The sequence below is a fragment of the Bacteroidota bacterium genome (assembly GCA_026391695.1).
Taxonomy (GTDB): Bacteria; Bacteroidota; Bacteroidia; order Bacteroidales; family JAGONC01; genus JAPLDP01.
Window position 1 is genome coordinate 1 of sequence record JAPLDP010000029.1, and the last position, 42,038, is coordinate 42,038.

Annotated in this window: 32 protein-coding genes; 9 read left to right on the forward strand and 23 right to left on the reverse strand. The window is 43.1% G+C overall.

The genetic code is table 11. The annotated features are described in order from the left end of the window. Positions 1-446, forward strand: a 446-nt coding sequence (locus tag NT175_02920; GenBank protein ID MCX6233663.1) for a hypothetical protein, incomplete at its 5' end; no start/stop codon positions are given. Between the two features lie 359 nt (positions 447-805). Here the strand turns inward: NT175_02920 and NT175_02925 are convergent. Continuing rightward, complete coding sequence (locus tag NT175_02925) at positions 806-1,036, reverse strand: hypothetical protein (protein ID MCX6233664.1); 231 nt, start codon at positions 1,034-1,036, stop codon at positions 806-808. Positions 1,037-1,327: 291 nt separating this feature from the next. Between NT175_02925 and NT175_02930 the strand changes: the two genes are divergently transcribed. The 6 genes from NT175_02930 to NT175_02955 all read left to right on the forward strand — a co-directional run bounded on the left by NT175_02930 (position 1,328) and on the right by NT175_02955 (position 13,729). Further along, positions 1,328-4,447 carry a laminin G gene (locus NT175_02930; protein ID MCX6233665.1) on the forward strand — a complete coding sequence of 1,040 codons (3,120 nt, stop codon included), beginning with the start codon at positions 1,328-1,330 and terminating at the stop codon, positions 4,445-4,447. 320 nt (positions 4,448-4,767) lie between these two features. Beyond that, the gene (locus NT175_02935) at positions 4,768-7,878 is read left to right on the forward strand and encodes a TonB-dependent receptor (GenBank protein MCX6233666.1); all 3,111 of its coding nucleotides are present in this window, start codon (positions 4,768-4,770) and stop codon (positions 7,876-7,878) included. Between the two features lie 17 nt (positions 7,879-7,895). After that, the gene (locus NT175_02940) at positions 7,896-9,398 is read left to right on the forward strand and encodes a RagB/SusD family nutrient uptake outer membrane protein (protein ID MCX6233667.1); all 1,503 of its coding nucleotides are present in this window, start codon (positions 7,896-7,898) and stop codon (positions 9,396-9,398) included. A 47-nt stretch (positions 9,399-9,445) separates the two neighbouring features. Continuing rightward, complete coding sequence (locus NT175_02945; protein MCX6233668.1) at positions 9,446-10,492, forward strand: LamG domain-containing protein; 1,047 nt, start codon at positions 9,446-9,448, stop codon at positions 10,490-10,492. Between the two features lie 85 nt (positions 10,493-10,577). Next, the gene (locus NT175_02950) at positions 10,578-12,347 is read left to right on the forward strand and encodes a LamG domain-containing protein (protein ID MCX6233669.1); all 1,770 of its coding nucleotides are present in this window, start codon (positions 10,578-10,580) and stop codon (positions 12,345-12,347) included. A gap of 89 nt (positions 12,348-12,436) precedes the next feature. Beyond that, entirely contained in the window at positions 12,437-13,729 is a 1,293-nt protein-coding gene (locus tag NT175_02955; protein MCX6233670.1) for an extracellular solute-binding protein, read from the forward strand. Positions 13,730-13,731: 2 nt separating this feature from the next. Here NT175_02955 and ugpC read toward each other — a convergent pair whose 3' ends face one another. The 11 genes from ugpC to NT175_03010 all read right to left on the reverse strand — a co-directional run bounded on the left by ugpC (position 13,732) and on the right by NT175_03010 (position 26,431). Further along, positions 13,732-14,829, reverse strand: coding sequence for a sn-glycerol-3-phosphate ABC transporter ATP-binding protein UgpC (gene ugpC, locus NT175_02960; GenBank protein MCX6233671.1), 1,098 nt, complete (start codon positions 14,827-14,829; stop codon positions 13,732-13,734). An 11-nt stretch (positions 14,830-14,840) separates the two neighbouring features. Further along, a complete protein-coding gene (locus NT175_02965; protein MCX6233672.1) occupies positions 14,841-15,965 on the reverse strand; it encodes a glycosidase in 1,125 nt (374 codons plus the stop codon). A gap of 3 nt (positions 15,966-15,968) precedes the next feature. Continuing rightward, entirely contained in the window at positions 15,969-17,087 is a 1,119-nt protein-coding gene (locus NT175_02970) for a glycosidase (GenBank protein ID MCX6233673.1), read from the reverse strand. Next, positions 17,077-18,351, reverse strand: coding sequence for a hypothetical protein (locus NT175_02975; GenBank protein MCX6233674.1), 1,275 nt, complete (start codon positions 18,349-18,351; stop codon positions 17,077-17,079). Before NT175_02975 ends, NT175_02970 begins: the two co-directional genes overlap by 11 nt. Continuing rightward, positions 18,348-19,598, reverse strand: coding sequence for a glycoside hydrolase family 130 protein (locus NT175_02980; GenBank protein MCX6233675.1), 1,251 nt, complete (start codon positions 19,596-19,598; stop codon positions 18,348-18,350). The genes NT175_02975 and NT175_02980 overlap by 4 nt, the downstream gene beginning before the upstream one ends. 10 nt (positions 19,599-19,608) lie before the next feature. After that, the gene (locus tag NT175_02985) at positions 19,609-20,427 is read right to left on the reverse strand and encodes a carbohydrate ABC transporter permease (protein ID MCX6233676.1); all 819 of its coding nucleotides are present in this window, start codon (positions 20,425-20,427) and stop codon (positions 19,609-19,611) included. Positions 20,428-20,430: 3 nt separating this feature from the next. Beyond that, positions 20,431-21,300 (reverse strand): sugar ABC transporter permease, encoded by an 870-nt coding sequence (locus NT175_02990; GenBank protein ID MCX6233677.1) that lies wholly within the window; start codon positions 21,298-21,300, stop codon positions 20,431-20,433. A 7-nt stretch (positions 21,301-21,307) separates the two neighbouring features. Continuing rightward, a complete protein-coding gene (locus NT175_02995) occupies positions 21,308-22,420 on the reverse strand; it encodes a Gfo/Idh/MocA family oxidoreductase (GenBank protein ID MCX6233678.1) in 1,113 nt (370 codons plus the stop codon). Positions 22,421-22,763: 343 nt separating this feature from the next. Then, positions 22,764-24,398 carry an outer membrane beta-barrel protein gene (locus tag NT175_03000; GenBank protein MCX6233679.1) on the reverse strand — a complete coding sequence of 545 codons (1,635 nt, stop codon included), beginning with the start codon at positions 24,396-24,398 and terminating at the stop codon, positions 22,764-22,766. 124 nt (positions 24,399-24,522) lie between these two features. Beyond that, positions 24,523-25,665, reverse strand: coding sequence for an ABC transporter permease (locus tag NT175_03005; GenBank protein MCX6233680.1), 1,143 nt, complete (start codon positions 25,663-25,665; stop codon positions 24,523-24,525). Then, positions 25,658-26,431 (reverse strand): ABC transporter ATP-binding protein, encoded by a 774-nt coding sequence (locus tag NT175_03010; protein MCX6233681.1) that lies wholly within the window; start codon positions 26,429-26,431, stop codon positions 25,658-25,660. The genes NT175_03005 and NT175_03010 overlap by 8 nt, the downstream gene beginning before the upstream one ends. Before the next feature lie 101 nt (positions 26,432-26,532). Between NT175_03010 and fusA the strand changes: the two genes are divergently transcribed. Continuing rightward, positions 26,533-28,614: an elongation factor G gene (gene fusA, locus NT175_03015; protein ID MCX6233682.1), complete on the forward strand. Its 2,082-nt coding sequence runs from the start codon at positions 26,533-26,535 to the stop codon at positions 28,612-28,614. Between the two features lie 25 nt (positions 28,615-28,639). Here fusA and NT175_03020 read toward each other — a convergent pair whose 3' ends face one another. From NT175_03020 to NT175_03070, 11 genes are all read right to left on the reverse strand, one after another. Beyond that, positions 28,640-29,872: an MFS transporter gene (locus tag NT175_03020; protein MCX6233683.1), complete on the reverse strand. Its 1,233-nt coding sequence runs from the start codon at positions 29,870-29,872 to the stop codon at positions 28,640-28,642. 67 nt (positions 29,873-29,939) lie between these two features. Next, on the reverse strand, positions 29,940-31,964 hold the full coding sequence (locus tag NT175_03025; GenBank protein ID MCX6233684.1) for a tetratricopeptide repeat protein: 2,025 nt from the start codon (positions 31,962-31,964) through the stop codon (positions 29,940-29,942). Between the two features lie 47 nt (positions 31,965-32,011). Further along, positions 32,012-32,698 (reverse strand): Type 1 glutamine amidotransferase-like domain-containing protein, encoded by a 687-nt coding sequence (locus NT175_03030; GenBank protein MCX6233685.1) that lies wholly within the window; start codon positions 32,696-32,698, stop codon positions 32,012-32,014. A 317-nt stretch (positions 32,699-33,015) separates the two neighbouring features. Continuing rightward, positions 33,016-34,068 (reverse strand): ATP-binding protein, encoded by a 1,053-nt coding sequence (locus NT175_03035; protein ID MCX6233686.1) that lies wholly within the window; start codon positions 34,066-34,068, stop codon positions 33,016-33,018. A 93-nt stretch (positions 34,069-34,161) separates the two neighbouring features. Beyond that, positions 34,162-34,848, reverse strand: a complete 687-nt coding sequence (locus tag NT175_03040; protein MCX6233687.1) for a response regulator transcription factor — start codon at positions 34,846-34,848, stop codon at positions 34,162-34,164. Between the two features lie 152 nt (positions 34,849-35,000). Then, positions 35,001-35,672, reverse strand: coding sequence for a phosphate signaling complex protein PhoU (phoU, locus tag NT175_03045; GenBank protein MCX6233688.1), 672 nt, complete (start codon positions 35,670-35,672; stop codon positions 35,001-35,003). A 64-nt stretch (positions 35,673-35,736) separates the two neighbouring features. Beyond that, positions 35,737-36,495 (reverse strand): phosphate ABC transporter ATP-binding protein PstB, encoded by a 759-nt coding sequence (gene pstB, locus NT175_03050; GenBank protein MCX6233689.1) that lies wholly within the window; start codon positions 36,493-36,495, stop codon positions 35,737-35,739. 12 nt (positions 36,496-36,507) lie between these two features. Continuing rightward, positions 36,508-37,356 carry a phosphate ABC transporter permease PstA gene (gene pstA, locus NT175_03055; protein MCX6233690.1) on the reverse strand — a complete coding sequence of 283 codons (849 nt, stop codon included), beginning with the start codon at positions 37,354-37,356 and terminating at the stop codon, positions 36,508-36,510. Then, positions 37,353-38,543 (reverse strand): phosphate ABC transporter permease subunit PstC, encoded by a 1,191-nt coding sequence (gene pstC / locus NT175_03060; GenBank protein ID MCX6233691.1) that lies wholly within the window; start codon positions 38,541-38,543, stop codon positions 37,353-37,355. The genes pstA and pstC overlap by 4 nt, the downstream gene beginning before the upstream one ends. A gap of 195 nt (positions 38,544-38,738) precedes the next feature. Beyond that, positions 38,739-39,569, reverse strand: a complete 831-nt coding sequence (locus tag NT175_03065) for a phosphate ABC transporter substrate-binding protein (GenBank protein ID MCX6233692.1) — start codon at positions 39,567-39,569, stop codon at positions 38,739-38,741. Between the two features lie 97 nt (positions 39,570-39,666). Further along, on the reverse strand, positions 39,667-41,115 hold the full coding sequence (locus NT175_03070; protein MCX6233693.1) for a hypothetical protein: 1,449 nt from the start codon (positions 41,113-41,115) through the stop codon (positions 39,667-39,669). 497 nt (positions 41,116-41,612) lie between these two features. Between NT175_03070 and NT175_03075 the strand changes: the two genes are divergently transcribed. Then, a complete protein-coding gene (locus NT175_03075; GenBank protein ID MCX6233694.1) occupies positions 41,613-41,945 on the forward strand; it encodes a hypothetical protein in 333 nt (110 codons plus the stop codon). Positions 41,946-42,038 lie beyond the last annotated feature (93 nt).

Consider the following 42,038-nt stretch of genomic DNA (forward strand, 5'->3'; position numbering starts at 1 on the left):
ATATGCTGGTATTCCGGCCGGTAAAAGGTACTAAACCGTTTATCACCTGGAATAAATCGGGTGACAGTCTACAAGTTGAAATGTATGGCGGCAGGAAGTATTTTCTTGTCGAAACCTATGCGATGGGTTATGTGGCGATTGGGAAATTGAATCAATCACGCACGACGTTTTTTGTGCAGATCCCCCGTTTCAGTAAAGTAAAGATTATAGTACAGTCCGATTCTGATAATTTTCTGGCCATATTTCATGTGCGTGATCAAAGCATGTTCCGGTTCATGCCCGGCGACTCCCATGCGGGTTGGTTAAAAGATTCATTCATAAGCGCCGAAGGTATTGATGGCTCCGGCAATTTGTATATACTGAAACAAACTGCATTTGACCGGTTTGCCGGTAAAAAGAAAAAGAATTACTTTGTCATCCGGAAAAGGGATTTTGCAAAATTATAAGGGGTTTCACTCAAAAGCGGGACGCGCGCCAGCTGAGGGAATTAGTCGATTTGTCGATTTTACAATAAGTTTCTTCTGACATTATAATTTAAACGAATCCAGATTTTGCCTACAATCCCAAATCAATAAAATAATAATCTCTTTTTTACCAATTCGATAAAATATCTTATAATCACCTTTGATGAGTACCCGCACATGATCCATTTCCGTTTTCCTTCCTAAAAAAGGATGTTTATAAAGAAGGGAAACAAGATCTTTTACCTCTCTATTGAGGTTGGAACTATATGTTTTTGTCCCATTTCTAAGGTAATAAAACTCAAGAATTTTTTGAAAAACAGAAATAGCACGGTGTGTCCAGATTATTCGCTTAACCATTTTTCTGTTTTTGCGAAAACCTCATCATTTGACTCCACCTTTCCGGAAAAATATTCTTCCAGGCTCTCCTGAACGACCTGTTTCTCAAAGGAGGTCAGTTCATACATAATAGCCTTTTCATTGCCGGCAATGCCGTAAAGATATTCTAATACCTCCTGGTCACTTATGTCGAGTATCCTTCGGATTAATTGATTTTGTAACTCATTCGTTGACATTTTGGATGTTTTTACAAAGTTACTACAAAATTTCGTGACTTATAACGTTAGATATGTAACTTTGCTGCAATATTCAACTATTCGCAGAGGAGCTCATGTCAGGTGTCATTCAAATTCAAAAATCATTTCCACTTCGCCTTCGCCTTATTGTAGAACATCGAACATCGGCCATCGACAATCGCCCAATCATCATATATCTATGTATTTTTCTTTAAGGATAATTTTCCCATTATTTTATTAGAGTTCCTATCTTATAAATACTACCTTAGTGAACTCTTAAATCTTTCTCCGATGACCAGATATCTATTTCAATCCGTGATACTGATAATTTTATTGCTCTCCGTGCATCAGCAAATCAATGCACAACAGATTGATATTGACCGCATCGAAATGATGCCCAATATGCCTCAGCCTTATGAAATGCGCGATTGGAAGTCAGTTGCCAGGAGATATGATTCATTGGTCTTTAATCTGGAAGCAACCGGACAGTATCTGCCGCTTACAACTATTATCGAAAACACCATCAACTACCCGGAACATCCTTCATTTGGGATACAGTCGTATGTGGGTTCCAACAGCCTTCCGGGCCAGGAAGCCATAAACCTTATACCGGCAGTCGTTGGAGCGACCCTGGCAGGAATCGATAAGAGCGATCAGTCAGGATATAACTGGGCACTGATGTGCGAAGAATTTTTTAATAAAAGGCCGGAAGAAAATGTCTATCTGAACAACCCAGTTGCGAGTTCAGGGGATGATTGGTGGTATGAGACAATGCCGAATGTTTTCTTCTATCAGATGAATTATTTATATCCCGGCACCGGTGATTTTGATTATCAATTCGTGACTGTTGCCGACAGGTGGCTTGAAGCAGTGGAAGCAATGGGTGGAGATGACACACCCTGGAATGAGGCTTACATGAATTACAGGGCATTTGATCTGTCATCCATGACACCGCTCGTAGAAGGGGTGAAAGAGCCGGAAGCGGCCGGTGCCATAGCCTGGATCCTTTACCAGGCTTATCATGTCACAATGGATTCAAAATACCGTAAAGGAGCTGAGTGGGCGATGGAATTCCTTGATGGCTGGAACACGAATCCTGCCTATGAATTACAGCTTTCTTACGGAGCTTACATGGCTGCCCGTATGAATGCAGAACTAAGTACTACCTATGATCTGGAGAAGATAATGAATTGGTGCTTCGATATTGGTCCGTTGAGGCAATGGGGAGCCATAGTCGAAAGATGGGGAGGCCAGGATGTACAAGGACTCATCGGTGAGGCCGTGGAGGAATATGAGGGATATGCATTTAATATGAACGGAACGGAACAGGCTGGTGCGCTTGTTCCGTTGGTAAGGTACGATGACCGGTTTGCAAGAGCGATCGGAAAATGGACATTGAATGTTGCCAACGCAACACGGCTCTTCTATTCGGCATACCTTCCGGATGATATGGAAGATAATGAAGATTGGACGGAAATATACGACCTTCATTCCGTTATAGCTTATGAGGCCTTACGTGAGAATATTGCCGGCCCGTATGGCACCGGTGATGCCATGTCAGGAAACTGGGCAGAGACTAACCTGGGTTTATACGGATCATCTCATGTCGGGATACTGGGGGCTTTGATCGATACGACCGATGTGCCGGGAATACTCAAACTGGATCTTCTTGCAACAGATTATTATCATGATGATGCATATCCATCTTACTTAATTTATAATCCATACGAAGAAGAAAAGACAGTCGTCGTTCACTTCACAGAAAATCCGTTTGATATTTATGATGCCATATCAAACCAGGTGATCATCACCAACGCTTTGGGAAGCACTTCAGTGACAATCCCTTCCGATAGTCCGGTTATAGCAGTGCTTATTCCATGCGGCTCGATCATCGAATATGACCTCAATAAAGCATTGGTAAATGGTATTGTGATTGATTACAACTCAGGAAACCCTGTGGCTAACTATCCTCCAAGGATCAAGTCGGTTGCAGTATCCGATACGTTAGTCCTGACAGGGGCAGAGATCAGCTTATTTTGTACGGCCACTGACAGGGAAACCGTCGATCTGACTTATTTATGGGAGTCGGAAGATGTTATCGTCGGATCGGAAAGCCAAGTAACAGTGACAGCTCCGCCGGAACCGGCAATCCTTGTTTTTAAATGTACGATAACAGATGAAGGAGGATTACAGGCAGCAGATTCAATAACAGTCGACGTTGTTGAGACTATCAACTACCCTCCTGAAATCGAGTTGATGACGGTTTCGGACAAGTACATGGAATTGGGCGATACAGCTATCATTCTTTGCAGAGCAACGGATCCGAATGGAGATTCTCTTTCATATATGTGGACCGCTGATGGAGGATCGATCCAGGGTAATGACAGCACGGCAGCTTACACTGCGCCGGATATCGAAGGAATATATATTATCTCCTGTACAGTTACGGATACAGCCGGAGCTTCAGTATCGAAAAATATTTCAGTTCTGGTGAATAATCCCGGTAGTGGTCAGACAGGGAATCTGGTGGCAAGTTATGAGTTTGCCGGTAACCTGTTGGACCAGAGCGGTTACGGCAATGATGGAGCACCCGTCGACGTAGAATATGTTGATGACATGCATGGTAATCCTTCCCAATCGCTTTCATTTCCTTCCTCTACAAGTATGGTAAGAGTCGAAAATTCCGATATTCTGAATTTTCGTGAGGGACTCTCATTCACCGGATGGATTTATATAGACAATTTTTTCGACAGGGAATCATATATTGTTTCTCATGGAAATTGGAATAACAGGTGGAAAATATCTTTAGGAGATCACACGCTGAGGTTTACCCTCAACGGAGAAGCGGGAATAATCGACCTGGATATTAACAGCCTTCTCGAAGTGGACAGATGGTACCATTTGGCCGCAATATATGATGGAACTTTTTGTCAATTATACCTGGATGGATCACTTGATGCTTTCGCCCAGTTTCAGGGTAAGATCAATACAACCACTTATGATCTGGTCATGGGACAGTCATTGCCCGGACAGACCGGGTTCGATTTTAAAGGGAAATTAGATAAGGTGAAGATTTTTAACTATGGTATCAGCCATGAAAAAGTTTTGGCCATCTTTGAAGAAGAATCTTCCGAGATATATGAAGATCAACTCGATGAGAAGCGTATTCACGTATTTCCGAATCCTGCTTCAGATGTCGTAAATCTGGTATTGAACCTGGATCGGGAAATCCGGGTTGATCTGAATATTATACGACTGGATGGCTCCTCCGTTTACAAGATGACTTATTTACCTGATAAAAGTGGCGCAACGATTACAATTCCTGTCAAACGCCTCAGTCCCGGTATTTATTTGTTACTTATCAGCAATGGTATGACCCTGTTTCCGGAAAAACTTGTTATAATACGCTGACTTTTAGCGATTTTTAATTGACCTCACCCCCCGCCGGGGGTGAGGTGGTTTGGTTAAATTCCCTGCAGCTCGCTGCGGAATTTGAGTCCAAAGCCTACTCTGGGATTCATACCAATTGATTCGCTTGCTAGAAATATCTGATAATATTCTTATTATTTTTATATGTAGTCATATTATTTCATTATTTCTATTGTATGTATCCTGAATTTTCTATACCTTTGAAAAAAAGATTAAACCTGATATCGCATAAGTGCGCATCTAAGATAAATTTTAGATTTCAGGCTTTGAATTGTTGAAATGAACTTCTAATTAAAAAGTTTATGAATAAAGGTTTACTCAAGGGGCTGGCCTTCTTTTCTTTTATGCTTGTATCGCTTGCTTCCATATCACAAACCATCCAAGGAGTTATAACGGATGAAACGAATTCTACTATTCCGGGGGTATCTGTCTATGCTTTAAATACCACACTAGGGACTGCCACCGATTTTGAAGGGAAATACCGACTAGTCATACCCGAAGGAAAGATTGCAGGCGATTCGATCACAATCGTTTATTCTTTTATTGGATATAAGACCGAACAACGCCGCATTCCCAACAAACCTTCTGCATCCCTCATTATGGACATTGTATTAAAGACTGAAGTCGCCACGCTTAATGAATTAGTTGTGGTGGGATATGGAGTTCAGCGAAAGAGTGATGTAACCGGTGCCATTTCAACCATCAAAATAAATGAGATCACGGACCAGCCGATCACACGGATCGACCAGGCTTTGCAGGGTAAAGCTGCAGGGGTGCAAGTGAGCTCCACTTCCGGCCAGCCGGGCGAAAACATTAAAGTCCGGATCAGGGGTATCGGGACCATCAACGGCAACGATCCTCTATATATTGTAGATGGCGTGCCGACACAAGATATTTCTGGAATTTTGAATCCGGAGGATATCGAATCGATGACGGTATTGAAAGATGCTTCATCTGCAGCTATTTACGGCTCAAGAGCTGGTAACGGTGTGGTCATCATCACTACGAAAAAAGGAGTAGCCGGTAAGCCTGCCTTCAGCTATAATTTTTACGGCGGTATTCAGACTCATGGCCACCTGACAGAAATGACCAATACTGATGACTATATAAAGATATATAATGAAGCTGCCCTTGCAGACGAAAGGGAAACTATACCTGACGCGATAAGATCGCAGCTTTCCAACACCGACTGGATGAAGGAAATCTTTCGTCCTGCAATTATACAAAATCATGAAATATCTATAAGCGGCGGGAATGACCGCACAACTTATTTCGTTAGTGGAGGCTACCAGAAGCAGGATGGGATCATGCTTAATTCTGCCTATGAAAGAATAAACTTCAAAACAAGTATTTCAACTATACTTGCGAAGTGGGTTACGGTTGGATCAAATGTAAACCTGTCTTTCACCAAACAAAACCTTGTAGGCAGTTCGGGCGATGGATATGGCGGAAACGGAGGCAGTGTCGTTCGGTACGCTTTCTTCAGAAATCCTGCTATCCCCGTTTATGAAGCTGACGGAAGTTTTTCCGATATTCCCACGTTTGATGGGTACAGCCTCGCACAAACGATTATGTGGTTCGGTGATGGTTACAACCCGGTTGGACTGGCGGATAAATATGACTGGACATTGAAAACATACAGGATGTTCGGGGATGTCTTCGCTGAATTCACTATCGTGAAAGACCTTAAATTCAAATCAGATCTGGGGGTTGATGTCACTTTCAGTGATGAGAAACGCTTCAACGAAAACTGGGGAACTGATGGAAGGGTTAACAGCCCGAATTCACTCAGTGTAGGAACCGGAATCGGGTTCACTTACAACTTGACCAATACGCTGAACTATACGAAAATATTTAATGAAAAACACCATCTCAATTTCCTGCTCGGGACCGAAGCCATAAAGAACCAATCAAACGGACATGGCGCTTCCGACCGTGATTTTCCTGATCAATCGCCAAATATGAGATACCTTGGCAATGGTCTGGTCCTCAACAAAAACGCATACGAATACGCTTCCGGCTGGGCTTTGTTGTCTGGTTTTGCACGAGTCAATTACAATTTTGATAATCGCTATTTGGCAGAGGGGGTTATACGTTATGACGGATCATCACGATTTTCTCCTGAAAACAGGTGGGGTGCATTCTATTCCGGCTCACTGGGATGGAATATTCGCCATGAAGCATTCATGAAAGACTTCGATTGGTTGAACCAGATGAAGTTAAGGGTTGGCGTCGGTCAGACGGGAAACCAGGAGATAGGTCTTTATAATTACCTGTCTGTTGTAAGTGATGGCTACAACTATCCTTTCAGCAACAATAATAATTACGGTTACGCCGTATCTTCCCTGGGAAATATAAACACCTCGTGGGAAACCACAACAACCTATGACATTGGTCTTGATCTGGCTTTTCTTGATGACAGGCTTACATTTATCACAGATTATTACTGGAGATATACGACAGATATGCTAATACCCGTATCATTGCCTGCCAGCGGCGGAGACGCAAATCCACCTTGGGTCAATGCAGGCGAGATGCTTAACCGCGGTCTGGAATTAGAGTTATTTTGGAGAGAAGAACGTGGCGGGTTCAAATACGAAATCGGAGGTAATTTCTCCACCCTTCACAATGAAGTTCTGTCCTTAAGCAATGGCCGGCCGATTGCTGCCGGAAGGATCGATGATGCAGTCTATGCAACCCTTACCGAAGTGGGTTACCCGATTGGGTCATTTTACATCTATGAGATGGAGGGAATATTTCAGAATGAATTGGATATATTCACCCATGCGTACCAGGGGCCGGGTATTAAACCAGGTGACGTAAAATTCAAGGATCAGAACGCCGACGGTATAATCGACGAAAAGGACAGGGCACATGTAGGAAGTGGCATTCCCCGTTATATGTATGGTATGACTGCTAATCTGGCATGGAAAGGATTTGATCTTTCGCTTTTCATCCAGGGTGTGGCGGGAAATGATATCTATATGCAAGTAAATCAAGATATTGAAGGATTCTACAGAGGATTTACTGTCACCCAAAGATATTATGATAACCGCTGGACGGGAGACGGCTCGACCAATGAATATCCCAGGGCATCATGGATAGGCTCTTCCAATAATAAAAAGGCTTCTACAAGATTCCTTGCATCAGGCTCTTATGCAAGATTGAAGAATGTGACGCTGGGTTACAATTTTAAACTTGGTGAAAACTCTTCTGTCAAGTCTATGAGGGTTTATATCAGCGCGCAGAACCTGTTAACGATCACAAAATACCCGGGACTTGATCCTGAGATGTACGATAGTGATAACCTGAAGAGTGAAATTGTTCATAATGCCGATTTGGCACCAGGGATAGACTGGGGAACATACCCTCTCTCCAAAATATACACATTAGGATTCAATATCCGGTTTTAAATAATAAATAAAATCAAATGAGGCGCATAAACACAAAAATTATTACGCTGTTAGTCCTTGTATCGGCAATGCTGCCGGGATGTCAAAAATTTCTGAATGAAGACCTCCTGGGAGAACGTTCAGACCAGCAGTTTTACAAGACTGCCAACGATGCTGAACTTGCCCTCACAGGCATTTACAATGTTCTATCCTTTGCCAATTCTGACAACAGGATATGGGTTTTCGGCGATGTAGCTTCTGACGATGCTGCAAAAGGAGGAATTCCGGGCGACCAGGCCGATATAGGTTTGATTGACGATTTTAATGTTTCAACAGATAATGGCAACCTTGAAACAGTCTGGGTCGTTTACTATGAAGGAATCTCTCGAGCCAACAAGTTGCTTGACAATATCGACGGCATTAATATGGACGTCGAACGGCGCAACCAGATCAAAGGAGAAGCAAAATTCTTACGTGCCTACTTCTACTATTGGCTGGTGAATATTTACGGTGATATACCGGTACATCTCACCACGCCCACCACGGAAGAGATGCAAAGAGCAGCTACACCGGTCGCCGAGGTCTGGTCATTAGTAATAATTCCGGATTTAACAGCGGCTGCAACCTTACTGCCGGAAACATTTACAGGCAAAGACCTGGGCAGGGCAACAAGCATAGCCGCATACGCTTTCCTGGCTAAAGCATATTTATTCAATGAGCAGTGGTCGCTGTCGGAGGAGGCTGCCATGAATGTCGTGAATTCCGGCTTACACCAACTGGCTTTAGTATATAAGGATAATTTTACATACGCTACAAAAGATAATTCTGAAGTGATTTTTGCCGTACGACATCTTGCGGGGCAGGATCCTGGGCTTGGCAACGGTATGAACTCGTGGTTCGCCCCCAGGGCTCAGAATGGTTATGGCTTTGATGCCCCCACGCAGAATTTTGTGGATGAATTCGAGAAAACCCCAACGGGCATTTACGATCCCAGGCTGGATTATACGATTGGAAGAGAAGGCCAGATATGGCTGGACAGCAATGTGATGTTTAATCCGGATTGGTCACCAACAGGATATTTACAGAAGAAATATATACAACCCCTTGCTGAAGTCCCGAAAGAAAATAAGGACCAAGGGCAACTCCATTATATATTCCTCCGGTATAGCGATGTAATATTAATGCTTGCTGAAGCGTTAAATGAACAGGGTAATACGGCTCAAGCCGAGCAATATATCAATATGGTCCGACAAAGAGCCCGCGAATCTTATCTGTACGATACCAACCTTCCGGGTTATGGGACAATCCCGGATGGCCTCTTACCAGATATCTCCGGCAGCAGCCAGTCATCATTAAGGGATGCTATCAGGCATGAAAGGAGAGTCGAGCTCGGATTTGAATTTCACCGGTACTTTGACATTATAAGATATGGAGAAAATTATGCAAATGAAGCTTTTTCAGACAAAGAAAATTTTGACTACTCAAAATATAAGCATTTCCCCATTCCTCAAAGTGAGCTGAATACGAATTTTGAATTATAATATTTTTAATACTAACAAAACCAATTACAAACTTAAATTAAAAAAAAATGAAAAAAAGTACAATTTTGATGTGGGCAATTATTCTCCCACTGAGTCTGGGTCTGTTTATCTCAGGATGTAAAAAAGACAAAAAAGAGGAATGTCCGACTGTAAATTACACAGTGCTTGACGCTACTATCCAACTGGCAGTGGATTTGAATGCTGCTGCCGTTGAAGGAACTGCATTGGGCCAGTATCTGGCAGGTGCTAAAGCTGCTCTTCAGACTGCTAAAGATCTGGGAAAGAATGTGCGTGATACAGAATGCGTCACACAGGCTGCACTGGATGCTGCCAATACGAACCTTGGGGCTGCTATTACTGCATTCGATGCTCAAAAGATCACTGATGTTTCACCTGCAAACCTGATAGCACATTGGCTGTTTAATGGAGATGCAAATGATGCTACGGCTAACGGAAATAATGGTACGCCAACGGCGGGTCATACATTCTGGGGCGGTGGCACAGCTCCGCAATTGGTTGCCGACCGCTTCGGAAATGCCAATTATTGTTATCACTTTGACAAAGGTTCCAATATTGAAGTGCCCTATTCCACTGCATTAAATCCTCCGGATATGACAATAAGTCTTTGGATAAAAATGGAAGAACAGCCTAACAATGATTACATTATTGCAATGAACCGTTGGAATGGGTGGAAACTGAATCTCCAGGATGCGAATTTCTTATTCTTTACTATTAAGACTAATCAAGGTATTTATGACAGAGATAGCAATCCAGGGGCAATTTTGCCCGATGTCTGGACATATGTCACCGTTACCTTTACAGATGGATTTATGAATTTTTATATCGATGGAGAATTAGCATTAGCATGGGACAATACTCCAGGAATTCCAGCGGCTGATGGTACTATCAACGTATCAATCGGATCAGATCTTCCGACCAGCGTTTATTCACCGGATGATACAAGTCCGTTCTATGTGAATTGGGGCGGCTACTTTAAAGGCAATATAGATGATGTCAGGTTCTATAATGTTGTTCTTACAGCAACTCAGATTACCTCTCTCTACAACTACGAAAAAGATAATGTAGTAGAATAAGTCAATTCTGCAATTACTGAAATGGTCGCCCTGCCCAATCAGGGCAACCATTTTTTTTGCTAAATTTGGCATTATCAGACAGAAAATGAAAAATAGAACAATTTTGATGTGGGCAATAATTCTCCCACTAAGTATGGGTCTGTTTATCTCAGGATGTAAAAAAGATAAAAAAGAGGAATGTCCGACTGTAAATTACACAGTGCTTGACGCCACTATCCAACAGGCACAGGCATTGCATGATGCTGCCGTTGAAGGAACTGGACCGGGCCAGTATCCGGTTGGTTCTAAAGCCGACCTTCAAGTTGCTATTAACCTGGCGCGGGGTGTGCGTGATAAAGAATGCGTAACCCAGGCTGAACTGGATACTGCTAAAACGAATCTTGATGCTGCTATTGACATATTCGAGGCCCTGGGATGTCCGATTGTTGATTTCACAGAGATTGACACTACTATCCAACAGGCACAGGCTTTGTATGATTCTGCCGTTGAAGGAACTGAACCTGGCCAGTATCCGCCAGGTGCTAAAGCTGACCTTCAAGTTGCTATTAACCTGGCGCAGGGTGTGCGTGATAAAGAATGCGTAACCCAGGCTGAACTGGATACTGCTAAAACGAACCTTGATGCTGCTATTGACATATTCGAGGCCCTGGGATGTCCGATTGTTGATTTCACAGAGATTGACACTACTATCCAACAGGCACAGGCTTTGTATGATTCTGCCGTTGAGGGACCTGAACCGGGCCAGTATCAGCCAGGGTCTAAAGCCGACCTTCAAGTTGCCATAGACCTGGCGCAGATTGTGCGTGATGCAGAATGCGTAACCCAGGCTGAACTGGATGCTGCCAGGACAAACCTTGAGACTGCTATTGACCTATTCGAGTCGCTGCAATGTCCGATTGTTGATTTCACAGAGATTGACGCTACTATCTTGCAGGCACAGGCTTTGTATGATGCTGCCGTTGAAGGTACTGAACCGGGCCAGTATCCGCCAGGTGCTAAGGCCGATCTTCAAGTTGCTATAGACCTGGCTCAAATTGTGCGAGATGCAGAATGCGTAACCCAGGCTGAACTGGATGCAGCCACGACGAACCTTGAGGCGGCTATTAATGTATTCGAGGCTAAAAAAATTCCCGATTTATCATTTGAAAATATGGTTGCTCACTGGATGTTCAATGGAGATGCCACTGATGCCACAGCCAACGGGAACAATGGCACGCCAACGGCGGGTCATGTATTTTTTGGCGGTGGTGCAGCTCCGCAATTGACTGCCGACCGCTTCGGAAATGCAAATTATTGTTATCATTTTGACCAGGGATCTAATATTGAAATACCCTATTCCACCGCATTAAATCCTCAGAGCATGACTATTAGCCTTTGGATAAAAATGGAAGAACAGACTAACAATGATTACATTATTTCATTGAACCGTTGGAATGGCTTTAAACTGAACCTTAACGACGCGAATTATTTATTCTTCACTGTGAAGGCGATTTTTGGAGGCAATGATGTTTATTATGATCGGGATAGTAATCCGCATGCGATCACTGCTGATACCTGGACTCATGTCGCTGTAACCTTTGCCGATGGATTTATGAATTTCTATATCAATGGAGAATTGGCAAAAGCATGGGACAATACACCCGGAACTGCGGTGGTTGTTGATAATATCAACCTGTCAATCGGATCAGATCTACCCACCGGCGTTTATTCACCAGATGATACCAGCCCATTCTACGTTAATTGGGGTGGTTACTTTAAAGGCGATATGGATGATATCAGGTTCTATAAAATTGCCCTTACCGGGGCTCAGGTGGCCTCAATATACGACTTCGAAAGCACTAACGTAGTGGAATAAGTCCATTCTGCAATTACTGAAATGGTTGCCCTGCCCGTTCAGGGCAACCATTTTTTTTGCTAAATTTAATCCCATCAAGCAGAAAAGGAATGAAAAAGATATTATCAATTCTTCTCATCTTATTTCAGGCAATCCTGATAATATCCTGCAGGTCCGGAACCGATAAAGGAGAAATGCTTATATGGTCTTCAAATAATTCCCAGGAAATATCCTATCTGTCTGAAAAAATTGAACAATGGAATTCAGCAAATCCTGACAGGCAAATCCGGTTCCAACCTATCCCTGAAGGGCAATCCAGCGAAGAGATCATACTTGCATCAGTAGTCGGAGGAACCACCCCGGCAATCTATGCCAACATGTGGCAGGGAAATATAGAAATGTATGCCCAGGCGGGAGTGCTCATCAGGCTTGATACGATGCCCGGATTTATCGAAACAATCACTGAAAGGTGCTCTCCTGAAGCGATTAAAGAGATCACATCTGCCGATGGGCATATCTACCAGGTCCCTTGGAAAGTGAACCCAATCATGATGCTTTACAATGTGAAAATTTTTCAGGAAGTGGGTCTGGAAAAATTCCCCCGGACATATCAGGAATACATGGAGGCCGCCGGGCTTATCAGTGCAGATAAAAACAATGATGGATATTTCGACCGCTGGATATGTTATACAACAGTCCAGCCAATATGGTACCAAAGACTTTTCAATTTCTATCCCCTTTATCTGGCAGCAAGCAACGGGGCATCGCTCATCGAAAACAACAGGGCTGCCTTTAATAATCAGTATGCATTTAAGGTGTTTGCCTTTCTTCAGGATTTATACAATAAAAACTATTTGTCACGACAACAAATGACGTCCAGTCAGGATCCTTTTATCATGGAAAGCGTAGCTACCTTGATTACAGGACCTTGGGAGGTTCCTTACCTGGAAAAGTTCAAACCGCCGGAGATGGAATATGAATTCATGCCCATGATGGTGCCTGAGGAGACTAACAGTCCGGTTTATACATACGGCGATCCAAAAAATATCGTGATCTTTAACACGTGCTCCGATCCCCTCACCGCATGGGAGTTCTTAAGGACGCTTATCAGCGAAAAGGGTGATTTCGATCTGTTGCGTGTCACCGGTCAATTCCCCAGAAGGAAGAACATTTCCACAAATCCTGTTTATGAATCTTTCCTCAATGAAAATCCCAAGCTAAAGCCATTTGCCATGCAGGCGGATTACATAAAGGGTGTGGACAACCACCCTCAGATAGTGGAGGTTTTTGACATCATCTCTCAAGAATATGAAGCTTGTGTGCTCTATGGAAGAAAAACACCTGAAAAAGCCGTGAAAGATGCTGCCGACGCTGTTAATGTCCTGCTAAATGGATTAAAGTAAGATCACTTAATAACGTCTTCTGTATCAGCATCAAAAAACACCGCATTTTCCAGATTGAAATGGAGAGTTGCGTCACTCCCCGGATTCAGCCGGCTGGAAGGAGAAAGACGTGCAATCAGTGGGGTATCTTCCGCATTGGCATATAGCAGTATTTCACTTCCCAGGTGCTCAACACCTACCACTGAAACATGCATTGAACAGCAGCCGGACACATCTACAGGAGCGTTTTCAGTTATGTTTTCCGGACGGATTCCTATATAAATATTTCGGTCATGATATCCTTTTAACCTCGACACCACACTTTCAGGTAATTGCATCAATTCTTTCCGGTTTTTACCGGCAAACATGTTCCCGCTTTCTATCTTGCCGTAGAGGAGGTTCATTGGAGGTGAGCCAATAAACCCTGCTACGAAAAGATTCTGAGGATGGTCATAAAGTTCCATGGGAGTGCCAATCTGCATGATAATGCCATCTTTTAATACGATGATCCTTTCACCCAGTGTCATAGCTTCCGTCTGATCATGGGTTACATATATCATGGTAGAGTTTAGCCTCCGGTGAAGGTTTTGCAGTTCAATACGCATCTGGACACGAAGTTTTGCGTCAAGATTGCTGAGTGGCTCATCGAAAAGGAAGACCTTCGGTTTCCTGACAATGGCTCTTCCTATGGCTACTCTCTGGCGCTGCCCACCCGACATTTCGCCGGGCTTGCGTCCAAGCAGATGAGTTATTTCTAAAATCGCTGCAGCCTCACGTACCCTCTTATCGATCTCCTTTTTGTTCATTTTCTTGATCTTCAAACCAAAGGCCATATTCTGGTAAACCGTCATGTGAGGATAGAGTGCATAATTCTGAAAAACCATGGCAATATCCCTGTCTTTGGGTAAGAGGTCATTGACACGCTGGCCGTCAATCAGGATATCGCCGCCTGTAATGCTTTCCAGCCCCGCAATCATCCTGAGGATGGTTGATTTGCCACATCCGGAAGGTCCGACAAGCACAACGAATTCTTTATCATATACTTCGAAACTCACATCTTTGACGACTTTGGTTTTACCGTCGTAACTTTTGCTTACATTCTGAATGCTAACTCCTGCCATAGAAATTTTTTTTATAAGCCAAATATTTTTTTTGGAATCCGGGATATCCTGCAAGCCAGGTCAAGCTCCCCGGATGCAACAATAAAGTGGTCATTACATTCTGCTATGCCTGTGGTGAACACTACATCTTTAAGGTATATCTTGTCCTTCATTCTTTCTGTCAGGCTATCCATGGCTTCAAGGACCGGCCTGGTGTCATCGTGCTGAAGGATTCGCCACGGTTCAAACTTATCCAGCATTGCCCAATATGTGCGATATATACCGACTTTGCCCTTGTTTTCCACCCCGTGGTAAAGCATGAGCCATCCTTTATCAGTAAGAATTGGGGGGGTGCCTCCACCGATACGGTTACCAAAGCCGGATCCTGTTCGCGGACGAATGAATGCTTTGTCAAAAGGCTTCCAATGCATCAGGTCGGGCGAAGTAGCCAGGTTTATCGATGGCCCTGGTATCCATTCGGAAGATTTGCCGGTGACAAAATATAAAGAGCCCAGCGGACGCGTCAATGCATAGTACTCATTACCCACTTTTTCATTGAAAATGAGCATATCCTTATTCTGGTGATCTAGGATGATCCCCTTAAACCTGTAATTGAGGCCATCATTACTTTCAAATAAAGTGGTAGCATGACGCTCAGAACTTACAGTACATGTTGTCATGTAATATTTATTGCCTATCTGCGATATCCGCGCATCCTCTATTCCATATTCCTGACTTGAACGATCAGGAGCAATCGCTTTGTCATAATGCACTTCTGCGATGCTTCTTCCATCTGGCGAAAGCTCTACCGGAAGCAGCCACGACAATGAAGTGAGGGCATATACAATATTTGGCTTGAATCGCTTCAGCGTAAATTTCCTGGGATCTTCGGTTTCAACTTCATCAAGGGCATAACGATCGATGACATACCTTCCGTCCTCCCATCGAATAGTATGGATATGTCCATCCTTTACCGGCTCAGATAATGCTTCGGCAACACGCACCATGAGGAGGAGGTTGCCGTTCGGTAATCTGGCCATGCCCGGATTAAAAGATCCCAGGACGTATGTATCCTTTCCCAGGCTGGTTCGCAAAGGAGATTTGTTCAGGTCAACATCGTCGGGTGAAATTATGATCCAGTCGTCTATTTGTTCCATTCCTTAAATCTTATATAAAGGTTTACCCGTTAACGGATCCTGTGGATATCGCTTACACATGGCAGCCAGGATATCTTCATGACTAAAGCCGACGTTCATAACAGTATCATTGCCACCATAATAGATCCTTATCATACCGTTATCATTCCTTATAGCACCGCATGTAAACACAACCTGCGGTACGTGAACATATTCCTCGGGCCCTACTCTGCAATCATCCTTCGTCGGAAAGACAACAGGTATAGACGATACTTTTACCTTTGAGGGATCATCCAGGTCGTGAAGGGCAACACCCAGGACATAGGGATTTCCGTCCATTGTTGACCTTACGCCGTGAAAGATGCTAAGCCAGCCATGCCTGGTCTTTATAGGTGGTGCCCCGGGACCAATCTTATGCTGAAAAGGGCTTGGCCCACCTCCCTGCCGCATCACAGGTTCATCATAGACCTCCCATACGTTGTTTTCCAGTGCTTCCGCCCGGGCAAGCCGTATTTCCTTAAAAATTCCTCCCTTGTGGCCTGACAAGGGATCGTCGTTGGGACGCATGAGTGCATAAAAATAACCTCCGATCTTTTCGGGAAATATCACGACATTGCGCATATCCCGATCCAGTATAGGGCCATGCCGCAGAAAGGTGATAAAATCATCGGTCGAAGCCAGGCATACCCTTACCCTGTCCTCAACCATTCCATGATAGGCGCTGTAAGTTATATAGTATTTATCTCCAATCCTGCTGATACGGGGGTCTTCAACTCCGCCTGCTTCCATTTCAATCTGTGGATAGATATCGCTGCTGTTGGCGAAAATGTCGTTTTCGTCACAGGGTTTAAGTGCCGGCCGGTTATCTACGTGCCAGTCAGTCAAACCGTCACGGCTAATTGCTTTACCTATAACCGAAATACCGTTGCGTAAATGACTGCGGAAAAGCATCATTGTCATTTTTTTGTAAATAGCTACACCTGCATTATGTACGGTTACCACCTTCAGGTGAGGCTCATTCCACTTTTTATTCACCTGAGAGGAAGATAAAATAGGATTTCCCTCAAAGCGCACGAAGGGACAGGCTGCACTCAGCCTATATTCTTTATCGCCGATATTAATCGGCCTTTCCTCAATTGCCATATAACTCTACTATATTAATTCCCATCTTTTCAAGAGCCTGCAATGATAATAATGCCTCAATGGTTGACTCGGCCCCTGAATTCATGTTTATCTCCTTATTACTTACGATTCCGTCGAAACACCTTCCGGTTGCAGGATCCCACATCACCTTGCCGGCAGGATTTTTCCCTGCAAACCAGGCGGCAGCTTCCTTAGCCATGCCGAGGTACTTTTCTTTTCCCGTAATTCGGTATGCTTCTGCACAGGCATAAACCATCGGCCGGATACCATAGGCTATCTGGGGAAATTTTTCTTGTTCTATAATCTCATAATTTCCTTCCCTTCTCATGATAGTGAAATAATTCAGAAACCCGTTTTCAATGAGCCAGGGATAGAAATTGTCCACTTCGATCAAAGCTTTATCAATGATGTTAGTGTCGTTTAACAAATTACCTGCCCTAAGCAGAGCATAAGCCTGTATGTTGCCGTATGCATGCCAAGTATTGTTCCAACTAAGGAATGCGCCGTAAGGAAAATTCAAGCTGTCGCCGGCCTGCATTACAAGGATCCCTTCAGCCAATTGCGCTATCAATTCAGACGCACGGCCATCATTAGTCCTTTGGTAATATTTTTCAAGAGCAAGGATCAGGACTCCAGCCTGGTCAGAAGCCGTTTTACCAGGAAGCCATGACGGCAACCGGACACCTTCGACTTCACTAATCGCTCTGTCGGCAGATGCCAGGTCTTCAAATATTTTCTCCGCAAGTTTATTACTTGCTTTTTCAATCTTTTCAACATTTCTTGCACTTTTGGCGGCGAATTCTTCCAGTGCCCAGAAACTTCTCCATGACCACCAGTCGGGCTGTGCCTGTGAAGTCCTGTAAGTTTTATTTATTCTCCCGTTGTCCCAGATGAAATTATGGAAGTATCCATTATCCGATTGCATATAAAGAATAAAATCTATCATCTCATTCAGAATGACATTACGGGATTTGCCATTGCCCTCATCAGGGCAATTAACGAGAAGTACCACTGCGCGCGCCACGTCGTCCACACAGGCAAAACCCTCTTTTGGTTCGATATTATAATTGTAGTCAGGAAATTCGCTGTATATGTGGACAATTCCAGCCTTAGTGCCATTTTTCAAATTCACTTCAGAAAACAGGTGATCAAGATGACTCATATTCAGTTTTCCGCAAATGATATCAGGTCCCTTGGCATTTTCGATGCATCCCGGTAGAAATATCGATAAGGCAATGAATATTTTAAAATTCCTTAACATCATCTTAAAAGTTCATCTAATAAAAGATCCGTTTCAATCCAGGCAAATCTGTAGCGTGAATCGGACATAGCATAAGGTATGAAAAGCTTATCAGCACTGATCATCCCTCCGCTTGAATAGACTACGTTGGGAACATACCCTTCACGCTCATGCTTTGTAGCAGTAATGATGGGGCGATCCAGCCTTGAAATGATCCGGGTAGGATCTTCCAAGTCAAGCAAAGCAGCACTGATATAATATTCACGGACAGGGCCCACGCCATGCGTAAGCAAGAGCCATCCCTTTTCCGTTTTAATAGGTGAACCACAGTTTCCGATCTGCACTAACTCAAAAGGATACATCGGCTCCATCAACAGTTCATGGTTGTCCCATCTGTAAAGATCATCAGAGAACATGATGGAAATACTATCACCGCCCTGCCTTGAAATGATCGCATATTTACCATTGATCTTTTCCGGGAAAATGCCCATGCCCTTATCACTTGCAGAGGCACCGGTGAGAGAACGGATCTTAAACGTACAGAAGTCTTCAGTCTCCAACAGCCTGGACTGAATATTTCTTCCGTCATAAGCAGTATAGGTTCCATAGAATCTTATCCCTTTCTCATCGTTGAACTTTACAAGTCGGACATCTTCCATTCCCATACTCTCTATGATGGTACCGGGAAAGATGACCCGTTCTTCGATAAAGGAATCCTGATCGAACACGAGGTTATAATCCATACCGCCGTCACCGACCGGTATATACTCACCAAGCACATTATAAGGAGTTAACTGAGAAAGACTTATTGATCCATCCGGGGAAAGGATCCCAGTCTGGAATACAATGCTGGAAACATGTCCCTCGCCTGTGGCCCTGAGGCTCATCACAAACCTGGTCTCTCCTTTTTCGAGGCCGGATTGGTCAGGATGAGGCACTATGGAAGGATTGAACAATGCAGCCGACTGAATTGAGTATTCCTTACTGAGCAGGGCGCCCGCCAGGAGTTGCCTGGATTCATCAAACCGCTTGTCCGAAGTTCCCTGTCCGGCGTAAATATAAAAGTGTCGTTTCAGTATTGTATCGAATTTTTTATGCCGGTACCCGAATTTTTTATGGACCGATGAGAGCATTTCCTCTACTTCAGCATCTGTAAGGCCGTCTATCCTTTTGAAAATCCTCTCAACCCTTTCGGAACCGGGCAGGATAAGAGGTAGAAGGATTACCCGGCTTTGGTCTGCTTTTAATATGATCTGGCTTTTATGTATCATTGAATTTTTTTTAATCTTTAAGTCCGCTGGAAGCCATACTTTGGATGAAATATTTCTGGAAGAAAGCATAAGCAATTATGATCGGGGCTGCGAGAAATACTGCCGAGGCCAGCTTGACACCGAGCTGCGCCTCCGCCCTTCCGCCCACTGCAAACAGGGTCACCATTTGCGGTAGCGTCATCAGGTTTTCATCCCTTATTACGATAAGTGGCCACAGTACTTCGTTCCAGGATGACATAAAAACAAGTATAGCCACAGTTATGATCGTAGGTTTGATATTCGGCCACAGTATTGAAAATACTATTCGCATTTCGCCGCAACCATCGATATGTGCGGCATCGATAAGTGCCTGCGGAATGGTCTGGAAAGCCTGTCGGAACATGATGATGGCCAACGCATTAACCAGGAAAGGGATGGTCAGGCTCAGGTAGGTGTCGATCCATCCGAATTTCACCATCAATATATAATTGGGGATCAACGTGATCAGGAATGGTAACGACATGGTAAAGATGAGGATGATAAAGATCACACCGCGGCCACGGAAACGCATCCGTGACAAAGCATATCCTGCCATCGATGAAAAGACCAACGCCATCCCGGTATTGATGAAGGAAACGATGATGCTGTTCAGCAAAGCCCGTTCAATCGGAATTTTCGAGAACATCGACCTGAAATTATCAAAAGTCAGCTCAGGAGGAAAAAATATAAGATTACCGATATGCTTCTCAGGAGTGAAAGAGGCCATGAACATCCAGTAGAAAGGATAAACAAAGCTGAGGGCAGCCGTTGTCAATACCAGATAGAACAATATTTTCCTGACAGTAATCATTCCTTAATCATGCCTTTCTTTTTCAATAAATCGCTTCTGGATAATTATGACAAGCACAATCATCAGCGCAAAGAAAAGTCCGAGTGTCGCAGAATATCCCATATGGTAATATTCAAAAGCTTCCTTATAAATATATAAAACCGCTGACAAGGTAGAGTTCATAGGGCCACCACCGGTCATGATGTAAGGTTCGATGAACAGGGAAAATCCACCAAGGGTGGATAGAACTAACACCATGAAAATGGTAGGATTGATCATTGGTATGGTGATTTTTGTGAATTTTTGCCAGTGAGAAGCTCCTTCAAGATCTGCTGCGTCGTAATATTGTTTCGGTACTGTTTGGAGTCCCACAAGGAAGAGGATCACGTAAAGGCCGACATTTTTCCAGGTAGCCATCAATGCTATTGAGATCATTGCAATATCCGGATCGGTGAGCCAGCCCACCTTTCCAAGTCCGGCAAAAACAAACAAACGGTTAATGATCCCATTCTCGTAACCAAGCAATTGTTGCCACATGATCGTCACCACGACCCCGGAAATAACCACCGGCATAAAAAAAGCAGCTCTGAAGAAACCCCTGAATCGGATCTTCTGGTTCAGCACTTCGGCAAGTGCGAGCGCGATGATGATCTGGAGAGGAATGTGAACGGCAAGAAATCTCAAGGTGTTAAAAATGGATTTCCAGAATAACCTGTCGCTTATTACATGCTTCCAGTTGCCCAGTCCGTTCCATTCCAGCGGACTGATGATATTCCAGTTGAAAAAAGTAAGGACGATTGAGAATATAACCGGAAAGGTTGTAAATACCAGCAAATGAAGCAGGTATGGAGAAACCATCAGATATGGCAAATATCCCTTATTCAGTTTCTTCATCAGTTTCTTAACCGATTATTTGAGCTTTTTTTTCTGACTCCCAGGCCATCTTCAAAGAATTAACACCATTCAATCCGGTTATGACCCTCTTATGACCTCTGTCGTGGATCCATTTTACCTGGTCGGCTATCATTTCCCGAAGGATGACCTTATAAATATCTTCTTTCTTAGTATGCTTCCCGTATTCCAGATGAATCATCTTATCGACGATATATTCCTTGAAGTTCCCGTGGCAAATCCTGTTTTCCCCTTCATATTTTTCAATTTCTTCAATTATCGCTCCCGGGAAAAGCTCCAGCCATATCAGTTCTTCTTCATTGGTTATCAAACCTTTAATATTCACCCGCACAGGCACCCATTCATGCAACGTCACTTCTCCCCTTTCAAAAAGCAAACGCAGTTCCTGCCTGTCCATCCTTTTGGGTTGATCAAATCCATGGTATAAATTTACAAGCCCGCCAGCATACAGTCCGACTGCTTGTACACGGGAAAAGAAAGTTCTGTAATAACCCGGCCTTTTTACTTTCTGCGACGAAATTAAGGTTCCTTCACCAAACCAGCCCTCAAACATATCGAAGAAATGTACGGCATGTTCGATAAATATCCCTCCGCTGATTTCAGGACTCCACATCCAGTGACCGGGGCTCAGCGCTTCATCAGAGGCATAATTCTCAAAGTAACCATGCAGGAATTCACCCAGTAACTTTGATTCGATCAGTTTTGAAACTTTCCGGTACAGGGGATTGTATCGCTGCATCAAATTAACCACATAGAGCAGTCCTTTCTTCTCAGCTATTTCGTATAGTTCCACTGCATGAAAGGGCTCTATGGCCGCAGGTTTCTCGCAGATAACATGCTTGCCGGCCAAAAGGGCCGATTTACTTTGTTCATAATGAAGATTTGGAGGTGTTGAAATATAAATGAGATTGATATCAACATCACCCAACATTTCATCCATTGAATCAAAAATCCTAGTACCGTATTTTGAAGCAAAAGCACCGGATTTCTTCGCATCAACATCAAAAACACCTGCCACTGAAATATTATCATTCTGCAGAAAAGCATCTACGGAAAACATTGAAAAAGAACCGGCTCCAACAATGCCTAATTTAAAAATCATAAGACTATTCTTTCAGGCGCATTTTGTTATGTAAATGTAAAGTTTTTACAGGATAACAAGGTAAATAATACACTAAGTACATGACAAAAATTTACAATACTCCAGTTGAGGTAAACGTTTCCTCCAGCCGAGGCGTATCTATTTAGCTCAGCAAGAAATTACGCCGATTTGGATTATTTGATAGTGATTATCCCGGAAACGCCTAAATTAATAGCATACTGAAGGAATTCACGTTACAAACGCTTAATTATCAGGCACGCGTTACAAACGCGCGCCAGATGTGAATGAAAAAAAGGTGCCTCATTTTTGAGACACCCTCTTCAATCAGGTGAAAATCATCCGATTACTTCCCGAATTTGAAATCAAGTCCAATAGCATAAGCTTGTGTAAACTTTCCATAGGTCGTCGTAACAGGAATGTATGTAGCGTCAAGGATATGTCCCAGGTTCGTTGAACCATCCTTATAAAAGGCAAACATGGCACCAATGTTAAGGTCAATTTTCGGGGTTATTTTCCAGGCTCCTCCAAAGCCGACAGCATTCGATGACGTGCTGTAGCTGAGATCGGACTGATAGAACTGGTTTGTGCCATCCTTTGAATAGAGATACCCTGCGCTGACCAGTATTTTCTCGCTGATATCGTATTGCAGTCCAACGCCAATTTCCCAGAAATTTTTATCGATAATCGAACTGTTGGTGGGGTTATCCTTCTCGAAAGTAAGCGTATCTGACTTACCATAATATGCATTTTTGTCCCAGTAATAGTTAAAGTCGGCATAAGCTCTGAGTTTTTCGGTCACAGGGTATGAAGCACCGACAGCAAGCATAGCCGGCAAGTCGCTGCCCGATTTTTCCTTGTCGGGAAATTCACCGGTACCATCCACTTTTGTATCGTTTTCGACATCAATCACTGTTAAGAATTCATATCTCAGGCTGAGAGTCAGTTTTTCCTGAAAAGTCAGGTTTGCAGCGATAATTGGTGTGAATCCATGGCCTTTTTGTACGACGTCGACCTCCTTATCACCGGTTTGTGCGGCAAGTCCGGTCATTTGAGCAGCTCCTGCAGTAGCATTACCGGCTACTGTTGTAAATACCACCTGAGCCTGGCCAATTGGAGTTTCAATTGGTTGCTCTGCACCCTGAAGAGCTTGTTCGAAGGATGCCTGCTGTTCAGGAGTTATGTAACCGGCAGCTGCAGCCTGAGCAAAGGTTACATCACCTAATCCTGCGGCAGCCAGATTGCTTGCACCGGTGGCAGCAGTATTATAACTTGTTGCAACACCAGTATAATATTGAGCCATGTCATTGCCGAATGCATCAGCTTGTATAAATAATCCACCCCCACTTGCAGGATTGATCATGATATTCCGTATTGATCCTTTATAAGTGTTCTTTACGGTCACATACCTTACGCCAGCATAAACCGAAACCTCGGGACTGATCTCATAGGATAATCCGGCCTGATAACCAAAGTAAACAGAGGTACCTTCAAAACTGATGTCGACCTTGTAATCGGTCACACCGGCAGAAGGACGCAGGGCTGGAACCAGATCGGAAATAGGAATCGCAAAAGATGGTACTCCTTTGTCATACTCAGCGCTGCCGCCGCCGCCAATGGGATTAAAACCAAAGGAGACTGCGAATTTACCAAACCTGTAAGCTGCATAGATACCAGGGAAGAAAGGTGCTGATACCTTACCGGTATACTCAGCTTCAGGTGCGCCATGTAAGAAAGGGTAATTACTTGTTACAGTGTTGGTCTGAAAAATCGATTGGTTGTTAATAGACAGAAAAAGACCTTTCTGCAGCTTTGTAAGACCGGCAGGGTTAAAATACACGGCATCAATGCCGAGTGAAGCGTTCCGTGCCATGAGCCGGGCAAAGGCCGCACTCTGGTTGGTGTTCGTCACGATGCCCCCTGCCAACACATGCAGACTAAGTGTGGCAAGTGCAAAAAACAAGAATAATGCTTTTTTCATGGGATAGGTTTTAGTTACTACTTGTTTTAAGAATTCCTGTGGAATTCCGCAGCCAAGATATGCTAAAATAAGATTTTCTCCAAATTTTGATGAAACTTACATTGATTTTTACCGGCTCTATGACTCAATGCCACTTAAAAATTTTGAGACCGGCAGAAAAGAAGATCACACCGGTAGCAGCCATAAACAGGGAAGGACCGGAGATATCCCTCAAGTCGGCTCCCTCAATAAAAACACTTCGTAACCCGTCGGCCAGCATGGTAAGAGGTAATTTCTGGATAATAGGAATACTCCACTCCGGGAAATTATGATAGCTGAAAAAAATACCCGATAGCACCATCATAGGCATGACGACGACATTAATAAAGCCATTACCGATTTCGGTTTTCGATGTGTGCGATGAAATAAAAATAGCTATACCGGCAAATGCTATATTACCTGTTATAAAGATGATCAGCAATCCGGCAACACTGCCCTGAACAGTGATTCCAAAGACAATATTGGCAAAAAGAAAAAGCAGGGCTGATTCCACGAAATTCATCGCTACCCGCACGGATATCAGCGTAATCAGAAAATAGGATTTTTTCATCGGCGTAGCCACCAGCCGACGAAGTAGTTTTTTAGATCTCTTTTCGATAATACCCCATGATATACCCCACATGCTCGACATCATGACGCCCATAGCTATCAGTCCGGGAACCAGAAAATCAATATAGCGGGTGCCGCTGACTGTTAAAGGAATGATATTTTCATTGATTATATTGACCTTTATCTGCCTCCTGCTGAAGACATCCGAAAGTTTAAGATAGGTTAGCTGCGCATCAGGATTTAAGGGATCAAAATGATATTGTATCTCGCCATCTTTTTCATCTATCACCAGGTTCAGATTACCGCGTTTAAGCCGGATGATAGCATCTTTCCATGAGGTCTTCTGAAATAAAAACGTGGTATTCCCCAGCTTATCATCAGGTATAGTCAATTTATACTGTGACGTGTTATTACCGGAAATAATCTTTTCAGTGTTGGATTGTAAAAAGGTTTCTATCACATGAAGGGTATCATCAATCGTGCTGTCTATCCCATTTCTTTCAATAACAGCGACTTTCCTCGTGATATCGGGTTTTTGGGTGAAAGCTATTCCCAGTCCAAGCGACATAAGTATCGGAAAAACAATGCCCCAGAAGAGAACACCCGGCTCACGGATGAGCTCCTTGAATTGTGCCGAGAGCAACTGAAAAAACTGTCCCTGTCGAAAGAGATTATACATGCAAATGTCTTCCTGTTAATGATATAAACAGATCATCCAATGTATATGTATTTGTTGAGCTGTCATTTTTTTCCGACAGAAGCTGTCCTAATGTGCCTTCCTTTAAAATTCGTCCCTTGTCGATGATGATGATATAGTCGCAAAGCTGCTCAGCTTCCTCCATATAATGGGTTGTGAGGACAAGAGAAGTGTGCTCCTGTTCCTTAAGCTTCAGAAGTATCGACCAAATTTCCCTCCGGGCATTGGGATCTAAGCCAGTAGTAGGCTCATCCAAAAGCAAAATCCGGGGTTTGTTGATCAAGGCTATACCGATGGCGAGCCGTTGCCGTTGTCCCCCTGAAAGATTGACGACATAGGCTTTTTTTTTCTCCTCCAGGCCAATAATATCCATGATTTCGGCAGCACGTTCATGGCCAAGGCGAAAAAAGCTGGCAAAGAGCCTGAGTGTCTCCCAGACAGTCAATTTATCAATAAAATGAGTTTCCTGAAGCGACAGGCCGATGATCTGGTGCAGGGTATCCTCATGACCTCTCCATGGCATGCCCAGAATATATATTTCTCCTGCATCAGGTTTCTGAATACCTTCTATCATTTCCACCAGGGTCGTCTTTCCGGCACCATTAGGTCCCAGCAAAGCAACAAACTGCCCCTGTGGAATCCTGAGGTCAATGCCTTTGACAGCCTGCACGGTTTTAAAGGACTTATGTACTCCTTTCACTTCAATGACAGGATCGGCATTTATCGTATCTTTGCCAGGAATATTCATGAGTGATCAATGTAACAGGCTTATTTGCAGAATTTGACCGATTCAGGTGCCGAAATTACAACAAAAATCCCTGAGGAATGTTTGATAGATAAAACTAAAGTATGCAACAGATGCCATTAACCAGACTTCGGAATATTGGTATTGCAGCTCATATAGATGCAGGAAAAACAACAGTTACAGAGAGGATACTTTTTTTTACAGGGACTAACCGGAAAATCGGAGAGGTGCATGATGGCCAGGCCACGATGGACTTCATGAAGCAGGAGCAGGAAAGAGGGATAACCATCGCGTCGGCTGCCATCACCTGTTTCTGGAAAGGATCGCAGATCAATATCATTGATACCCCGGGACATGTGGATTTCACTATTGAGGTTGAACGGTCATTGCGAGTGATCGACGGCATGGTCGCTGTATTTTGCGCTGTCGGCGGCGTAGAACCCCAGAGCGAAACAGTATGGAACCAGGCCGACCGCTACCGGGTGCCGCGTATAGCTTTTATAAATAAAATGGACCGTGCGGGCGCAGACTTCAATGAAGCTGTAGCCCAGATGAACAAGTATCTGGATGCCAATGCTGTTCCATTCCAGATTCCTATTGGCGCTGAAGAAAACTTCCGTGGCATCATCGATATCATGGAAAGAAAAGCCTTTATTTTTGATGACAAGGAATGGATTGAAACGGACATTCCTGCCGGGTACAAAAACACCTGTGAAGAAGCCCGTAACTTACTTATTGAGAATATTGCCGACTTTAACGAGGAAATAATGGAACTTTTCCTTCATGACAAGGAAGTGACGACAGAGAGCCTGAAGCTGGCCGTGCGTGAGGCTACGCTGAAGTTACTCATCACTCCCGTTTTCTGCGGTGCAGCATACAAAAACAAGGGCATACAGCACCTTCTCGACGCTGTGATAGATTATCTGCCCTCCCCCGTCGATGTCGGTGCTGTCATTGGCTTAGATGTCGATGATCCTGAAAAATTCCATTCACGCCACCCATCGCCAAAAGATCCCTTTGCGGCGCTGGCATTTAAACTTATCACTGATCCCTTTGTTGGTCAACAGACATTTATACGCATTTTCTCCGGAACCCTGAAAAGCGGCATGCAACTCGTAAATTCGACTAAGAACAAATATGAGCGTGCCGGAAGAATTCTTAAAATCCATGCAAAAGCCAGGGAAGAAACCGAAGAAGCCGGGCCCGGGGATATTGTCGCCCTTATCGGCATGAAGTACACTAAAACAGGTGATACCCTCTGCGAAGAAGGTCACAGGCTGTTTCTCGAATCCATCCACGTCCCGCCTTCTGTTATTGAACTCAAGGTAACACCCCTGAGACGGAAAGACCTGGAAAAATTCAGCGAGGCACTGAAAAAACTTTCGAATGAAGATCCGTCATTTCATTTCCACTTTGACGAGGAAACAAATGAAACGATCATCTCAGGAATGGGAGAGCTGCACCTTGAGATCATCATCGACAGGCTGAAATATGAGTTTGATGTGGAAGTGGAAACTGGTGAACCCTCTGTGTCATTCAGGGAAACCATTACCGGTGAAACGGAGTCGAATTACAGGCATGTCAAGCAAACCGGTGGCAAAGGACAGTTTGCACATACGGTCATACGCATTGAACCCAACGAAGGAAAAGGATATGAATTTGTAGATAAAATCAAGGGAGGAGCTATTCCTACTGAATATGTCCTGTCAGTCAACAAAGGCATACAGAAAACAATGGAAAAAGGCATCCTGGCCGGTTATCCCATTATGGACATAAAAGTGGTGCTGCTTGATGGCAGCTATCATCCGGTTGACTCGTCGGACATGGCTTTCCAGACCTGTGCTTCGATCTGTTTTAAAAACGGATTCATGAAAGCCAACCCTATACTCCTCGAACCTGTGATGAAAGTCGAGGTCAACACGCCTGACGATTATATCGGAGATATTGTGGGAAATCTTCACCGGCGACGCGGCAAGATCGAGGCGATGCGGAGATTCAGAAAAGGATCACAGAAAGTTAACTGCTTTGTTCCGTTGATGGAGATGTTCGGTTATTCCACACAGCTCCGCAATCTTTCCAGCGGCAGGGCAGCCTATTCCATGGAATTCTTTAAATATTTACCCCTGACCAAAACTTTACAGGATGAGGTGTTAAAGAATCTGGCCGAAAAGAAAAAATCAGGATAAGTAGCAGCCAAACAGTTTATATGATCTATTCCGCAGGCTTTTTTCCTGTCAGAAGAAGCGACTCCCTCAGCCGTGTCGAGAGAAGAAAACTCACTACCATCAGGCCTATGAGCACGAGCAATGATAAAGTCATGGACCCTGTGCCCGGAGCCTTATACAGATCCATGCCAAAGATGAAAATGATACCTGATATCTGTCCCATGAGAATTAGCAAACCATTTGTCGTGCCTTCAGGTGCCGGATTGGCTATTTCTGCCCCATATTGAAATCCTATCGGTCCCGCGCTGAGCAGGAAAAAACCCATGACAAAGGAAGCTGCCAGCAACAGCCCGTAACTGGTAGCATACGTGATGCCGATGAGGCCTAATGTGGATGCGCCCAAAGCGATAAGAATAAAAGGTACCCGTTTACGGTAGCGGTCCGACAGAAAGGGCATGATCACAGCGCCTACAATGCCCCCGAGGACCATCAGTCCGCCGGATAATCCGGCCTGTGTGATGGTAAATCCCCGTGGCCGCAGGATATCTTCGATCCATGTTGTCACACAGTTGAAAACCCCTAATCCAATAAAAAAGACTACCATCAACAGGACGAAATCCTTTTTATGTAAAGCATTTCTGAGTCCGTCAAACACCAGCGACCGCTCCTCCTGCCCCGGCAGGCATGCCGGTGTGGGCGGACGCTCCCTGGCAAGAAATATAAACAGAACAGCCGAGAAAATCGAAATAAACCCATAAATGAGCAACATGGTGCTGATACTATGGCTGATGATAAGAAACGGTGTTAGCGCCATGCCAATGACAATACCCAAATACATGGCAAGAGCGCCCAAACCCGTGGCTGTCGCCCTTTCCTGTATTGGAAACCAACGGGCAGCGATGGCAGTGGTCGAGTTGAGTATAAATGGTTGCCCAATGGCAATTCCTATTTGTGCTATCAAAACAAGTGTATAATCCGATGCAAATATGCCACGCATAAGCCCGAAGACACCCGTGAGGACAGCACCAATGCCGACGGCTACCTTAAATCCATATGTATCGATGATCCATGAAGCCGGTAGCGATACAAAAATGTAGACGATCATAAAACTCATGGAAAGCAGGCCGATGCTTAAATCCGACACACCATAAAAGCTGGCGGCACTACCGGTGATAGGTGCAAAGGTTATCCATAACAATTGATTGACTATGGAGACCGACATGAATGCGATGAGAATGATCCATCGGTAACCATAAATTTTGAAGTTCTCAGGTTCCATGTAAAGCACTTTATTAAGTAAAATTTTGTGAAACGGCCAAAGGTATAAAAAAAGTCAGTAGTATCAATTATTTAGATTCTGCCCTGATAAAGAACATTTTCATCTTGCCTTTACCTTTTACCTCTATCTCTTCCCTTTCCTCGAATTTGAACTTATCTTTAACGAGGTTGTAGGTTACATCGGAAATATTGATCCGCATAGGTTCAGAGACATTTTCTATTCGGGAAGCAGTATTGATAGTATCACCAAAAACATCGTAAATGTATTTTTTAACTCCGACCACACCGGCAATTACAGGGCCGGAATGGATGCCCACACGAATCCGCCAGTCTATTTTTGATTCAAGGTTTTTCTTTTCCAAATATTGAATCATCTCCACGGCTGACCAAATGATATTTTCGGCATGTCGTGGATTTTCATCCGGCAAACCGCAAACTGCCATATATGCATCACCAATGGTTTTTATGCGTTCACAATTATATTTCTCAATAATGGTATCAAATGCAGTAAAGATTTTATTCAATTCATCAATAAGAAACTTTGGCTCCATTCTGGCAGCCAGTTCAGTAAAATCCACGATATCGGTAAAACAGACTGTAACGTTTTCATAGAGCTGTGGTTCTGTCTTGCCTTTCTCCTTCAGGTCAGTGGCAATGCCTGACGGTAGTATGTTCAATAACAATTTGTCAGATTTATCCTTCTCGCTGACAATGATCTCATTTGCTTTTCTTTTCTGGCGAAGGCTTAAATAAATGACAACAGCAAGCATGATAAGTAATGCGATACCACCTATCAGCGAATTTCGGAATATCCTGTCCTTTTTTATGGTCAGGGTCTGAATAACTTCTTTTTGTTGCAGTAATGTAATAACCCTATCCTTTTTTTCAGTTTCATATTTTACTTCAAAGTCAGTGATCTGTTTATGTATTTCCTCACTATAAAGTGTATCCTTTATGTCCACATATTTTTTATAATAATTCAATGCTTCAGAATAATTCCCCATTGCAGCGTATAGATCGGAATACAAGAGGTAATTGGTTTTCAGCTGATCCTTAAGACTAATCTGGTCAGCAATTTTTGTACTCTGCGACAAATAACTGATGGATTGGTTATAAGCGCCCTTTACCTTGGAAATATCGGCCAGTGTTGCATAAACAGAAGCAAGATTAACAGGTCTATCCAGTTCCTGATAAATTCCAACAGCCAGCTGGAGGTATTGAATGGCCGCATCATATCTCTGCTGCCCGAAGTAACAACTTCCCATATTCGCATTCAGAGTTGCAATCAGATCCTTGTTATTCTGTTCATTTGCCATTGTGTGAGCCATTTGGAAATATTCCAAAGCTTTGTCAAATTGTTTCTTATGTGAATAAGCCACTCCAATGTTATTCAGGCGGTTAGGGATCTCTCTTACTTTACCGAGTGCTCTGTCAATCGCCAATGCCTCTTCAATGAATTGTATGGCCTGGTCGAACTTTTCCCATTCTTTGTAAACCAAGCCAATATTGTTCAAAGAAATGGCCATACCTGCTGAGTCACCTAATTTTTCTTTGAGTTTTAAAGACCGTTCATAAAAGAGAATGGCAGTGTCATAGCGTCCCCAGGAATCATAAATAGAGCCAAGATTGTTCAGTGACTTTGCTATACTTTGGGTATCGCCCTGTTGCATATCCAATACAAGAGCTTTATTATAGTAGGCAACAGCACTGTCATAAGTTCCTAATTTTTTATAGGCCAGACCAATGTTATTATAGCGGGTGGCATAATTAGCCGGCACTTTAATTTTTCTGTCTTCCGAAAGGGCTCTTTCATACCATGTTATCGCCTCATGATAATTATTCATCATGAAATAGCAAATCCCGATATTATTCAATGCTTCAGCGATTTTTTCCCTATCCGGTTCGCTCACAGTGTTTTCCTTTTGAAGAAATGAAAGGTACTTCTCGATGGCTTCGGAATATTTCCTTTGGTCAATTAATGCATAAGCCCTGTCATAATCAGTGAGCGTATCATTTTGAGCATTGGCTTTCAAGGTCAATACCACAATGACCAGAAAAAATGAGAATATGCCCAAAATCTTTAAAATCCTCATTCGCGAGATGATGAATTAGCCATATCCAGTAATGTAACTAATGCGGATCAGGTTGTAACGAGATTTCCTCCTGACAGTGCAAATACTATGGTTGAAGCAGGGCTTGTGCCGGGTCCGTATACCAATCCCTCATTATCATCTTCAAGACGGATACCGGATCCACCAGGTCCATCTGTCATACAATACACTTTAGTGATGGGAGGAGTGTCATTTTTATGATTCAATAGAAAATTTTTTATCTCCTGCCTGTTGATCGAGGTATCGACATAATGGGAATATATCTGAAAACTGATCGCGCCAATGCAATTGGAACTGACAGGTATGACAGATGGTACAACGTATGTTGGTGACACTACAACACTGCCTTCATTCCATCCAAGATATGGTGTTCCTGTTGTCAATTTAGTTTTCAATAAACCAAGATGGTCGACCAAACCTTCTAATAATTTTGTCAAATCGCCTCCGCCGGTTGCAATAAATGATGCTTCTTTGAGCAGGGTAGCTGGATTTCCCTCGGTGATGAGCTTTACATTTATCTTAAAAAAAGAGAAGAGTTGCTTAATATCCTGTATAAATGAATTATAATATTGTCCGTCATAAGCATATGGAATAAGCAGGACCTCGCTTATTTTCTGGCTGTTTAACAGCCATGTTATCTGCGATTTTAAAAAGTCGGAAAACAACAGGATGTCATAGTTGTTTTCAAGGTTAGCAAGTGTTAATTTTCTTTTCATGGCGATCATCTTAGTAAATATTAATTTAGATAAAAAGTTTGCCAAATATAATGAAAATTTGCCTGATTCGCAGGTGAATATTTTTGGATTTTAAATATTGCCATAATCCGGTTTATTCCGTTCAGGTGTATACAAATCTATGCTGGCTTTTTTCGTAAAGAGTACCAAATAATAAATGTACTTACCAAGGCCATTACAGCAAGACTAACCAGGTAAGATGGATTAGAGAATATCTCAGGGATACTATGAAATATTTGAGATGTAATGGTATATGAAAGAAAATAATTATTTATAAATATTTCGGATAACGAAATAATCTATCCTTTTTTAAGGGTGAATGAAAAGGTGGATCCCACACCTGGCTTGCTGCGCACATTAACCGTTTGCTCATGCGATTCAATGATATGTTTTACGATGGCCAACCCTAAACCGGAGCCTCCCATGCCACGCGAACGGCTCTTATCCACCCTGTAAAAACGTTCGAAAAGTCGGGGTAGATGCCCGGCATCAATGCCAATGCCATTATCGGATACTTCAACCAGGATCTGCTCATCCATGTCATAAAAGCTCAACTTGGTCCGGCCACCCGTGTGCCCATATTTTATTGAATTATCGATCAGGTTAATCAAAACCTGCTTGATACGCTCCTTATCAGCCCAAACAAAAATGTGGGAATCTTTTGCGACTCCTGCCTGAAAAATCAGATGAATATCTTTTTGTTTTGCCTTATCTTCAAGTAACTCAAAAACATCATTAACAAGCGCTACTATATTGAACCGGGTATATTCTAACTTCAACATATCTGACTCCAGCTGCGAAATAATCTCCAGGTCTTCCACAATGGTGATCATACGTTCAACATTCTTCGCCGTTTTATACAGATAGACCTTATTCACTTCGGGATCAAGATATGCACCTTCGAGCAAGGTGAGGATATATCCCTGAATATTGAAGATCGGCGTTTTCAGCTCATGCGAGATATTACCTAAAAATTCCCTCCGGTAGGCTTCCATACTCTTCAGTTTTTCGATTTCCTCTCTTCGTTTCACAGCCCATTCCATGACTTCTTCATTGACAGTATGAATGATATCTTCCTTCAAATCGACTTTTGCCACTTTCTCATCTTTTGAAAGCTTTAGTGTCCGGATGGTCTTATAAACCAACTTAATCCTGTCGTGTATATATTTTTTCAGAATAAAGGAAAATGTAAAGAAGGTCACCGCAAGTATGATGACTCCGGATAAACCGAATACGAGCCAGTGGATATGCTGATATACCAGAATGCTGATAATGGTATAAACAGCCAGATAAAATACCAGGATAACTGCCGAAGCAAGGAGAACAAGGTAGTATGGTTTTGACGGTCGCATAAATTCAATTATCAATGATCAAGGATCAATGATCAATAAAAAAAATACAACCAACTGATCATTGATCATTGTTCATTGATCATTGTTCATTGATCATTGTTCGTATTTGTATCCAACTCCCTTAATGGTTACAATATTGTCTGTGCCCAGTTTTTCACGGATCTTCCTTATGTAAACGTCAATGGTACGTTCACCGACAATAATATCATCACCCCATATTCTGGCATATATTTCTTCGCGTGTGAACACCCTGTTGGGTTTGGAAACCAATAGGGCAAGAAGTTCAAATTCTTTTTTGGGCAGCGTGAATGACCTGCTTTTAAAATGGACCTCGTATGCCTCGCGATCAATTATCAGGTCGTCCGCAGAGGAGCCTGTTTCCGGCTTTTCATCAGATATCCTGTAGCGACGCAGCAACGCCGCTACCTTGCTTATTAGTAAACGGGGCTTGATGGGTTTGGTGATGTAATCATCAGCACCGGCGTCAAATCCGGCAATCTGGGAGTAATCTTCACTCCTGGCGGTAAAGTAAGTGATGACGGTATTTTTAAGCAGTTCGATATCTCTCATCTCCCGGCATGTTTCAATGCCATCCATTCCGGGCATCATGATATCGAGGATGATCAACTGCGGCACATGTTGCCGTGCAAGCGTTACAGCTTCGTCACCATTGCCGGCAGTAATCACCTGGTATCCCTCCTTGCGCAGATTATAACCTACAAACTCCAGTATATCTTCTTCATCATCAACAATAAGTATTTTAATATCACTATTGGTCATTATGCTTGGCTGTTTTTAATTGACCTCACCCCCCGTCCCCCTCTCCTCCAGGAGAGGGGGTGAAGGGGGTGAGGTGGTTTGGTGATCATACCAATTAATTTGTGCAACTTCAAATTACTACAGTATCCAAAATTACAAAAGAAATATATCATCTACACCTTGTTCTTGTGTTTCTTATGCCGCAGCACTTTGGCTTCCAGGTAAAAAATAATCTCCTCCGATATATTTTTGGTATGATCTCCTACCCTTTCAATTTTACGTATGGCGATTAGTAAGTTGAGATGATTTATTATGCCCTCAGGATTTTGTTTGATGATACTCGCAATGTTACCAACGGCATTTTTATTACTGTTATCCAGTAAATGATCCCTTGTGAATACATTTCTGGCAAGGCGGTTGTCTTCATTTTCAAAAGCAGTCAAAGCTTCTTTCAGCATATCGATGCCGGCATCAATGATATCCGGCAGATTTGTCTTTTCAAGATGCTCTTTTTCAAACGGTTGTGTACTTTCTTTGACGATTTTTGCCAGTCCCCATGCAAAATCGCCAATGCGTTCAAGATTATAGTTTATTTTAAGCACAGCCAGTACAAACCTGAGATCATTGGCAAGAGGATTGAATAAAGCCAGGAGGTTCTCGCAGTCCATATCAATTTTCAGCTCAAAGGCATCGATAAGCTTTTCTGTTGATGCCATTTCCGCAATGATATCCTTATTAAAGTTTTCAACGGCATCACGGGCCCTGGCAAGCTGACTGATGACCAGTTCCCACTCGTCGATGATATCCGACTTTAATATTTTCAATTCAGTATTGAGATGCGTCATAACATTTAAAATTTAAAATCTGACCAAAGTACATAATATTTTGCTTTTCACTGGTAAAACAGGATCAACCGAACTTACCCGTAACGTAATTTTGTGTTTTTATATCTTTCGGATTTGTAAAAATAGTTTTTGTTACATCCCATTCAACCAGTTCACCCAGGTAGAAAAAAGCAGTATAATCGCTAACGCGGCCTGCTTGCTGCATATTATGTGTCACGATGATAATCGTATAGTTTTTCTTTAATTCATAAATCAGGTCCTCGATCTTACCCGTCGATATCGGATCCAAAGCCGAGGCAGGCTCATCCATGAGTACCAGCGATGGCTCAATGGCCAGTGCACGGGCAATACAGAGCCTTTGCTGCTGTCCTCCTGAAAGATCCATAGCCGATTTTTTCAGGTTGTCCTTTACCTCTTCCCACAACGCTGCCTGCTTTATTGAGTCAACTACCTTCTCCTCAATATAATGCCGGTCATTCATGCCGTTTACCCGCAGCCCAAAGGCCACATTCTCAAAAATCGACTTTGGAAAGGGATTCGGTTTCTGAAACACCATGCCGACTTTCTTGCGCAATTCATCCACTCTGATGTTTTTATCATATACATCCAGTCCGTCGACAAAGGCACTTCCGGTTGTCGTGACACCATGAATCAGGTCGTTCATGCGGTTAAAGACACGCAAAAGTGTCGATTTCCCGCATCCCGACGGGCCAATGAACGCTGTGATGGTATTCGCCATGGCCGTGAAGTTGATATTCTTCAATGCCTGGAATTCATCATAGTATAAATTTAAATCCTTTACTTCTACTTTATATTCTGACATATTATACTGTTATTACTTTTTTCTGGAGCGGTATGACCTGATGAAGTTGACTGATAAATTTGCGATCAATACCATTGCAATGAGAACAAGCGCGGTACCATAAGCCATAGGCCTCGACTTTTCGATATTTGTCCCGCTGGTCGTCAGGACATAAAGGTGATACGGTAAAGCCATCACCTGGTCGAAAATGCTATGAGGCAATCTGGGTAAAAAATATGCTGCTACAGTAAAGAGAATGGGCGCCGTCTCACCCGAAACCCTTCCGATTGATAAAATCAACCCCGTCAGAATGTTAGGAAATGCAACCGGTAAGACGACTTTTCTTACGGTATACAGTTTTGTAGCTCCGAGTGCATAACTGCCGATGCGCAAGCCATCATCCACCGACTTGAGGGCTTCTTCGGTGGTACGTATAATGACCGGTAAAACCATCAAACCAAGGGTAAGGGAGCCCGCAATGATGGAATCGCCGAATTTCAGCGTGTTAACAAACAAAGCCATGCCAAACAGCCCGAAAACAATCGAAGGAATACCTGCCAGGTTATTGGTCATCGAACGCATGAATTTCTTCAGAAAAGTCTCACGGAGATACTCATTAATATAAATACCTGACAACACACCTACCGGAAAAGCAAAGATCATACTGCCTGCAACCAGGCAAAGGGTTCCGACAATAGCCGGGAGAATTCCGCCTTCAGTCATGCCCTCTTTTGGCATAGAGGTGAGGAAGGTCCAGTTTACAGCCGAAATACCATGGATTACAATGAAGCCCAAAATAATAAAAAGGACAGCCACAACCATCAGGCTGATTATCCTGAAGGTGTTAAATGCTATGGCCTGTGTTAGCTGTTTCTTGGTCATCTCTTTGCTTTTACCAGTTCGACTAACGAATTAAAAACAAAAGTTATAATAAAAAGGATGATGCCTAAGGCAAACAAAGCTTTGAAGTGGGTGCTGCCAAAGGGTGCCTCACCAAGCTCTGCGGCAATGGTGGCAGGGATCGTCCTGACAGGTTGTAAAAACGATGACGGGATCACCGAAGCATTGCCGGTGACCATTAATACGGCCATGGTCTCCCCCACTGCCCGTCCTATTCCAAGAATGGCTGCGGCTGTTATGCCTGATATTGAATGAGGTATAATGACCCGTCTGATAGTCTGCCATTTGGAAGCGCCTAAGGCAAGGCTGGCTTCTTTAAGGGATACAGGCGTTGTACGTAGAGCATCCTCCGTGATCGTTATGATCGTCGGCAATGCCATGATAGCCAGGATAACACTGCCTGCCAGGGCCGTTTCACCGACAGGCAGGTTAAAAGTTTTCTGAATAAGAGGGACAAGCACCACGAGGCCGAAAAAACCATATACAACTGAAGGGATGCCCGACAATAATTCAATGACAGGCTTTAAGATATTACGGAAACGGTTGCCTGCCACTTCAGCCATGTATATTGCAGTCACCAGTCCTATTGGCAGTGCAAGCGCTATTGCTCCCAGGGTAACCCACAGTGTACCGAGGATGAGCGGTAGTACTCCATATAATGCAACAGGAGAGGCCGTGGGATACCATTGCTGGCCGGTCAAAAATTCACCGACACTGATTTTATGGACAGGGATTATTTTCCATCTGAAGTTCCCGGTTATATAAGCCTTGGAAATATAAGCGAAAACTCCGGTATGTTGCTGCACAAAATCATTGATACGCTGGGGCAGATACTCGAAATTCGCACCAAGTTCCTCTTCAGAATAATAATTACCTATTTCTGAAATGGTAAGCAGGATAATGCTGTCATTATTACCACCCAGTGTTTTCCAGTTTGTGATGTCCTGGTTAAATATATCCTTTAAATGACGCGCACTTAACTGGTTAATTGGATTATCCTGGTTTACAACGATTTCATAGTTATTTTCGACCGGACGGCTGTTAAATATACCCAGCCCTTCCCTGAAAAGAAACAAAATAATAAAAAGCACGGTTATTGTTGTAACCGTGCTGCTGCTGAATAGGATGCCTACTGCGACTTTTTCTGAAATTCTCCGGTATTTTTTCAATTCTCTTGTATTGACCTCTCCCCATTCCGGGGGTGACTAATAAGTTAAAATGTTTTAGGTTTCTTCCTTTGTGTCACTTTGTGTATTCTTTGTGAACCTTTGTGTTACAATTAATTAGGTTAACCACAAAGGGACACAAAGGCAATCACCAAGGAACACTAAGGGCTATTGAGACAACCTCCACAGGGGGCGATGTCACTTTATTGGCACATACCCTTCCTCATGAACGATTTTCTGTCCGTCGGCCGATAAAATAAAATCAACGTATGGCTTAACCGTCTTTTCAATTGATGTTAAGTAATAATAATACAAAGGCCTTGTAATAGGATATGTTTTATTTTTTGCTGTTTCGACTGCCGGAGCGACATAGGTCTTCCCCTGGTCATAAGACACCTTTAAAGCCTTAACGTCCTTATTGATATAAGCCAGTCCGATATAACCAATAGCACCGGCCGTCTGGCTGACCGACTGGACGATGGCGCCTGTGGCAGGCATCAATAAGGCCGTTGTTGCAAAATTCTTCTTATTGAGTACATGCTCTTTAAAGAATTCAAATGTACCTGAGCTCGACTCGCGCGAGTAAGCAATGATTTTCATATCGTCACCACCCACTTCTTTCCAGTTTGTGACCTTACCGGTAAAAATATCCTCCAGTTGTTCCCTGGTAAGTTGATTCACCTTATTGGCAGGATTGACGACGACGGCCAGTGCATCATAGGCGATGATGACTTCCTTAAAGGCCTTGCCGGCATCCTGCAGTTTGATTTTCTCGTCGAGCTTCATCTTGCGCGATGATTGCGCAATGTCGGTAGTCCCGCTTAACAATGCTGCCAGACCGACACCCGAGCCACCGCCAACAACAGAAATGGATGATCCCGGGTTCTTTTGCATGTAAACCTCAGCTTCTTTCTGCGAAAGAGGCAAACAGGTGTCACTTCCTTTGATTTTACATACGACCCTTTGCGCCTGAACAAGTGCAGGTACCGCAAAAGCTATGACTGATAAGGCAATGATGATCTTTTTCATAATCTATTTAAATTTTAGTGCGAAATAACAATTTGTGTATTAACTGATTTTTAAGTCAATATTAATTTACTGTTAAGAAAGTTGGGTAAAATTCATTTTAGAATTTGTATTGTAACCTCAGAGTAAAGACATTATCTTTTATATCACCTGCAAAATCTTTTAATGGGCTCTTGTTGGTTATTGCGCTTGTTGATTCGTTTTTTACGATATCATAATATGCGGTTAATTTAACATTGCTGTTCCAGCGGAAAGCCCAACCAATACCAATGGTCGAATATTTAATATCCGTCGACGAAGTTGGTTTTGCTCCTTTGGGTAAGGATTTCGCATTTGCACCAATGTCATTTCCTGAAACGTCAGTATTCGGATCATACCAGTCATATTTAAAGATGAACTGATGTCGTGTCTGAAAGATGTTCTGAACCAGGTAGAAATAGAATCCATCTAATTTCCGTCTGTAGGCATCGGAGCTCACCGCAGCGTTTGCTACAGTGGTATAACCGGTGATGGCTCCGGTGGTATCATAGATGGCGGTTGTCGCGTATGGAACTGAAGGATTCTGTGTTGGCTGGGCAGTAGCACTGGTCGTAGTCGAAGAAGTACCCGGCTGTGTACCCATGATAAATTCCCCGCGTATCTGTGTCATGCCAAATGGGAAATCAAAGGCAAACTGTGCATCAACCCCAAAATATTCTCTTTTCAGCATGTCACCTATCGCTGAACCTGCTGAGTCCACCACAAACGCCTTCATTGTACCGCCCTCCTTCAAAGTGACATCCTTCATTGAATAGTTAAATTTTGTTGCTTGTTTCCAGCCACCATAATAATAGGATACTCCAACCCCATACTTGATGTTCTCCTTTTTGTTGCTTTTCACAATCGCCAATCGTCCGATAAAGTCCTTATATTTATCGAAATCGACTGCCGTATTGCCGGTGCCATTTATGAGCGCCAGATCGAGCGATATAAAATTATACTTTGACGTTTTTGGAGGCTGAATGGTCAATTTGGCACCCAGGTCTCTTTCACCAGGAAAAAGAGTCTGCACGAATCTGGAACGCTCAGGTGATTCCCTTATACTGGACGAATAGACAATTTCATATCCGAAAGGACGGTTAAAAACACCACCGGTCAAAGTAAAATACTTTGTCCACGGATCCGTAAAACTTGCATAGGCGTCCTTAATAGCGACACCTCTTTCAGTCACATCCAATTGCAAAACATATTGCGACCAATCATTATCATACGTAAACTTAACACGTCCACGTCGCACCGAAAAACGGTTATCGACATCTGCCGTGAAATTTCCACCGGCAAATGACGGGATGCCTGCTTGTTCGGCCTTCTGCCATTGCGCCTGGATATAACCTGATATTTTCAGCCGTTTCAGAACGGTCAGGTCCGATTTGACCTGCTCAACAGCCGGTGTAAGTGTATCGGCCTTTTGCTCATCATTCACCTGTGCTGCGGCAGGTAAAATTCCGGCCATAATTAATAGAATGATGCCAAAGAAATAAAATTTGGATTGTGTGATTTTCTTTTTCATAGGTTTATTATTTTATTTTAAATAGCCCCGGACTTTAGTCCGGGGTAAGCAAATGACAACCAATTTATTACCGGACTTTAGTCCGTTAATTTTTAAAATATGCGCGATATTTTAATCGCTGCAAAGTACCTGTGTTAATGTTAATTGAATATTAATTGAACGTAAAGAAATGGTGAAGATTCCTGTCTATTAGCCTCACCCCCCCGTCCCCCTCTCCTCCAGGAGAGGGGGTGAAGGGGGTGAGGTGATTTGGTTAAATTCCTAGCAGTTCGCTGCGGAATTTGGGTCCAGGGCTTGCCCTGGGGTTCATACCTGTGATTAACTACCTCAAAATTCCACAGGTCGCTCTTATGGAGTCTGTTCTGCCAAAAAAAGTTACCTTACAGAATAAAATCGTTAAATTTGTTTAAATTTACAGAGTGCGCTGATAAGAGAAGTATAAATTACAGCCGTATACACATACGTTACGCATTTTAAAAATATAAGAACAAGGAAAAATGAAAAAGCTAATTATAATTTGCTGCATTCTTTTGCTTACTCTGATAGCTTGCAAAAAGGACAATCATTTAATGTACGAAGGAAAAATTACAGGTTTCGATGCAAGTAAGTGTATGTGTTGCGGAGGATGGTTCATTGAAATAAACAATACTACATTCAGATTTTATAATTTACCAGAAAACAGCAATTTAGATTTATGGAATGAACCTTTACCAATCTATGTTGAAGTAGTTTGGAAAAAAGATGAAAAAGGTTGTTTAGGAGATGAAATAATTATTGAATACATAAACATAGATTTTCACGGTAAACAACCACCCGTATTTTACGAGTAGGAAGCTCCCTCAAAGGTAACATTCATATTGTTAAGCCAGGAGTATTTCTGCCTGGAAAATTGTTTCATTACCTCGAGAATGAGCGGGAGGGTT

Bases quoted from the DNA above. Each gene is read 5' to 3' on its own strand.
- NT175_02950 (MCX6233669.1), top strand. From the start codon at position 10,578: ATGAAAAATAGAACAATTTTGATGTGGGCAATAATTCTCCCACTAAGT.
- NT175_03040 (MCX6233687.1), bottom strand. From the start codon at position 34,848: ATGACCAATAGTGATATTAAAATACTTATTGTTGATGATGAAGAAGAT.
- NT175_02940 (MCX6233667.1), top strand. From the start codon at position 7,896: ATGAGGCGCATAAACACAAAAATTATTACGCTGTTAGTCCTTGTATCG.
- NT175_02930 (MCX6233665.1), top strand. From the start codon at position 1,328: ATGACCAGATATCTATTTCAATCCGTGATACTGATAATTTTATTGCTC.
- NT175_03065 (MCX6233692.1), bottom strand. From the start codon at position 39,569: ATGAAAAAGATCATCATTGCCTTATCAGTCATAGCTTTTGCGGTACCT.
- NT175_03005 (MCX6233680.1), bottom strand. From the start codon at position 25,665: ATGTATAATCTCTTTCGACAGGGACAGTTTTTTCAGTTGCTCTCGGCA.
- NT175_03025 (MCX6233684.1), bottom strand. From the start codon at position 31,964: ATGAGGATTTTAAAGATTTTGGGCATATTCTCATTTTTTCTGGTCATT.
- NT175_02955 (MCX6233670.1), top strand. From the start codon at position 12,437: ATGAAAAAGATATTATCAATTCTTCTCATCTTATTTCAGGCAATCCTG.
- NT175_02965 (MCX6233672.1), bottom strand. From the start codon at position 15,965: ATGGAACAAATAGACGACTGGATCATAATTTCACCCGACGATGTTGAC.
- pstA (MCX6233690.1), bottom strand. From the start codon at position 37,356: ATGACCAAGAAACAGCTAACACAGGCCATAGCATTTAACACCTTCAGG.
- NT175_03010 (MCX6233681.1), bottom strand. From the start codon at position 26,431: ATGAATATTCCTGGCAAAGATACGATAAATGCCGATCCTGTCATTGAA.
- NT175_03070 (MCX6233693.1), bottom strand. From the start codon at position 41,115: ATGAAAAAGAAAATCACACAATCCAAATTTTATTTCTTTGGCATCATT.
- NT175_02990 (MCX6233677.1), bottom strand. From the start codon at position 21,300: ATGAAGAAACTGAATAAGGGATATTTGCCATATCTGATGGTTTCTCCA.
- NT175_03075 (MCX6233694.1), top strand. From the start codon at position 41,613: ATGAAAAAGCTAATTATAATTTGCTGCATTCTTTTGCTTACTCTGATA.
- phoU (MCX6233688.1), bottom strand. From the start codon at position 35,672: ATGACGCATCTCAATACTGAATTGAAAATATTAAAGTCGGATATCATC.
- NT175_03035 (MCX6233686.1), bottom strand. From the start codon at position 34,068: ATGCGACCGTCAAAACCATACTACCTTGTTCTCCTTGCTTCGGCAGTT.
- NT175_03030 (MCX6233685.1), bottom strand. From the start codon at position 32,698: ATGAAAAGAAAATTAACACTTGCTAACCTTGAAAACAACTATGACATC.
- NT175_02975 (MCX6233674.1), bottom strand. From the start codon at position 18,351: ATGATGTTAAGGAATTTTAAAATATTCATTGCCTTATCGATATTTCTA.
- NT175_02995 (MCX6233678.1), bottom strand. From the start codon at position 22,420: ATGATTTTTAAATTAGGCATTGTTGGAGCCGGTTCTTTTTCAATGTTT.
- NT175_03020 (MCX6233683.1), bottom strand. From the start codon at position 29,872: ATGGAACCTGAGAACTTCAAAATTTATGGTTACCGATGGATCATTCTC.
- fusA (MCX6233682.1), top strand. From the start codon at position 26,533: ATGCAACAGATGCCATTAACCAGACTTCGGAATATTGGTATTGCAGCT.
- NT175_02970 (MCX6233673.1), bottom strand. From the start codon at position 17,087: ATGGCAATTGAGGAAAGGCCGATTAATATCGGCGATAAAGAATATAGG.
- ugpC (MCX6233671.1), bottom strand. From the start codon at position 14,829: ATGGCAGGAGTTAGCATTCAGAATGTAAGCAAAAGTTACGACGGTAAA.
- pstB (MCX6233689.1), bottom strand. From the start codon at position 36,495: ATGTCAGAATATAAAGTAGAAGTAAAGGATTTAAATTTATACTATGAT.
- NT175_02945 (MCX6233668.1), top strand. From the start codon at position 9,446: ATGAAAAAAAGTACAATTTTGATGTGGGCAATTATTCTCCCACTGAGT.
- NT175_02935 (MCX6233666.1), top strand. From the start codon at position 4,768: ATGAATAAAGGTTTACTCAAGGGGCTGGCCTTCTTTTCTTTTATGCTT.
- NT175_02985 (MCX6233676.1), bottom strand. From the start codon at position 20,427: ATGATTACTGTCAGGAAAATATTGTTCTATCTGGTATTGACAACGGCT.
- NT175_02925 (MCX6233664.1), bottom strand. From the start codon at position 1,036: ATGTCAACGAATGAGTTACAAAATCAATTAATCCGAAGGATACTCGAC.
- NT175_03000 (MCX6233679.1), bottom strand. From the start codon at position 24,398: ATGAAAAAAGCATTATTCTTGTTTTTTGCACTTGCCACACTTAGTCTG.
- NT175_02980 (MCX6233675.1), bottom strand. From the start codon at position 19,598: ATGATACATAAAAGCCAGATCATATTAAAAGCAGACCAAAGCCGGGTA.